Annotated in this window: 59 protein-coding genes, 1 tRNA gene, 1 pseudogene and 1 riboswitch (2 of these 62 only partly in view); of the genes and pseudogenes, 30 read left to right on the top strand and 31 right to left on the bottom strand. The window is 33.5% G+C overall.

What is annotated here, in order from left to right; genetic code table 11:
* Window positions 1-612, bottom strand: partial view of a glycosyltransferase family 2 protein gene (locus ES724_RS03605; protein ID WP_146929667.1) — the 5' portion only. The gene continues 348 nt to the left of window position 1, outside the view; only the first 612 of its 960 coding nucleotides appear in the window; the start codon lies at window positions 610-612; the stop codon falls past the left edge of the window.
* A 15-nt stretch (window positions 613-627) separates the two neighbouring features.
* Entirely contained in the window at window positions 628-1,158 is a 531-nt protein-coding gene (locus ES724_RS03600; protein ID WP_146929665.1) for a DUF4199 domain-containing protein, read from the bottom strand.
* A gap of 181 nt (window positions 1,159-1,339) precedes the next feature.
* Between ES724_RS03600 and ES724_RS03595 the strand changes: the two genes are divergently transcribed.
* The 3 genes from ES724_RS03595 (at window position 1,340) to mtaB (ending at window position 4,532) form a co-directional block, all read left to right on the top strand.
* Entirely contained in the window at window positions 1,340-1,591 is a 252-nt protein-coding gene (locus ES724_RS03595) for a type B 50S ribosomal protein L31 (protein ID WP_026838261.1), read from the top strand.
* 148 nt (window positions 1,592-1,739) lie between these two features.
* Entirely contained in the window at window positions 1,740-2,912 is a 1,173-nt protein-coding gene (locus tag ES724_RS03590; RefSeq protein ID WP_146929662.1) for a GlmU family protein, read from the top strand.
* Window positions 2,913-3,197: 285 nt separating this feature from the next.
* Window positions 3,198-4,532, top strand: coding sequence for a tRNA (N(6)-L-threonylcarbamoyladenosine(37)-C(2))-methylthiotransferase MtaB (gene mtaB / locus ES724_RS03585; protein WP_146929659.1), 1,335 nt, complete (start codon window positions 3,198-3,200; stop codon window positions 4,530-4,532).
* On the opposite strand, the gene ES724_RS03580 is transcribed toward mtaB, so the two are convergent.
* Window positions 4,529-4,834, bottom strand: a complete 306-nt coding sequence (locus ES724_RS03580; protein ID WP_146929945.1) for an N-acetyltransferase — start codon at window positions 4,832-4,834, stop codon at window positions 4,529-4,531. The genes mtaB and ES724_RS03580 overlap by 4 nt on opposite strands.
* Window positions 4,835-5,433: 599 nt before the next feature.
* Between ES724_RS03580 and ES724_RS03575 the strand changes: the two genes are divergently transcribed.
* Together ES724_RS03575 and ES724_RS03570 are read left to right on the top strand one after the other, a co-directional pair.
* On the top strand, window positions 5,434-6,117 hold the full coding sequence (locus ES724_RS03575) for an alpha/beta fold hydrolase (protein WP_170249844.1): 684 nt from the start codon (window positions 5,434-5,436) through the stop codon (window positions 6,115-6,117).
* An 18-nt stretch (window positions 6,118-6,135) separates the two neighbouring features.
* A complete protein-coding gene (locus ES724_RS03570) occupies window positions 6,136-7,068 on the top strand; it encodes a lytic transglycosylase domain-containing protein (RefSeq protein ID WP_146929653.1) in 933 nt (310 codons plus the stop codon).
* Window positions 7,069-7,148: 80 nt separating this feature from the next.
* Here ES724_RS03570 and ES724_RS03565 read toward each other — a convergent pair whose 3' ends face one another.
* Both ES724_RS03565 and ES724_RS03560 read right to left on the bottom strand, forming a co-directional pair.
* Window positions 7,149-7,856, bottom strand: coding sequence for a TlpA family protein disulfide reductase (locus ES724_RS03565; protein WP_146929650.1), 708 nt, complete (start codon window positions 7,854-7,856; stop codon window positions 7,149-7,151).
* Between the two features lie 134 nt (window positions 7,857-7,990).
* Window positions 7,991-8,506 (bottom strand): tetratricopeptide repeat protein, encoded by a 516-nt coding sequence (locus tag ES724_RS03560; RefSeq protein ID WP_146929647.1) that lies wholly within the window; start codon window positions 8,504-8,506, stop codon window positions 7,991-7,993.
* Window positions 8,507-8,670: 164 nt separating this feature from the next.
* Between ES724_RS03560 and rpmH the strand changes: the two genes are divergently transcribed.
* Entirely contained in the window at window positions 8,671-8,829 is a 159-nt protein-coding gene (gene rpmH / locus ES724_RS03555) for a 50S ribosomal protein L34 (protein WP_006990417.1), read from the top strand.
* A 105-nt stretch (window positions 8,830-8,934) separates the two neighbouring features.
* Window positions 8,935-11,787, top strand: a complete 2,853-nt coding sequence (gene carB, locus ES724_RS03550; RefSeq protein ID WP_146929644.1) for a carbamoyl-phosphate synthase large subunit — start codon at window positions 8,935-8,937, stop codon at window positions 11,785-11,787.
* 61 nt (window positions 11,788-11,848) lie between these two features.
* Here carB and ES724_RS03545 read toward each other — a convergent pair whose 3' ends face one another.
* A complete protein-coding gene (locus tag ES724_RS03545; protein WP_026838270.1) occupies window positions 11,849-12,250 on the bottom strand; it encodes a hypothetical protein in 402 nt (133 codons plus the stop codon).
* Between the two features lie 91 nt (window positions 12,251-12,341).
* On the opposite strand from ES724_RS03545, the gene ES724_RS03540 reads away from it, so the two are divergent.
* A complete protein-coding gene (locus ES724_RS03540; protein WP_146929641.1) occupies window positions 12,342-12,734 on the top strand; it encodes a DUF423 domain-containing protein in 393 nt (130 codons plus the stop codon).
* A gap of 13 nt (window positions 12,735-12,747) precedes the next feature.
* Here ES724_RS03540 and ES724_RS03535 read toward each other — a convergent pair whose 3' ends face one another.
* The 8 genes from ES724_RS03535 to ES724_RS03500 form a co-directional block, all read right to left on the bottom strand.
* Window positions 12,748-13,707: a bile acid:sodium symporter family protein gene (locus tag ES724_RS03535; RefSeq protein WP_146929638.1), complete on the bottom strand. Its 960-nt coding sequence runs from the start codon at window positions 13,705-13,707 to the stop codon at window positions 12,748-12,750.
* Window positions 13,708-14,253: an acyl-CoA thioesterase gene (locus ES724_RS03530; RefSeq protein ID WP_146929635.1), complete on the bottom strand. Its 546-nt coding sequence runs from the start codon at window positions 14,251-14,253 to the stop codon at window positions 13,708-13,710.
* Window positions 14,253-14,621 (bottom strand): hypothetical protein, encoded by a 369-nt coding sequence (locus ES724_RS03525; protein WP_026838274.1) that lies wholly within the window; start codon window positions 14,619-14,621, stop codon window positions 14,253-14,255. The genes ES724_RS03530 and ES724_RS03525 overlap by 1 nt, the downstream gene beginning before the upstream one ends.
* 1 nt (window position 14,622) lies before the next feature.
* Entirely contained in the window at window positions 14,623-15,771 is a 1,149-nt protein-coding gene (locus ES724_RS03520; protein WP_146929632.1) for a serine hydrolase domain-containing protein, read from the bottom strand.
* Window positions 15,772-15,775: 4 nt separating this feature from the next.
* The gene (gene rmuC, locus ES724_RS03515) at window positions 15,776-17,221 is read right to left on the bottom strand and encodes a DNA recombination protein RmuC (protein WP_394345065.1); all 1,446 of its coding nucleotides are present in this window, start codon (window positions 17,219-17,221) and stop codon (window positions 15,776-15,778) included.
* A gap of 288 nt (window positions 17,222-17,509) precedes the next feature.
* Window positions 17,510-18,280, bottom strand: a complete 771-nt coding sequence (locus tag ES724_RS03510; protein WP_146929629.1) for an ABC transporter ATP-binding protein — start codon at window positions 18,278-18,280, stop codon at window positions 17,510-17,512.
* Between the two features lie 25 nt (window positions 18,281-18,305).
* The gene (locus tag ES724_RS03505) at window positions 18,306-19,337 is read right to left on the bottom strand and encodes an iron ABC transporter permease (protein ID WP_146929626.1); all 1,032 of its coding nucleotides are present in this window, start codon (window positions 19,335-19,337) and stop codon (window positions 18,306-18,308) included.
* Window positions 19,338-20,450, bottom strand: coding sequence for an ABC transporter substrate-binding protein (locus ES724_RS03500; RefSeq protein WP_317129742.1), 1,113 nt, complete (start codon window positions 20,448-20,450; stop codon window positions 19,338-19,340).
* 91 nt (window positions 20,451-20,541) lie between these two features.
* Window positions 20,542-20,815, top strand: a riboswitch (cobalamin riboswitch).
* Window positions 20,816-20,881: 66 nt separating this feature from the next.
* Between ES724_RS03500 and ES724_RS03495 the strand changes: the two genes are divergently transcribed.
* Entirely contained in the window at window positions 20,882-22,816 is a 1,935-nt protein-coding gene (locus ES724_RS03495) for a TonB-dependent receptor plug domain-containing protein (protein ID WP_146929620.1), read from the top strand.
* Window positions 22,817-22,985: 169 nt separating this feature from the next.
* Here ES724_RS03495 and ES724_RS03490 read toward each other — a convergent pair whose 3' ends face one another.
* Entirely contained in the window at window positions 22,986-24,446 is a 1,461-nt protein-coding gene (locus ES724_RS03490; RefSeq protein ID WP_146929618.1) for a S41 family peptidase, read from the bottom strand.
* A gap of 132 nt (window positions 24,447-24,578) precedes the next feature.
* On the opposite strand from ES724_RS03490, the gene ES724_RS03485 reads away from it, so the two are divergent.
* From ES724_RS03485 to ES724_RS03470, 4 genes are read left to right on the top strand one after another with little or no spacing between them, the layout of a single operon-like run.
* Window positions 24,579-25,088 (top strand): RNA polymerase sigma factor, encoded by a 510-nt coding sequence (locus tag ES724_RS03485; protein WP_146929615.1) that lies wholly within the window; start codon window positions 24,579-24,581, stop codon window positions 25,086-25,088.
* Window positions 25,075-25,527, top strand: a complete 453-nt coding sequence (locus ES724_RS03480) for a hypothetical protein (protein WP_146929612.1) — start codon at window positions 25,075-25,077, stop codon at window positions 25,525-25,527. The genes ES724_RS03485 and ES724_RS03480 overlap by 14 nt, the downstream gene beginning before the upstream one ends.
* 12 nt (window positions 25,528-25,539) lie before the next feature.
* Window positions 25,540-26,073: a DUF4252 domain-containing protein gene (locus ES724_RS03475; RefSeq protein ID WP_146929610.1), complete on the top strand. Its 534-nt coding sequence runs from the start codon at window positions 25,540-25,542 to the stop codon at window positions 26,071-26,073.
* 3 nt (window positions 26,074-26,076) lie between these two features.
* A complete protein-coding gene (locus ES724_RS03470) occupies window positions 26,077-26,622 on the top strand; it encodes a DUF4252 domain-containing protein (protein WP_146929608.1) in 546 nt (181 codons plus the stop codon).
* Between the two features lie 82 nt (window positions 26,623-26,704).
* Here the strand turns inward: ES724_RS03470 and purB are convergent, their stop codons facing one another.
* From purB to ES724_RS03455, 3 genes are all read right to left on the bottom strand, one after another.
* Complete coding sequence (gene purB / locus ES724_RS03465) at window positions 26,705-28,042, bottom strand: adenylosuccinate lyase (protein ID WP_211362742.1); 1,338 nt, start codon at window positions 28,040-28,042, stop codon at window positions 26,705-26,707.
* A gap of 121 nt (window positions 28,043-28,163) precedes the next feature.
* A complete protein-coding gene (locus ES724_RS03460; protein WP_146929602.1) occupies window positions 28,164-28,847 on the bottom strand; it encodes an SIR2 family NAD-dependent protein deacylase in 684 nt (227 codons plus the stop codon).
* 121 nt (window positions 28,848-28,968) lie between these two features.
* Window positions 28,969-29,042: transfer RNA gene (locus tag ES724_RS03455), tRNA-Met, on the bottom strand.
* Between the two features lie 196 nt (window positions 29,043-29,238).
* Between ES724_RS03455 and ES724_RS03450 the strand changes: the two genes are divergently transcribed.
* Both ES724_RS03450 and ES724_RS03445 read left to right on the top strand, forming a co-directional pair.
* Window positions 29,239-29,625, top strand: coding sequence for an START-like domain-containing protein (locus tag ES724_RS03450; protein ID WP_146929600.1), 387 nt, complete (start codon window positions 29,239-29,241; stop codon window positions 29,623-29,625).
* A 58-nt stretch (window positions 29,626-29,683) separates the two neighbouring features.
* A complete protein-coding gene (locus ES724_RS03445; RefSeq protein WP_146929597.1) occupies window positions 29,684-30,529 on the top strand; it encodes an aminotransferase class IV in 846 nt (281 codons plus the stop codon).
* On the opposite strand, the gene ES724_RS03440 is transcribed toward ES724_RS03445, so the two are convergent.
* The 5 genes from ES724_RS03440 to ES724_RS03420 form a co-directional block, all read right to left on the bottom strand.
* Entirely contained in the window at window positions 30,526-31,086 is a 561-nt protein-coding gene (locus ES724_RS03440; RefSeq protein ID WP_146929594.1) for a YqgE/AlgH family protein, read from the bottom strand. The genes ES724_RS03445 and ES724_RS03440 overlap by 4 nt on opposite strands.
* Window positions 31,087-31,204: 118 nt before the next feature.
* On the bottom strand, window positions 31,205-31,477 hold the full coding sequence (locus tag ES724_RS03435; protein ID WP_026838369.1) for an HU family DNA-binding protein: 273 nt from the start codon (window positions 31,475-31,477) through the stop codon (window positions 31,205-31,207).
* A gap of 185 nt (window positions 31,478-31,662) precedes the next feature.
* Window positions 31,663-32,610, bottom strand: coding sequence for a methionyl-tRNA formyltransferase (gene fmt, locus ES724_RS03430; protein ID WP_146929591.1), 948 nt, complete (start codon window positions 32,608-32,610; stop codon window positions 31,663-31,665).
* Window positions 32,610-34,511, bottom strand: a complete 1,902-nt coding sequence (locus ES724_RS03425; RefSeq protein WP_146929588.1) for a RecQ family ATP-dependent DNA helicase — start codon at window positions 34,509-34,511, stop codon at window positions 32,610-32,612. The genes fmt and ES724_RS03425 overlap by 1 nt, the downstream gene beginning before the upstream one ends.
* Window positions 34,512-34,513: 2 nt before the next feature.
* The gene (locus tag ES724_RS03420; protein WP_146929585.1) at window positions 34,514-35,053 is read right to left on the bottom strand and encodes an AAA family ATPase; all 540 of its coding nucleotides are present in this window, start codon (window positions 35,051-35,053) and stop codon (window positions 34,514-34,516) included.
* 82 nt (window positions 35,054-35,135) lie between these two features.
* On the opposite strand from ES724_RS03420, the gene ES724_RS03415 reads away from it, so the two are divergent.
* From ES724_RS03415 to murA, 3 genes are all read left to right on the top strand, one after another.
* A complete protein-coding gene (locus tag ES724_RS03415) occupies window positions 35,136-35,429 on the top strand; it encodes a DUF493 family protein (RefSeq protein WP_026838373.1) in 294 nt (97 codons plus the stop codon).
* Between the two features lie 123 nt (window positions 35,430-35,552).
* Complete coding sequence (locus tag ES724_RS03410) at window positions 35,553-36,194, top strand: DUF4290 domain-containing protein (protein WP_146929582.1); 642 nt, start codon at window positions 35,553-35,555, stop codon at window positions 36,192-36,194.
* A 14-nt stretch (window positions 36,195-36,208) separates the two neighbouring features.
* Window positions 36,209-37,522 (top strand): UDP-N-acetylglucosamine 1-carboxyvinyltransferase, encoded by a 1,314-nt coding sequence (murA, locus tag ES724_RS03405; protein ID WP_146929579.1) that lies wholly within the window; start codon window positions 36,209-36,211, stop codon window positions 37,520-37,522.
* 75 nt (window positions 37,523-37,597) lie between these two features.
* Here murA and ES724_RS03400 read toward each other — a convergent pair whose 3' ends face one another.
* Window positions 37,598-39,052, bottom strand: a complete 1,455-nt coding sequence (locus ES724_RS03400) for a TonB-dependent receptor (protein WP_146929578.1) — start codon at window positions 39,050-39,052, stop codon at window positions 37,598-37,600.
* Window positions 39,053-39,152: 100 nt separating this feature from the next.
* Here ES724_RS03400 and ES724_RS03395 point away from each other — a divergent pair, with 100 nt between their 5' ends.
* Together ES724_RS03395 and ES724_RS03390 are read left to right on the top strand one after the other, a co-directional pair.
* The gene (locus ES724_RS03395; protein WP_146929575.1) at window positions 39,153-39,914 is read left to right on the top strand and encodes an MBL fold metallo-hydrolase; all 762 of its coding nucleotides are present in this window, start codon (window positions 39,153-39,155) and stop codon (window positions 39,912-39,914) included.
* Window positions 39,914-40,411: a hypothetical protein gene (locus tag ES724_RS03390; RefSeq protein WP_146929572.1), complete on the top strand. Its 498-nt coding sequence runs from the start codon at window positions 39,914-39,916 to the stop codon at window positions 40,409-40,411. The genes ES724_RS03395 and ES724_RS03390 overlap by 1 nt, the downstream gene beginning before the upstream one ends.
* Here ES724_RS03390 and ES724_RS03385 read toward each other — a convergent pair.
* The 6 genes from ES724_RS03385 to ES724_RS03360 form a co-directional block, all read right to left on the bottom strand.
* Complete coding sequence (locus ES724_RS03385) at window positions 40,408-41,067, bottom strand: alpha/beta hydrolase (protein ID WP_146929570.1); 660 nt, start codon at window positions 41,065-41,067, stop codon at window positions 40,408-40,410. The genes ES724_RS03390 and ES724_RS03385 overlap by 4 nt on opposite strands.
* Window positions 41,068-41,070: 3 nt before the next feature.
* Window positions 41,071-41,397, bottom strand: coding sequence for a DUF4870 domain-containing protein (locus ES724_RS03380; RefSeq protein WP_026838380.1), 327 nt, complete (start codon window positions 41,395-41,397; stop codon window positions 41,071-41,073).
* A gap of 44 nt (window positions 41,398-41,441) precedes the next feature.
* Entirely contained in the window at window positions 41,442-42,704 is a 1,263-nt protein-coding gene (locus ES724_RS03375; protein ID WP_146929567.1) for a dihydroorotase, read from the bottom strand.
* The gene (locus tag ES724_RS03370; RefSeq protein ID WP_146929564.1) at window positions 42,701-44,620 is read right to left on the bottom strand and encodes a BatA domain-containing protein; all 1,920 of its coding nucleotides are present in this window, start codon (window positions 44,618-44,620) and stop codon (window positions 42,701-42,703) included. The genes ES724_RS03375 and ES724_RS03370 overlap by 4 nt, the downstream gene beginning before the upstream one ends.
* A gap of 60 nt (window positions 44,621-44,680) precedes the next feature.
* Complete coding sequence (locus ES724_RS03365) at window positions 44,681-45,880, bottom strand: GAF domain-containing sensor histidine kinase (protein ID WP_146929561.1); 1,200 nt, start codon at window positions 45,878-45,880, stop codon at window positions 44,681-44,683.
* Between the two features lie 90 nt (window positions 45,881-45,970).
* Window positions 45,971-47,179 carry a sensor histidine kinase gene (locus tag ES724_RS03360; protein ID WP_146929558.1) on the bottom strand — a complete coding sequence of 403 codons (1,209 nt, stop codon included), beginning with the start codon at window positions 47,177-47,179 and terminating at the stop codon, window positions 45,971-45,973.
* A 256-nt stretch (window positions 47,180-47,435) separates the two neighbouring features.
* On the opposite strand from ES724_RS03360, the pseudogene ES724_RS03355 reads away from it, so the two are divergent.
* Window positions 47,436-47,945 (top strand): annotated as a pseudogene (locus ES724_RS03355) (DUF2400 domain-containing protein); the annotation flags it as partial.
* A gap of 10 nt (window positions 47,946-47,955) precedes the next feature.
* Here ES724_RS03355 and ES724_RS03350 read toward each other — a convergent pair.
* Window positions 47,956-49,767, bottom strand: a complete 1,812-nt coding sequence (locus ES724_RS03350; RefSeq protein WP_146929556.1) for a recombinase family protein — start codon at window positions 49,765-49,767, stop codon at window positions 47,956-47,958.
* 1,079 nt (window positions 49,768-50,846) lie between these two features.
* Between ES724_RS03350 and ES724_RS03345 the strand changes: the two genes are divergently transcribed.
* From ES724_RS03345 to ES724_RS03305, 9 genes are all read left to right on the top strand, one after another.
* Entirely contained in the window at window positions 50,847-51,125 is a 279-nt protein-coding gene (locus tag ES724_RS03345) for a hypothetical protein (protein ID WP_146929553.1), read from the top strand.
* A gap of 209 nt (window positions 51,126-51,334) precedes the next feature.
* Window positions 51,335-51,910 carry a restriction endonuclease subunit S gene (locus tag ES724_RS03340; protein WP_146929550.1) on the top strand — a complete coding sequence of 192 codons (576 nt, stop codon included), beginning with the start codon at window positions 51,335-51,337 and terminating at the stop codon, window positions 51,908-51,910.
* Window positions 51,911-52,118: 208 nt separating this feature from the next.
* Window positions 52,119-52,343 (top strand): DUF2188 domain-containing protein, encoded by a 225-nt coding sequence (locus ES724_RS03335; protein WP_146929547.1) that lies wholly within the window; start codon window positions 52,119-52,121, stop codon window positions 52,341-52,343.
* Window positions 52,344-52,401: 58 nt separating this feature from the next.
* A complete protein-coding gene (locus ES724_RS03330; protein ID WP_146929544.1) occupies window positions 52,402-53,889 on the top strand; it encodes a type I restriction-modification system subunit M in 1,488 nt (495 codons plus the stop codon).
* Window positions 53,890-53,903: 14 nt separating this feature from the next.
* Window positions 53,904-55,133, top strand: a complete 1,230-nt coding sequence (locus ES724_RS03325; protein WP_146929541.1) for a restriction endonuclease subunit S — start codon at window positions 53,904-53,906, stop codon at window positions 55,131-55,133.
* Window positions 55,134-55,136: 3 nt separating this feature from the next.
* Window positions 55,137-55,430, top strand: a complete 294-nt coding sequence (locus tag ES724_RS03320) for a hypothetical protein (protein WP_146929538.1) — start codon at window positions 55,137-55,139, stop codon at window positions 55,428-55,430.
* Complete coding sequence (locus ES724_RS03315) at window positions 55,427-56,398, top strand: adenylate/guanylate cyclase domain-containing protein (RefSeq protein WP_146929535.1); 972 nt, start codon at window positions 55,427-55,429, stop codon at window positions 56,396-56,398. Before ES724_RS03320 ends, ES724_RS03315 begins: the two co-directional genes overlap by 4 nt.
* Window positions 56,398-56,925, top strand: a complete 528-nt coding sequence (locus ES724_RS03310) for a Pycsar system effector family protein (protein ID WP_146929532.1) — start codon at window positions 56,398-56,400, stop codon at window positions 56,923-56,925. Before ES724_RS03315 ends, ES724_RS03310 begins: the two co-directional genes overlap by 1 nt.
* 3 nt (window positions 56,926-56,928) lie before the next feature.
* Window positions 56,929-57,671, top strand: partial view of a type I restriction endonuclease subunit R gene (locus tag ES724_RS03305; RefSeq protein WP_146929529.1) — the start only. 2,509 nt of this gene lie beyond the right edge of the window; 743 of the gene's 3,252 nt are visible here — the first part of the coding sequence; the start codon lies at window positions 56,929-56,931; its stop codon lies beyond the right edge, outside the window.

Raw genomic sequence — 57,671 nt, 5'->3', positions numbered from 1 at the left:
CTTCCCGTATTTTCTGGCTTGATGTTTAACTTCTTTTTCTGTAATGTTACTGAATCCCGCATTTTTAGCCAAAACGGGAATGTATCTGTGCATTTCACCATACACATCTATATTCTTTATAACTTCTTTTCTATAAGCTTTTAAACCGCAATTAAAGTCGTGTAGTTTAACTCCTGAAGTTTTTCTTGCAGCCGCATTAAAAAGTTTGGAAGGCAAATTCTTACTAAGAACAGAATCGTATCGCTTCTTTTTCCAGCCTGAAACCAGATCGAAATGTTCTTTTTGTATAAGATCATATAGCTCCGGGATCTCTTCAGGATTATCCTGAAGGTCTGCATCCATTGTAATTATTACATCGCCTAAAGCTTCTAGAAACCCCGCATGTAATGCCTGAGATTTTCCGTAATTTCTGTTGAATTTAATTCCTTTTACATTGACATCTTGTACAGCCAAATTAGAAATGGTTTTCCAAGACCCATCTGTGCTGCCATCATCAATAAAAATTATTTCATAAGAATAAGAATTGGATTGCATCACCGATACAATCCAATTATATAATTCTGTTAAAGATTCTTCCTCATTTAATAGAGGAATAACTATAGATAGTTGCATTCAATTTTATTTAGACTATCCTTCCATAGGATTTTTATTCTTCATGATCAATCCTGCGATCAAAGATATGATTAGTCCGAAAAACAAGTTTCCAACTAAAGAAAAAGCCACGACCATTATAGGAGAGGTAAATTTAGAAGTCATCTCTGCAGCTGCGTCTAATTGAGCTTCTGTAAGGTCTGGTGAAGACTCTACCATTTTCTCACGGTTAACTTCCATCATTTGGTTCATATAATCTGGTTCAATATAATTCATAAGAACAAACGACCAAACTGCTGCGATAATACCACCAATAACTGCTACTCCAATACCTACTTTTATAGCTTCCCCAAGACTTAAGAACCCACCATTTTCAGACTTAAAAGCTTTTATACCTAAGGATATAATGGTAATTAGAACTAAGAATCCAATAAGTGTGTAAATTATGCCTGGATCTAGATATACATTGGTAACATACATAATTACTCCAAAAATAACAGAGACAATTCCTAATAACAGTCCATAATTAAGCACAAATTTTTTAGCAGTAGCTTGTTGATTTTCCATAAAATTGATTTTGAAAGATTAGTTTTGTGGTTAGTTAACAAATATAACAATTCGTTACAAACATAGATATTTAATGTTTTGTTGATATCATTGAAAAAATAATGAGGATATAGTTTGATATTTATTAAAAATGATTAAATTTGCCACTCGAAAAACGAACACCATTTTAAAGAATAAATAGATGAAGCAGGGAATCCATCCGGAAAATTATAGATTAGTAGCATTTAAAGACATGTCTAACGAAGAAGTCTTTCTTACTAAATCTACCGCGAACACTAAAGAAACTATTGAAGTTGAAGGAACTGAGTATCCATTAGTTAAAATGGAAATCTCAAGAACATCACATCCATTTTATACTGGGAAATCTAAATTATTAGATACAGCAGGTAGAATTGATAAATTCAAGAACAAATACGCTAAATTCAAGAAATAATTCTTGTTTTAGTGATCCTTTAAAGCCTTCAGAAATGAAGGCTTTTTTTATGGAATAGTTTTCTTTAAATCTTAAGTAGAAAATATACTCAAGCAAGCAATTTAAATAATGGAATTTCATTAGTATTTTAGCATTCAAATTATAGGACATGAATTATATACTTTTTGATGGTTCTTCTAGAGACCAACTCTTACCATTTACCTTTACTAGACCGGTTGCAGATATTAGAATTGGAATTCTTACTATCCGGGAAAAATGGGAGAATTTGTTAAGTACAACCACTTCTACAGTAACCGAGGACTACTTGTCTAACAAATGGCCAATGGTAGAAATGGAGCGAAATATTATGATAAATGCTTCTTTTCTACCCACTCCAGAATTATTAATTCAAATTGAAAATCTAGAAGAAAATGAGGCTATCTTTTATGAAGAGGATATCGTCGCATTTTATACTTTAGAAGATCAAGAAGTAGATTTTTCTACCTATACAACTTTGGAACTTGCTGGTGATGCTTTTCAGATAGCACACACTTGGGACATTTTCGCGAAAAATGGAGCTGCTATTGCTGCAGATTTTGAGCTGCTTAAACAAGACAGGGATTCTCAGCCTATCCCTGCTTCTAATAATGTGGTAAAGCCGGAAAATATTTTCATAGAAGAAGGAGCAAAGGTAGAATTTGCAACTTTGAATGCTTCTGAGGGCCCTATTTATATAGGAGCAAATTCAGAAATAATGGAAGGAAGTTTGGTTCGAGGGCCTCTGGCACTTTGTGAGCATGCAACTTTAAAATTAGGCGCTAAAATATATGGTCCAACAACAATTGGTCCTCACACCAAGGTTGGAGGGGAAGTTAATAATGTGGTGATCTTTGGTTTTTCCAATAAAGGTCATGATGGATTTCTAGGAAATTCAGTAATTGGAGAATGGTGTAATCTTGGTGCCGATACCAATAACTCTAATCTTAAAAATAATTATACTGAAGTAAGACTTTGGGATTATGAAACAGAGGGGTTTGCTAGAACAGGTCTTCAATTCTGCGGATTAATGATGGGAGATCATAGTAAATGCGGAATTAATACCATGTTTAATACCGGAACAGTTGTAGGAGTGAGTTCAAATATTTTTGGTAGCGGGTTTCCTCGGAATTTTATTCCGAGTTTTAGTTGGGGCGGTAGCGGAGGAATGACCACTTATAAAACATCTAAAGCTTTTGAGGTAGCAGAAATTGTGATGAAACGACGAGGCATCGAGTTTACTGAGGATGATAAGGAGATTTTAGAGCAGGTGTTTGAAGATTCTAAAAAGTGGAGAAGAGAGTAAATGCCTAATTCTCATTCCGTATACATTTTATGAACCCAAGATTTGTTGGTATATTTGCATCCCAAAATTTAATGGTAATTAGTTGAACACCTTGGGATGTAATATCGACACCTAGGGTTCTAGGACTAATTTCAAAATCGAGATAAATCTCGTGGATATAAACCTCAATGAGGGAATCAAGAACCTCGGGGCAAGCCCACGAGGTATGACTTGGAAAATACTTTTAAAAATTCGAGGCAAGCCTCGGGGAATTAAACCCTCAATGAGGGATTAAAGATTTAATCAATGGCAAATCTTCAAAAAGTAGCTTTTTATACGTTGGGCTGTAAGCTCAATTTTTCTGAAACAAGCACTATTGCTCGTTCTTTTAAAAATGAAGGCTTTCAAAAGGTAGAATTTTCTGAAAAAGCAGATATTTATGTAATAAATACCTGTTCTGTAACAGAGAATGCCGACAAAAGATTTAAGTCTATCGTTAAACAAGCTCAGAAAGTTAACGAAGATGCTTTTGTAATTGCTATTGGGTGCTATGCGCAATTAAAACCTGAAGAACTAGCAGATGTTAATGGAGTAGATCTAGTTCTTGGAGCTACAGAAAAATTCAAAATCACAGATTATCTAAATGATCTAACAAAACAAGAATTTGCTGAAATTCATTCTTGTGAGATTGCAGATGCCGATTTTTACGAAAGTGCTTATTCTTTTGGAGATAGAACCAGAGCCTTTTTAAAAGTGCAAGATGGATGCGATTATAAATGTACTTATTGTACAATTCCATTAGCAAGAGGAATTTCCAGAAGTGATAATTTACAGAATGTTTTAAATAATGCGTCAGAAATCGCTGCTAAAGGAATTCAGGAAATTGTACTTACCGGAGTAAATATTGGAGACTATGGGAAAGGTGAGTTTGGAGACAAGAAGCATGAACATACCTTTTTAGACTTAGTTAAAGCATTAGATGAAGTAGAAGGCATCAATAGGTTGAGGATATCATCTATAGAGCCTAATTTACTTGAAAATGAAACTATAGACTTTGTGGCCCAAAGCAATAGTTTTGTGCCGCATTTTCATATCCCTTTGCAGAGTGGAAGTAACGAAATTTTGAAGGCAATGCGCCGCAGATACTTACGAGAATTGTATGTAGAAAAGGTAAGTCAGATTAAAAGGGTGATGCCAAATGCGTGTATAGGAGTAGATGTGATCGTTGGGTTTCCTGGAGAAACAAATGAGCGCTTTTTAGAAACTTATAATTTCTTAAATGAATTGGATATCTCTTATCTGCATGTTTTCGCTTATTCTGAAAGAGAAAATACACTGGCGGCAGAAATGGAAGATGTTGTTCCATTAAGTGTAAGAAAAAAGAGGAGTAAAATGCTAAGGGGACTTTCAGCTAAAAAGCGAAGAGCATTTTATGAAAGTCAGTTGGGAACCTCTCACACTGTATTATTCGAAGGTGAAAATAAACAGGGCTATATTCACGGATTTACAGAAAATTATGTAAAAGTAAAAACTCCGTGGAATCCAGAGTTAATTAATACCCTTCATCAAATTAAATTAGATAAAATTGATGAGGATGGAATTGTAAGATTTACTTATAATGAGCTGGAGATCGCGAATTAAATATTCATTCCTACTGGCAAAAGATCTTTATATTTTCTTCTATTCTTGCGCATATATTTAGCAATTTCAGGATTTGTAGGCACCACTTTATGTGTTCCTTCCTGAATATAACTTAATAATGCCTCTAAAAATGGTTCTAAATATCCGCCATCTTTAAGTATTTCTGGCATTTTAAGTTTTGTTAAGAACACTTTTCGCTCTTGCTGAGAATATTCTACAATTACTAACTCTTCGTTGATCACAGATTCAAATTGTCTTAAAAACTCATTGTCTGTAATTTTTATTTCTACATCAATCATCATTGTAAGATTTTTATTCAAAGATACTTCAATACGAGGTATTTTTAAGGCTTGTTTAACTATCATTTCAATTATGTGTGCATTTCAACCGTTTTTAACACTGTTCTTTAGCTATATAATAGAATTTTCAGGCGTTGAGCATTAGAATTGGGCTTATTTTTAAATTCATAGGAGATATTGAATATTTGAAAAGAAAATTGTTTTAATTTTTATTGATTCCAGTAATTAGTAAAATAATAAGAATGATAAGATGAAAAATAACTGCGATTTATTTTTCCTTTGGAATGGGATAGATTATTTGTATTTATATCCGTTTAGAGTCCAGTGACCAAATTATCCTATTTGAAATGGTCGCGTCACCCTGAACTTGTTTCAGGGTCTTATACCATATATTTGAGATGCTGAAACAAGTTCAGCATGACGATAACAAACTGTAATCAATTAATAAAAAACTATTTACTGGAACAAAAGCGGACATACAGTTATTTGTATTCTCCATTATAATTTAATAGTTCTTATTTGTAAAAGCCAGGAAAATAGCAGTAATTTGAACAGTAAATTCATGATAATACTTCCCATATTAATATCACATACCTGTTAAAATGCTGATTAACAATGAAATTGTGCATGTGTATTTTATGCCAGGCTTAGCGGCTAACCCTTCGGTTTTTGAGCATATAAAATTACCTGAAGATCAATTCCAGATTCATTTGTTGGAATGGCTGATACCAGAACCTTACGAAACTTTAAAAGAATACGCATTAAGAATGAACTCTTTTATTAAACATGATAATATTGTTTTGATTGGTGTCTCTTTTGGAGGGATTGTTGTACAAGAGATGAGTAAATATTTAGAGTTAAAAAGGCTAATTATTATTTCCAGCGTTAAGTGCAGGAGAGAACTGCCTAGAAGAATGAGGTATGCATCTAATAAAGGCTTAGTGAAATTTTTACCTACCAGTTTATTGAATCATATAGATCAATTTGAAAAGTTGGCATTCGGGGATTTTTTAAAGAAAAGAGCAAAACTTTATAAAAAGTACTTATCTATAATCGATGTGAGTTATGTAGATTGGGCAATTGAGAATATGATTAATTGGGATTGTGAAAAGCCAATTCCAGGAATTGTACATATTCATGGGGATCTAGATCTTGTCTTTCCTTATAAGTATATAAATGGGTGTATAACCGTGAAAGGAGGAACTCATATTATGGTTGTGAATAGATTTAGGTGGTTCAATAAACATCTTCCCTCCATTATTTTGACAGGTAAAAAAGAAGACTAAAAATTAAAATTATAATATATGAAGATTTTGAAAATATTATTGATGAGCGTTGGATTCATTATCATTTGTGCTGTTAGTATACAAGCAGTTCAAGAAGTTCCGAAAGCTGAGATTACCCCAGACCCAAAAACTAAGGTTGTAGCAGAGCATTATGCGATTAATGCATTGCCAATGCCTGAAAATTTAAATTTTGCAGGGGAGCCTGTACCAATAGATAATCCTGATATTTATGAAAGGATGGATAGGGAATTATTAGTTAATACCTATTGGCAATCTAATGCTTTATTACTCATAAAAAGAGCCAACAAATATTTTCCTGTTATTGAGCCAATTCTTGCAGAATATGGTGTGCCTAATGATTTCAAATATTTAGCCGTTATAGAAAGCGGACTTACTCAAGCCGTTTCACCAGCTAAAGCAGTTGGTTTTTGGCAAATTTTAGAGGGAACAGGAAAAGATTTTAAACTTGAGATCAATGATAATGTAGATGAGCGTTATCATATTGAGAAATCTACGAGAGTTGCTTGTGAATATTTAAAGAAGTCTAAAGAACGCTTTGGGACATGGACTATGGCTGCTGCGGCTTATAATGCTGGAAATACGGGAGTGTTAAGACAATTGGAGAGGCAAGATGTGAGTAAGTATTATGACTTGCTGTTAGGAGAAGAAACTGGACGATATGTATTTAGGATCCTTGCTCTTAAGGAGATTATGAGCAATCCGAAAAAATACGGATTCAATTATGATGAAGATCAACTATATAAAGATATTCCAACGTATCGGGTAAAAGTAGATACTGCTGTTACAGATTTTGCTGCTTTTGCCAAAGACCTGGATATTAATTATAAAATATTAAAGATTCACAACCCATGGTTAAGAGATTCCTATTTGAATAATAAATCTAGGAAATCCTACTATTTAGATATTCCTGAAAAAGGATATTATAAATAACATTTCGGAATTAAAAAACAATCAAAAAAGGTGGCCAATTAATTGGCCACCTTTTTTGTAAACTGCAAATAACCTATGTGTTAATTGATTGCAACAGTTTCTTGATTTGTATTGTATTTTTTATCACTTAATAAGTGATTAGCAATACCATCATAAATCAAATTATAATTTAGATCGAAAGATTCTTCAAAACTCTTATTTAAAGAATGCGTAACGCCTCTTCTAATGTCAAGGATCATTTTGTCCTTGTTTAATAGAAATGTTGTTGGAAGGCCTAGAGAATGCTTTAATTGACTAACAACATACGCTCCTTTATTGTTTAATTCATTTACATATAACACCCTAATATTCTTGTTATATGATTTTGCCATTTTCTTTGTTGTTTTTTGATCATCCCAAAAAAGGATTATAAAATCTATTTCATTGCTATATTTATTAGCAAGTTCATTGATTGCAGGAATTTCTCCTTCGGTAGTTACACACCACGAAGCGTATGTTATTAAGTAAGTTGGTTTTTTAAAATCGTATAAAGAAACCTCTTTGCTGTTAATTTGATTAAACTGGAAGTTGTTCATATAGCTCCCATTTAAGCCATATTCTACCAAAGAATCAAAAAGTCTGGTTGCTTCTTTATAATCTCGTCGGCTATAAGCCTTTTCTGCGTTAGATTCGTATTTAGGAAGGTGCAAACCAAGTGCTTCAGAAAAGAATATCTTATTTTCTTCCTGTTGAGCGAAAATGGGGGATACTAATAATAGTAAACTAAAGAGGGGTAATAGTTTTGTCATATGCGGGGTTTGACTTACATTCTCAAAGATAAGTTAGATGTAAGCGCTTGCGAAAATTTTTCGTTCAAACCCCGTTATATTAGTTAAAGTGCATGTTTAAAAAGTTATCCCCTAAGTTGTTAACACTTATAGTATTATATTTTTTTCATTTGCTGCTTCATCATGGTTATTTGCTCTTTTAGCATTCCATGCTTATCCAGTTTTTTAGCTTCGGTAAGAAGCATTTGTGCTTCCCTTTTTCTTCTTTTTGTCATTGCAATTCCGGCAAGATTTAATTTTGCCATCGCAAGATCTTGATCCATTGCTAAACCTAATTTAATAGCTTTTTTGAAGTATTTTTCAGCCTTGGTAATATTGGTTTGAGAAAGCATTAGGCCATTTAGGTACCAATAGTATCCTTGTTGTTTTTGCGTAAGTGCAGTTTCAGGATCTTTTATCTTGTCCAACCATTTTTTAGCTCCCGGAAAATCTTGTTTTCTAAGTCTTAAAAATGCCATAAGGATCATTTCATTTTTAAAATATAAAAATATGAAGATCAAAGAGAGAAGAATTAGCATAATACCATTTCCTATGTGACCTTCTATGAATTGCCACACAGATGCGATTACAATTAATCCGGCTATTACTAATTTGAAATTTTTATTGAACATAAAGCTACTTTTTTTTAAGAGCGCAAAGTTAATAAAAACAATTACAAATTATTTTAAATTTGTTTTTGGAAGATATATAAGTCTTTGTATATTTGCCCGCAGTTTTAGAGATAGGTCTAAACTAGTTAACCCAAGAATTCCACAGAAGATTAAAGATAATTAAAATGAAAAGAACATTTCAACCATCCAAGAGAAAAAGAAAAAACAAACACGGATTCAGAGAGCGCATGGCGAGTGTGAACGGAAGAAAGGTGTTAGCTAGAAGACGTGCAAAGGGTAGAAAAAAATTATCTGTTTCTTCAGAAACTAGACATAAACACTAATGAAAATTAGTATTGAAATAATAAGGTGTTACTTTTATAAGTAACGCCTTTTTTTATATCTAATCGTTTCCTTGTCATTATATAACTATTAAATTCCTCTTTAAAATGCCTAAAAACAGCCAACTTAAATGTGTTTTATTAATCGGTTCCGGCCCAATTGTGATTGGTCAAGCTTGTGAGTTTGATTATGCAGGTGCTCAATCTCTTAAATCACTTAGTGAAGAGGGGATTGAAACAGTGCTAATCAATTCCAATCCGGCAACTATCATGACCGACCCTACAATGGCCGATCATGTTTACTTACTACCACTTACTACCAAATCTATTGTAGAGATTCTTAAAAAACATCCAAATATAGATGCCGTTCTTCCAACTATGGGAGGACAAACTGCCTTGAACCTTTGTATTGAAGCAGATGAGAAAGGTATTTGGAAAGATTTTGGCGTAAAATTGATAGGTGTAGATATAGATGCTATTAATATTACTGAAGATAGAGAGAAGTTCAAGCAGTTAATGGGTAAAATCGGAGTTCCGGTTGCTCCTGCTAAAACGGTTACTTCTTATTTACAAGGAAAGGAAGTAGCACAGGAATTTGGATTTCCATTGGTTATTAGAGCCTCGTTCACCCTTGGAGGTAGTGGTGCGGCTTTTGTACACAAGGCAGAAGATTTTGGTGAATTGCTTACTCGAGGACTTGAAGCTTCGCCTATTCATGAGGTTTTAATAGATAAAGCCTTAGTGGGTTGGAAAGAATATGAATTAGAGCTTTTAAGAGATAAGAATGATAATGTGGTTATTATTTGTTCTATAGAAAATATGGACCCTATGGGAATCCATACAGGAGATTCTATTACTGTAGCACCTGCAATGACCTTGAGCGATGTCACTTATCAGAAAATGAGAGACCTTGCTATCAAAATGATGCGAAACATTGGTGAGTTTTCCGGAGGTTGTAACGTGCAGTTTGCGGTTAGTCCAGATGAAAATGAAGACATTATTGCGATTGAAATAAATCCAAGAGTTTCAAGATCTTCAGCTTTAGCATCGAAGGCAACTGGTTATCCTATTGCAAAAATAGCAACCAAATTAGCTATTGGATTTACTTTAGATGAATTAGAGAATCAGATCACTAAATCTACATCGGCATTATTCGAACCTACTCTAGATTATGTTATCGTAAAAATTCCACGATGGAATTTCGATAAATTTGAGGGTAGCGATCGTACGTTGGGTCTTCAAATGAAATCTGTTGGAGAAGTGATGGGAATTGGAAGATCCTTCCAGGAAGCCTTGCATAAAGCAACTCAATCTTTAGAAATAAAGAGGAACGGACTTGGTGCAGATGGGAAAAGTTATACCAACTACGAACAGATAATAGATAAGTTAACGCATGCAAGCTGGGATAGAGTATTTGTTATTTATGATGCTATCCAGATTGGAATTCCGTTAAGCAGAATTCATGAAATCACTAAAATAGACATGTGGTTCCTTAAACAATACGAGGAGTTATATGCCTTGGACGTAGAGATTTCTAAATTCAACATAGATACCTTGCCTAAAGATTTGTTGTTAGAAGCTAAACAAAAAGGTTTTGCAGATAGACAGATCGCTCATATGTTGAAATGTTTAGAAAGTCAGGTTTATAAGAAAAGAGATGAACTAAATATTAATAGAATTTTTAAATTGGTAGATACTTGCGCTGCCGAATTTAAAGCAGAAACTCCTTATTATTACTCAACTTTTGAAGCAGAAATTGAAAGGGCAGATGGAACGAGATATGTAGATAATGAGAGTAAGGTTAGCGATAAAAAGAAAATTGTAGTTCTAGGATCTGGGCCTAACAGAATTGGTCAAGGAATAGAATTCGATTATAGTTGTGTGCACGGGGTACTTGCAGCTTCAGAATGTGGATATGAGACCATAATGATCAATTGTAACCCAGAAACTGTTTCTACAGATTTTGATGTTGCAGATAAATTATATTTCGAACCTGTTTTCTGGGAGCATATCTACGATATTATTAGACATGAAAAACCAGAAGGCGTAATTGTTCAACTTGGAGGGCAAACTGCACTTAAACTTGCTGAAAAATTAGATAGATACGGGATCAAGGTTATTGGGACAAGTTATCAATCTTTGGATCTTGCAGAAGACAGAGGTAGTTTTTCCGAGTTATTGAAAGAAAATGATATTCCATTTCCGGAATTTGGAGTTGCTGAAACTGCAGACGAAGCTTTGGCAATAGCAGACGAACTTGATTTTCCAATTTTGGTGAGACCATCTTACGTTTTAGGTGGACAAGGAATGAAGATAGTGATCAATAAAAAGGAGCTAGAGGAGCATGTTGTAGATCTTCTTGGAAAGATGCCTAATAATAAGTTGCTTTTAGATCATTATTTAGATGGAGCCATAGAGGCCGAAGCAGATGCTATTTGCGATGGCGAGAATGTATATATAATTGGGATCATGGAGCATATAGAGCCTTGTGGGGTTCACTCCGGAGATTCCAATGCCTTACTGCCTCCATTTAATTTAGGAGATCTTGTAATGCAACAGATAAAAGATCATACTAATAAAATTGCATTGGCTTTAAAAACGGTTGGATTGATCAATATCCAATTTGCTATTAAGGATGATGTGGTGTATATCATAGAAGCCAATCCTAGAGCTTCTCGTACCGTTCCTTTTATTGCGAAGGCATATGGAGAACCTTATGTGAATTATGCAACTAAGGTGATGCTAGGGGAGAAGAAGGTGACAGATTTTGATTTTAATCCTCAGTTAACTGGGTATGCAATTAAACAACCGGTATTTTCGTTTGATAAGTTCCATAATGTAAACAAGGAACTTGGTCCGGAAATGAAGAGTACAGGAGAAAGTATTCTTTTTATAGATGATTTAAAGGATGATATCTTTTACGATTTATATGCGAGAAGAAAAATGTACTTAAGCAAGTAAAAAAAGAATATAAAAAAAATGCTGCCAAAGGGCAGCATTTTTTTTGTTTTGTAGTTTTTGTTTAATCTTTCTTGCTCAATTCCAGTATTTGAACAGAGTTTCTTCCATCTGTAGATTTCCAAACCTGTTTTTTCTTAGAATTGGTAACCATTATCCATGTTTTGTCAAAATCTGATTTTTCAATAGAGTTGGTGCTAGTGATGGTAATAAGATCTTCTCCCTGCATGTTCCAGCGAAATTTCTGTAAATCACTAAATTCATTTTGAAACATACTATAATTTATGTTCTTTTCACCTGTTCCATTTTTATTAATTATAATTTCACCTGCGTTTTGAGTGGTTATGTTTTGTCCTTTTTGATTGTCAACTTCATACCTGTCTACATTCCAGGTTCCTACGAGTTTTGGGCTACAGCTTGTAAATAGTAATGCAGTGATAGCAATAATAAATAATGACTTTTTCATAAAATAACTTTTTTTTTACAAGATAAGGCTTCTAGCACTTTATTAAAAATTATTGCTTTTCTACATAGGGAATTTCACGTAATTTTAGCATATGAAAGATATATTGTTAATATTTGGCGGAATTTTAGGCGGCTTGTCTGTATTGTTTGGTGCCTTTGGGGCTCATGCCTTGAAAAATAAATTTTCTGAAGAGCTTCAAAAAAGTTTTGAGACCGGTGTGAGATATCAAATGTATCACGCTTTAATTATAATAATTTCAGGAGTAATCTTTCCTTTTATAAAAACTTCTCAGCAAATTATGGGTTGGTGTTTTATACTCGGAGTGATTTTATTTTCCTTCAGTATTTACGGACTATGCTTAAGTTCTGCTAACAATAATAAATGGAAATTCTTAGGACCAATTACTCCATTAGGAGGTTTGTTATTATTAATTGGTTGGATCTTGTTTACGATTAATGCTTCAGAAATTGCTATCTATCTGTAAATTTAGTTTGTTTTTATCCTGAAACTAGGTCTACTCTTTTTCTATATTTTTCAGCAAATATGGTAACTACAAGAAGCTGTAGGATATGATATAGCATGATAGGAAGCAAAAATACTCCCACACTTGCACTTGTCCCAAAAATGATCTTTACCATTACAGAGCCATGAACGAGTGATTTTTTTGTTCCACAAAATTTTGTGGTTATCGTATCTTTTAAATTGAAGCCAAGCCATTTGCAGAATAAGCCAATCAAGAAATACATTGCGAAAAACAACAAAACTACAATACCCGTGATCTTTAAAAGATCATAAATCTTTATACTTTCAAACAAGCCTGAATTAAAGGAGTTGCTAAAACTTGTATAGACTATAAGCACAATAACTGCTTTATCGAAGTAGCCTAATTTGCTATTATGGCGACGGGCAAATTTCCCAAAATAGCCTTGTAATAGTAATCCGAGTACTAAAGGCAATACAATTTGTAAGCATAGTTTATAAAGAATCACTAAAAAATCGAATTCTCCAGATTTTGCCATAAAAAAACTTAACCATAAAGGAGTTATCAATATTCCTATGAGCCCGGAAATACTCGCATTGAATATAGCTGTTGGAAGATTTCCTTTAGCAATGGCAACCATTACTACCGAAGATGATACAGTAGATGGCAATACTCCTAAAAAGAAAACAGAAAGCCATAATTCCGATTGTGTTCCACCTTCAAAAAGCGGAATAAATAAAAAGGTAAGTAATGGAAAAAGTAAAAATGTTGAAATTTGAATAAGGATATGTGCCTTATAATTTAGAAAGCCCAACTTCAATTCTTCTGGAGCGAGCTTTAAACCATAGAAAAAGAATATAAAAGCAATTCCAACATCGGTAATTATATCAATTGGAAGATTGGAGAGTGCTTTTGGAAAGAAAAACGCCAATAAAATCGCTAAAAATAAACTTAGAATAAACCCGTTGAATTTCAATTATAGCTCAATTTTAACATTATAGTCATCTAATAAATGAATGTATTCCTTAGAAGAGAAATCTGTTTCATGAAATTCCTTTTGGCGCTTAAATTTCATTTTATTTCGCTTAATACATTTTACAAACCTTCTAATATCATGATCATTCTGTAAGATAAGCCCAGGAACTGGTAATGATTTTCCTGCTTTATCTTTAGCTACCATAGTAAAATAGGAGGAATTACAATGATTTACTTTTCCAGATAGGATGTTTTCAGACTCTACTCTTATCCCAATTACCATAGAACTTGTGCCCACATAATTCACAGACGCTTTTAGCGTAACCAATTCGCCAATTTCTATAGGTTTTAAGAAATCTACCGTATCTACACTCGCAGTTACACAATAGGCTCTGGAGTGTTTAGAGCCGCATGCAAAGGCAATCTGGTCTAATAAGGATAGGAGGTGACCTCCATGGATCTTTCCGTTGAAATTAGAATGGGAGGGAAGCATTAATTCGGAAATCTCTACTTGAGATTCAGATATTTTTTTGTGTTTTCTTTCCATTATCGATCTCTAAAATGTGGGGATTGTGATTCTACAACTTCGGTAATAAAATAGGAAGTATCACCCCAGAAGAAGAATGTAGTATAACGTTCCACGTAAGTTAGTTTTACGTAATTCCCTTCATTCTTTTGAAGCTGCTTTATAACCTCATCCTTACTATCTAAAACTGAAAATTGAAAGATCTGTGCTCCACTAATTCCTTGGCTAATCTCACCTTCCCACGTTTTTACGATCACTCCTTTATGGCTGAATTTTATTAGCTCGCCGGCTCTGGTTCCTTCACTATAAGGAACTAGACTTACGAATACGAAATAAAGAATATAAAATACAAAGAGTGCTCCAAGGAAATAAAATAAAAATCGTTTCATATTATAAGGCGTTATATACTTTGTTCATAAATGTTTCTATTTGAGACGGCTCTAGCCATCTTGTAACTATTACTAAATTCTTGGCTTGATCTATCACTATAAAATTTCCTCCAAAACCAGCAGCATAAAAGATCTCTTCAGAAAGACCTTTCCAATTTCTATCTCCCGGTTTATTTAGCCACCACATATATCCATAGTTCGAATTAGGAATAGAAGGCTGAACTGCTTCTTTTATAGTTTCAGTGGAAAGTAATTGAGTGTTGTTCCACTTTCCATTATTCTCGAAAAGCAATCCAAATTTAGCCAAATCTAGGGTATTAATAAACATTCCACCACCAGAATGTCCACCTCCGGTAACAGATTGCATTTTCAGTCCGTCAAGATCTACCCAAGCATTATCAGATCCAAACCAACGCCAAGTTGAAGAAGCGCCAATAGGATCCATTATTTTTTCTTTTAAAACCTGTGGAAGCGGTTTGCGCCAAACTTGTAAAAGGGAATATGCCAATAAATTTACACGAACATCATTATATTCGAATACAGTTCCCGGCTTATTTAATTTTCTATTTTTCCAATCGTCTAAATCACCTTCAGAGGGAGGTCTATCAGCCCAATCGAAGCCACCCCAGAGTTCCCCACTCCAATCTGAATTTTGTTGTAATAAGTGTTCCCAGGTAATTTCAGCATTGTGTTTCCCTTCAAAAGTCCCATCCCAAACATATTTGTTAACTGGATCATCAAAATTATCAATTAATCCTTTTTCCAAAGCGAGTAGGGCGGTGGTAGACAGAAAACTTTTAGTTACGCTAAAGGTCATATCTACTCTTTCTGGATCTCCCCATTGAGCTATTATATATCCGTCTTTTAAAATAATACCTGTAGGACCACCACGTTTCTTTGTTGGGCCAGTGATCTCGTGGAAAGGCTCTTTTTTAAAGCCATCCAAAATTGCAATTCTTAGGTCTTTGGAACCAGAATATTCATTTTCATTAGCAAATTTTATAGCTTCATTTAACTTTGCTACATCTATTTTAAAATCCTTAGGATCTTTAAGCTCCCACGAGCTTTCTGTTGGGAAGTAAGTAGTTTGGGAAAATAACGAGCTAGTAAAAAAGAAAGAAAGGAAAAATAGCTTTATTAATAGTTTCATATAATTATTGAGTTAGAGTTTTGCTCTTTGTTTCTATATTTTCATCTAGATCTTCCTGAGATTGAGCTAACAATTTAGTGTCTAATTGTTTACTGGCTTTTGCGCCTAGCTTTTTTAAACGTTCTACTTTTCTAATAAGATTCCCTTTTCCAGTCAGCTTTTTCATGGCGCTGTCATAGGTGCTCTGTACAGTTCCTATTTGCTTACCAACCCTTAAAAGGTCCTCGGTTAAATTAGCAAAAGAATCGTATAAAGCACCGGCCTGAGTTGCAATATCTATAGCATTTAACTTTTGCTTCTCATTTTGCCACATACTATCTATCGTTTTAAGAACAGCCAAAAGGGTAGTAGGAGTTACAATAATTATGTTTTTATCAAAAGCATCATTATATAGTTGAGGATAACTATTAGAAGCCACTGCAAAGGCCGCTTCTATTGGAATAAAAAGCAAAACAAAATCCGGGCTTTCCATTTGATACAGCGCATGGTAATTTTTTGCGCCTAACTCATCAACCCGTTTTTTAACTGATATCACATGGTTCTTAAGATGCGATGATTTTTGAGATTCATCGTCGTCATTCATATAGCGCTCATAAGCATTCAGAGAAACTTTTGAGTCGATGATCATTTTTTTATCTCCTGGCAGATGGATCACTACATCGGGCATCGCCCTTTTTCCATTTTCATTTTGAAAATTCTGCTGAACAAAATATTCACTGTCCTTCTGAAGCCCGCTTCTTTCTAAAACCCTTTCCAGTACCATTTCTCCCCAATTTCCCTGCATTTTATTATCACCTTTTAATGCCTTGGTTAGATTGATGGCTTCTTCGCTTATCTTAAGATTTTGTTTATTTAAATGTACTAGCTGTTCACCTAGTTGAGCATGTCTGTGGATGAAATCTGTGTTATTTTTATCTACTTTTTGCTCGAAGCTTTTAATTTTCTCTCCAAGTGGATCCAATATATTCTGAATATTCTCTTTATTCATCAAAGTGAATTTCTCCGATTTTTGATCGAAGATCTTGTTTGCGAGATTTTCAAATTCTTTGCTGAATCTCTCCTGTAATTGTTCCACTTCCTTTTTTTGTTCAGAATTTTTTTGTGCTAAGCTTTCAAATTCCGAGTTTCTAGTGGCTAGTTCTGTACTCAAGAAATCCTTTTCTTTTCTTATAAATTCCCGTTCAGTTTCAATTTTAGTCAATTGTTTTTCCAAAAGTTCTTTGCTTTCAGAATTTGATCTTTTGATATCTTCTAAAATATTGTTATGCTGATTTTTAACTTCTTCTAAATGATGTTTTAATTGAATGTTTTCAGCATTAATTATTTCAACAGAAGCTTTCATTTTAAGCTTTGTAAGAAGATACCCAACCACTATACCTGTGAAAAGAGATATTATAAAAATGAGGGGTATTAGAATGGTTTCGGTCATAGAGAGATTCCCTTTCTTCAAATATACTTAATTGAATTTCTTTTGAAGAGAATAATATTGAATTCTAAATTTATCCACTGTAACATCCGAAAGTTTTTCTATGACTTTAAAAAAGTAGTTTATAAGCATCATTGATAGGGGCTTACTCTCTTATTCTAAGTAAAATTAGGCCAACGTTTTTGGTTCAAAAATCTTAAACCAATTGTTTTTTTTAATCTGCCCTTCATTTCTTTTGCTCATCCAAAAGAAACGAAGCAAAGAAAAAAAAGGATTTAAAGAACCAACTTGCGGATAGTAGTGCTTTATCTACTAAGTTCTTATTTTGAAGGAAATCGATTCATCGTCGAAGTAAATAAGATCGCTCGGGAAGATGTTTGAAAATGCATTTTTTTCGATAAGCTCCTTTGGAGATCCAGCAATTACCTTATCTTTTTCCATGATAATTATTTTGTCACAGAGCTGAAGGGCTAAGTTAATTTCATGAGTTGCAAAAAGAATACTTTTATTGGTCTCTGTTGTTAGCTTTTTCAATAATTTAAGCACGTATGCTTGATGATACATATCTAAATGAGTGGTAGGTTCATCTAGAATAATAAAAGGGGTGTCCTGTGCTAAAGCTCTTGCGATAAGTACTTTTTGAAGCTGGCCATCGCTTAACTCGAAGCATCTTTTATCTTTAAGTGCTTCAATATTCACCAATTCTATTGAGGTTTGAATTTTATTTCTGTCTTCTATAGAAAGTGAACCTATCCAATTAGTATAAGGCTGTCTTCCTAAAGCAATCAATTCAGAAACACTTAAATTTTTGGATATCGGTTGCTCTGTAAGCACCACACTAATGGTTTTTGCTAAGTCTTCGGATGAAAGTTTTTGTAGGTTTTTATTTAAAATAGAAACTTCTCCCTTTAAGTATGGTTGTACACCGCTTAGACTTCTTAATAGCGTAGATTTCCCAACTCCATTTACACCTATAAGCCCAACCAATTCGCCTTCTCCAATTTCAAGATCAATAGCAGATGCAATGCAGGTATCAGCCGATTTATTTCGGTAACCAATGCTTAGATCTTTGGCGGTAATCACTTTATTTAAGATAGATGTTTTGATATTAAAATATAAATTTTCGTTTTCTAATCAATAACCAAATTACAACAGGAGCTCCAATTATGGAAGTAATTGCATTTATTGGTAAAGTATATTCAGTTCCGGGTAATTGAGCGGCAATATCGCAAACTAACATAAGTATTGCTCCCCCAAAAATTACAGCAGGCAGCAAAATTTTATGATCGTTTGTTGGAATTACTTGTCTTATCAAATGCGGCACTGCAAGACCTACAAAAGCAATTGGTCCTGCGAAGGCTGTGATACTCCCTGCTAGTAAACTGGTAGCAATAATTATTATAAACCTATTGGTACTTATTTTAACTCCTAGACTTCTTGCGTAGTTTTCACCCAACAGAAGCGTATTTAAATTCTTGATACAAAATACTGCCAAAACTATTCCTAGAAACCAGAAAATCGCCAAAATTGAAACTTCTTGCCAAGATAAATTTCCAAGGCTTCCAAAAGACCAGAAGATGTACTGCTGTAATTGTGCTGCAGGACTAAAATAGGCTAAAACACTTACTACCGCAGCGGTTAGACTGGCAAACATTAAACCTATAATTAGAATTGCCATAGTATCCCTTAGCTTCGCTGAAGCCAATAAAACGGCTACAAGTACTAGTAAACTTCCTAAACTTGAAGCAATCACTAAGCTCCATTTTGAAAGTAATAAAGCTGCGGTCCCTACTCCAAAAACCGATGCTCCCATAATTACTATTGCTACTCCCAAACTGGCGCCACTACTTAGTCCTAAAACATAAGGTCCCGCCAATGGATTTCTAAAAAGTGTTTGCATTAATAACCCACTTACCGCAAGTCCAGAGCCTGTAAAGATTGCTGTAAATACTTTTGGTAGCCTGTACTCTAAAATTATATATTGCCAACTTTCTTGGCTTGTTCCCTTTGTGAATAAGATGCTGAAAATATCTTTTAAAGGAATCTCTACAGATCCAAGGCTAACATTTACAAGCGCCATTAATATCACTAAAACAAAAAGCAATAATAAAAGTCCTTTGTATCTAGCTGTATACGGCATTTATTGCAAGGCTTTAAAAAATGTTGACTTATAATCTGGTAATAGCTCTGGGTGAAATATGGAAATTAGATCTTTTAGAACCAGATCTGGCCTTGTGGGAGCTAGCTCATAATAAATCACCCCTCCAGTTGTGCCTAAAGAATTACTGTAGGTAAAGACCTTTTTGTCTTGTACGGCCTTAAATTGTGTATAATGGGAAGAAGTTTCCATTAATTGCTGAAAAGATTGAAATTGCCCCGGAGCTACCCAGTACTCTGCATCCTTACTTTTATCTAAAACACTTTCAAAAGATAATGCAATACTACCAGAACCTTTGGTGTCTTTGTAAATATAATTGGCGTTGGCATCTTCAATAAATTTGGCTTGCCAAGAATTTCCATAAGGCACATACCATTGATCTTTATACATAGAACCACTTAGAACAGTAGGGCTAGATTTTGCGTTTTTCGCCAATTCTTTTGACTCAAGATAGGAGTCTCTAATTTCATTAAATTTTGCTGAAGCTTGTGCATCTTTGTTATAAAATGCTCCAAAAAATTTGATCCATTCTGCTTTGCCTAGCGGAGATTCTTCGGTCCAATCTCCATTATAGATCACAGGAATTCCACTTTTCTGGATGGTACTAAACGTTTTATTGTTTCCGTCTATAGCAAAACCAATAACTAAGTCTGGATCTAACGAAATAAGTATTTCAGTATTCATAGATTCATTTTGGCCCAGTTCGGCAACAAGACCTTTAGAAATGCGAGCTCTGGTTTTTTCTGAAGAGATATAATTAAGTCCAGGAAAACCTAATAAGCTTTGTTCTTCATTTAGAATTTCTAGAGAAGGAATGTGGGTGGTAGAGGTAACAACAATTTTTTGAACTGGAATAGTTACTTTGAGGTCATATTGAACCTCAGAAGGGATGTTAGCCTCCTTTTCAGCTAACAAATAGGTAAAGCTTTTATCCGCTTTTGGCCATGGATTTTTCACGGTCATCAATTTATAACCATCAAATTGTTGAATTTTAAATCCTTTGGCGTATTCAACAGGAACAACTTCTCCAGTTGCTTTTGAATAAACAATCTTTGACTCTTCATTTTTACAGGAAGAGAAAATGATAAGACACAAAAGAATACATAGTTTATGCAAGGTTCATCTATTTGAGGTTCAAAAGTAATATTATTTAAAATTTTTGAAGCAAAAGATAGATAAATGTTTAATTTCGCAGAGAATTTTTGGTTTGATGCCATCTTCTAATAAATAGAAATTGCATCAATTAAAAGGGAATTTGGTGATTTGTTTTCCGAAGTAATTATTCAGAAAACAAAAAATCCAAAGCTGTTCCCGCAACTGTAAGTTTAGTCCCTTCCCGATAGTATCGGAATAATTGGGATGTCTATTGTTACTACTTCTTAAAACCACTGTGCGAATATTGCATGGGAAGGTAAACAATAGGACACGAGCCAGGAGACCTGCCTATGTTCACACAATGTCAAACTTTCGGGATAAAAGTTTGGTGTAGGTTATTCTACATCTTTTTTCCTGGCAAAAATTTAATTATGCTAAAAAAATTATGGATTTGTGGTGCCTTGTTGTGCACCGGATTGTTCTATGGACAACAAAAAGAAACAGCAGTGGACACTTTAGATGAAGTAGTCCTGATCGATTCGAAATTTGAATTGAAACGCGAAAACAGCGGGAAGGTTATTACGAAAATAACCACTAAAGAACTGGAAAGAAGCAGCGGACAAAGTTTGCCTGAAGTAATAAACAGGGTAAGCGGTATTGAGATTAATGGAGCCCGAAGTAATGATGGACAGAATTTAGGATATTATGTTCGGGGAGGGAGAAATCGTCAGGTTGTTATATTAGTAGATGGTGTACAATTAAGTGATCCTTCGGCAATTTCGAACGATTTCGATTTGCGTCTTTTACCTCTAGATCAGGTAGCTTCCATAGAAATTATTAAAGGAGCATCTAGCACACTTTACGGTTCTGGTGCTGCTACAGCAGTTATTAATATCACCACGAAATCTCCGGTTGATAAAAAGATAGGTTTGCAATTGCAATCTGTTTTGGGAACTAATCAAACTCAAAATAATGCAAACTATAACATTGCTCAATTTGATAATTCTGTTGGATTAAGTGGAAAGCTTTCGAAATTCGATTATCAGGTTAATTTTAGCAATAGACATTCAGAAAACATGTCTGCGGTAGCTTCAGAAAATGAGGAGGAAAACTTTGAAGATAATCCATTTTCAAAATACAATGTGTATGCACGAGTTGGATATAAGATAAGTGAAAAATTGAAATTCTACTTCTACGGAAATTACGACGATTTTGAGTCTTCTTTTGATGATGCCTTTATGTATGCAGATGCAGATAACATTTTGGATAGTCAGCAGTTTAGAACGGGGAGTCATTGGGTAGCCACTTATAAAAATGGAAGCTTCATATTTAGCGATAGCTATTCTGAACTAAAACGTGAGATCATTTCTGATTTCCCAAGTAAATATGACAGTAAAGTGTACGCTTTTGATGCTCATAATAAATATATATTCAATAATAAATTTCATACTATTATTGGTTTAAACGGAGTCTTTAGCAGTTTTAATAGTTATAGCATCCCTTTTGGAGAAACCGAATTTGCGCAAACGGTAAGTGAGGATGTTGCAGATTTCGATATTATAGATCCTTACGTAAATCTGGTTTATATTTCTGAAAACGGACTTAATATTAACACCGGAGCTAGGCTAAATATTCATAGTGAATACGGTACAAATTTGGTATATAATATTAATCCATCTTATAATTTTAAACTAAAAACCGGCAATTTAAAAGCCTTGGCTTCTTATAGCACGGCGTATATCACTCCTTCATTATTTCAATTGTATGACAGTACTTTTGGGAATATAGGTTTAGATCCAGAAGAAAGTGCTACAGTTGAAGCAGGATTAGAATTCAACTCAGAGGCGCTTAGGTTTAGTGCGGTTTATTTTAATAGAGAAACAACTAATTACATAGATTTTGTAACGGTAGATCCTGTTAATTTTATTTCTGAATATAGAAATATAGATGAAAAGTTCAATGCAAGTGGAGTAGAGCTAGAGCTGGATTATGCTTTTTCTGATAAACTGAAGTTTAAAACCAATTACACTTTTACTGAAGCTGAAGAAAGATTTGCTTTGAGAATTCCAAAGCACAAGTTAAATGCTTCTCTCAATTATAATATTTCAACTAATTCTTTCGCATCCTTGACATATCAATTTAATGATGATAGAACCGATTCATTTTTCGATAATGAAACTTTTGAAAGTAAAGAGGTGACATTAAAAAGTTATAATTTGCTAGATTTTTATATAAGCCACAGAGTGAATGAAAATATAAAGATCTTTGGAGGGATCAGTAATCTAACCAACGAAGATTATGAAGAAATATATAGATTTAACACACGTGGCAGAAATGCTAGATTTGGAATGACTTTGAATTTTTAATCCCTCATTGAGGGTTTAATTTCTCGAAGCTTGTATTGAGATCATAAAATTATTTTCTGAAATCTATACCTTTTGGTCCTGCTTCGGAGTTCTTGTTTCCCTAGTCAAAATAAAACAAAAAGGGTTTCAACTTAGTTGAAACCCTTTTTTATTGAGAAATATCTCAAAATTATTTTTCAATAACCGCAGGCACTTTATCAATATACATTCTCTGGTAATTAAGATCTTGCATTGAACTTTCACCAACAAATTTATATTTAGTAAAATCTGTATTCACACTAATTCTATTTCCTAGAATCGTATTTACAGCAGTATTAAGCATTGGATCACTTAATTCTCCTAAAACTCCTAGTTCTCTAATATTTTCATCTATTGCTATATCTGGATCTAATCCATTGATATAATCTGATACTCCAGCAGAATTAACCGATTTCAATACTAAAGGCTGAATAGCGTAGGTATGGCTAGAATTCGCATTATTTCTTCCGAAGTTTGGAGAGTCGTAAAGTGTAAGAGAAGCTTGGAATTTACCAGTAGTGGTTTCTCCTACTTGTATAACATTGATGTAAGGATTTAAACCATTGATCACCAATTCACTTGCGGAAGCAGAACGATTCGTAGTAATCACATATACCCGGCTTAAATTCAAGCTATTTATGCTTTCGCCAGTTTTTAAAGTGGTGTTAAAGTTATTTAAAAGCCTCATTTTTAATTCTTCAGTACTTTCAAAATAAGCTTGATATTCTGCATTCCAAAATTCCTTCATAAATAATTCGCCAGGAAATTGCCCTGTAATCATTGACGCAAGGTCCGTAGCAGTTCTCACAGATCCTCCACCGTTGTAACGAAGGTCTAAAATAAGATCTGTAACTCCATCTGCTTTAAATTGACCAAATGCATCATTCAATTCAGGATCGTAATCTGAAGTAAAACTGTTATACATTAGGTAACCAACCTTTTGCCCATCAACATCTAAGGTTTTAGCGATAAAAACTGGGTTTGTATTATAATCAGCGATTTTAGTAAGGTCAAAAGTTTGATCTATATCTTTAGTGGTGCCACTTTGTTCTAATGTGGCAAGACCAACAGTAAATGCATCTGGGGAAAATAATTCCTCGAAATTAGTATCGGTTAATTGTTGTCCGTCTATTCTAGATATAATGTCACCTCTTTTAAGCCCTGATGCAGCAGCAGGAGTATTAGGCAATATATAGCGTACATATGCAAAGATCTCACTACATCCGCAATTGTTGTAAACTAAACCAAATGACAGTCCATTTGTTTTACTAACTCCACTAAATGTCCTTTCTAAATCAACATAATCGTCAACTATAAAGCTAAATCTGTCTTGAGATGCGGTTAAACCATCATAAAAAAGATCTTCTGGAGATGCATAATTATCTAGAAAATCATTTTTTTCAGTTTGAGAAGCAAAATAACTATTTGCTAAAACAGGAACATCCGCTTTATATAGGTATATTTCATTCATTCCGCGGTAGATAAAATTTTCCACTGTTAAGTCGGCAGTAGGTTCAACTATTGGCGGCTTTTCATCATCTTGATCCTTGGAACAAGAGACAAAAAATGTGCTAAATAGAAGGGTAAGTAGTACGGTTTTAAAAATTTTCATAGTAGTTTTAATCGTTTTTAATTAAGATTCTAAAATTAATGACAAAATTGCAATAAATACAAAATTGTTGTTACAAAGTTTGATATAAATCGTCTTAAGTATAAGAGGGTTATAAACCAACCAACCAACTTAATGAAACATCATACCTTTTTAAGGTTAATAGATCCCGTCAAAGATAAAATGTTCCGTTTGGCACTTCGTTTGCTTATATCTAAAGAAGCAGCTGAAGATGCAACCCAGGAAGTGATCCTAAAGATCTGGAATCGAAAGAATAAGGTCAAGGACTATGCCAATATAGAAGCTTTTATGATATCGGTTACTAAAAACTACTGTTTGGATCAATTAAAAGCTAGGTCTAATAATAATTTAAGCATAATTCACAGTAATTATGATAGTAATGAATTATCGGTGCATTCACAGGCTGAGTTGAATGACGAGATGAAGCATATAGAAAGAATTGTAGAAATGCTTCCGGAACAGCAAAAGGTGATCTTTCAGTTGCGGGATATTGAAGAGTATGATTATAGCGAAATAGCTAAAATTACTAAGATGAATGAACCAGCAATTAGGGTTACGCTTTCTAGAGCACGAAAAAAAATAAAAGAAGAGTTACTTAAAATACATGGATATGGAATTAAATGATTTGCGAAATTTATTGCAGAAATATGAGGAGGGAGAGACATCTCTTCAGGAGGAAAGGGATTTAAAGAAGTATTTTAGTTCTGAAGAAGTTCCAAAAGAATTTATTGCTTATAAAAGTATTTTCAATTTTAATATTGAATCAAGAAAGATCAAGTATCCAAAAGATTCCCGATTAAAATCTGCTCCTACTAGGAAATGGGCTTATGCGGGAGTTGCTGCAAGTATTTTAATAATAATGGGTTTTTTGTTTTTTAACAATTTAACTAATAAGAAATTAGAAGATCAAAATTTAGGAACTATCGAAGACCCTGAACAAGCTTATTTAAAAACAAAAGAAACACTACAGATGGTGGCAGATGTTTTTAGTGATGGAAGAGAAGATCTAGAGTATTTAAATGAATTCAATAAAACCAAAAACAAATTTATCAAAGAACAATAAAAATTAATTACCATGAAAAAATCAATTTTAGTTATTGCCTTAAGTTTAGTTTCACTTCTAGGATATTCTCAGAGTTTTGAGAAATATGAAAACATGAAAGAAGTAGATGCCATGATCATGACCAGTAAAATGTTCAAGTTATTGGCTAAAGTAGACTTAAGCTCCACAGATCCAGAAGCACAACAATATATTAAGCTTATTGAGAATTTAAAGGAAATAAGAATGTTCTCTAGTGCTGCACCGGGAGTACGCTCGCAAATGCAATCAGACGTTGCTTCCTACTTAAGTAAAGGATCTTTAGAGCAGTTAATGAGAGTAAATGAAGATGGGAAGAATATTAAATTTTATTCTAAACCAGGTAGAAACGATAATTTTGTAAGTGAACTTTTTATGTTCATGGATGGAGAAAAAGACGGAAAGCCAATTTCTATGATCTTAAGTATAACAGGGGATATAGATCTTACACAACTTTCTAAATTAGCAACCGACCTAAAAGTTCCAGGTGCTGAAGAATTAAAAAAAGTTAATAAAAAATCTAAAATATAAATCATGAATTTTTTTAAATGTATAACTCTTTTAGGCACAGTTCTTCTTCTGATGTCTTGCGATAATAATCAAAGTTTGCAAGAATATTATGTGGATAATCAAGGTGACAAGGAATTTGTTGCTGTAGATGTTCCAACTAGTCTATTTGCAAATACAGAAAAGTTAACTGTAGACCAGAAAAAGACATTGGAAACAGTTAAGAAGATCAATATTTTAGCGATACCTAAGAAGCGGGAAAATCAAACTAAAATAGATGCTGAAAAAGCTAAGATAATTAATATCCTGAAGGATGAAAAATATCAGCTTCTAATGAAGTATGGTGGAGGAAATTCTAAAATGGCCGTGTATTACACAGGTAGTGAGGAAGCTGTAGATGAAATTATAGTTTATGGAGAAGATGAAATGAAGGGGATGGGAATCGCTAGAGTCTTAGGAGATAATATGAATCCATCAGATATTTTACAATTGGTGAGATCTCTTCAAAAAGGAGATATAGATATGGGTGGTCTGGAAGGTATTTCCAAGATGCTTTCTAGTGACCAAATGTAAATTGAACAGTGCATTGCACAACAACAAAAAAGCCCTTGAAAATTTCTTTTCAAGGGCTTTTTTGTTATTTATAAATAAGGCTCTAAATACCCGTATAGTTTTGTGGAGTAATTACTTTTAATTCATTTTTGATCTCTTGAGATACTTCAAGAGTTTCAATAAAGTCTCCCATACTTTGTTTGGTTATAGCTGTATTGGTTCTTGTTAAACCTTTAAGAGCCTCATATGGGTTGGTATAACCTTCTCTTCTTAAAATCGTCTGAATTGCTTCTGCTACCACAGCCCAGTTATTTTCAAGATCTAGCTTTATTTTTTCTTCATTTAATAGAAGTTTGTTTAAACCTTTCAGCGTAGACTGAAATGCAATAAGAGTATGCCCAATTGGCACCCCAATATTTCTTAAAACAGTACTATCTGTTAGATCTCGTTGTAATCTACTAACAGGCAATTTAGAAGATAAATGCTCGAAAATCGCATTTGCTATCCCAAAGTTTCCTTCACTGTTTTCAAAATCTATAGGATTTACTTTATGTGGCATTGCAGAAGAACCTACTTCTCCTTTTTTTATACTCTGTTTGAAATAATCCATAGATACATAGGTCCAGAAATCCCTGTCAAGATCTATTAGAATCGTGTTAATGCGTTTTAAAGTATCAAACAATGCTGCCATATGGTCATAATGTTCAATTTGAGTAGTTGGAAAAGAATGATGCAAGCCTAAGGTGTCTTGAACAAAACTAGATCCAAATTTTTTCCAATCTATTGTTCCATAAGCCACCTTGTGAGCATTAAAGTTTCCTGTTGCACCTCCAAATTTAGCTGCATTTGGAATGTTTTTTAAATACTTTAATTGTTCATTCAATCTGGTAGTAAAAACTTCCATTTCCTTTCCTAAGCGAGTAGGGGAAGCGGGTTGCCCATGAGTCCTTGCCAATAATGGAATATTTGCCCAATCTTCACTTAAGTTTTCTAATTTTTCAATTATTTCGTTAAGCGCTGGGATATATTCGTTAGAGACTGCTTCCTTTAAACTTAAAGGAATCGCAGTATTGTTTATGTCTTGAGAAGTAAGTCCAAAATGGATAAACTCTTTAAACTGACTTAAAGAAAGATCTTCAAATTTTTCTTTTATAAAATATTCTACTGCCTTTACATCATGATTAGTTGTCTTTTCAATTTCTTTGATAGCTGAAGCATCCAAAGATGTGAAATTGTTATAGATGTCGCGCAACTTTGGAAAAACAGAAGTATCTATATTTTTTAACTGAGGAAGAGGCAACTCGCATAAGGAGATAAAATATTCAATTTCAACTCGAACCCTATATTTTATAAGAGCTTCCTCACTAAAATACGCCGATAAATTTTTTGTTTTTTGATGATATCTTCCATCAATTGGAGAAATTGCACTAAGAGGTGTCATTCTATACAGCTTTTATAAATTAAGGCTCAAAGGTAAGCCTTTAACAATTTTAGAAAGCCAGATCTAAAGATATTTTTAAGTGTATTTATACTGCTAAGGAGAATTTTATTGATAGTGGGGTTTAGCTATTTTGTAATAGGTCCAGCACCAATTTAGGAACACCAATAGTTGCCTGCTCATTAATTATAATCGTAGAATCCCGAGGGCGTATTGCCGGTTTGGGGTCTACAAAATATATAGGTACATTTTCTTCTACAAAATCCAACAAAGCTGCTGCCGGATATACTTGCATAGAGGTGCCTACGATTATTAATATATCTGCATTTTGGACGAGATCTGCTGCCATAGGAAACATGGGTACTGGTTCTCCAAACCAAACCACATGTGGACGTAATTGAAAGTTGTGTTCACAAAAATCACCAATTTTCACATCATTTTTCCAATCCATTACCAAATCTTGATCAAAAGTGCTCCGCACTTTTAATAATTCGCCATGAAGATGAATAACTCTGGAGCTTCCTGCTCGCTCGTGCAGATCGTCTATGTTTTGAGTGACAATGCTCACCTTATATTTGGCTTCCAGTTTCACTAAGGCTTTGTGAGCCTTATTTGGAGCCACTTTTAGTAATTGTTTTCTGCGCTGATTGTAAAAATCTAGTACTTTCTCGGTATTTCTATCCCAGCCTTCGGGAGAAGCAACTTCCATGATATCATGTCCTTCCCAAAGTCCATCAGAGTCACGAAAGGTCTTAAGCCCACTTTCTGCACTAATTCCGGCACCGGTAAGAATAACAATATGCTGCATCAAAAAATAGATTAAAACCTGAAATATCAGGAAATTAAGTATTAAGATATAACTTAAAAACAGGAAAGAAAATTATGAGAATAAAAAAACCGATCAGAATATGATTTCTGATCGGTTTAAGTAGCGAGAACGAGATTTGAACTCGTGACCTCTGGGTTATGAATCCAACGCTCTAACCAACTGAGCTACCTCGCCAAATTTTGTATTCAATTGCAAACAAATAGATTAGAACAACCGCTAATAATAATGGGCGTTACAACCTTAAAGTTTGCGGCTGCAAATATAAAAACTATTTGTTTTAGCACAAGTTTTATTTTACGAAACTTTTAATTTGTTTTCTTTCAAGGTTAGCAATTAATATATATATTGCTCAAAATCTAATTTAAAAAGCATGGAAGATAAAGTTAAGTACGAAATGGAATTTCCAATACAAGCTTCCCCTTCGTTATTATATCAATATATTTCAACACCTTCTGGTCTTAGCGAGTGGTATGCGGACGATGTAAATTCTCGTGGGGAATTTTTCACCTTCATTTGGAATGAATCTGAAGAAAAAGCAAAACTTTTAAGCAAGAAAAATGGTGAACGCATAAAATTTAGATGGTTGGAAGATGAGGATTCTCCATATTTTTTCGAAATCAGAATTCAAGTTGACGAGATTACTAAAGATGTTTCTATCATGATCACAGATTTTGCTGAAGATGATGAGATAGAAGAAGGGAAGATGCTTTGGGAAAACATGATTTCAGACTTAAAACAGATCTTAGGTTCATCCTAATTTTTATATTTTAAATAGTACCTTTGCCCCGTTTTATAAATATTACGGGGCTTTTTTTATGATAAATATTAATGGGAATTTAGTCGAAGATAAAGATGCAACTATTTCAGTTTTCAATAGAGGGCTTGCATATGGGGATTCTGTATTCGAAACTTTAAGGGTTATTAATGGAAAGATCATCTTTTGGGAAGATCATTATTTTAGGTTAATGTCTTCTATGCGCATTATGCGTATGGAGATCCCAGCTAATTTTTCTCCTGAATTTTTAGAGGAAGAGATCTTAGACTTGCTTAAAGCTAATGAACTTAGTAATTCTCCCGCAAGGATCCGATTCACGGTTTTTAGAAAATCTGGCGGGTTTTATAGACCAGACACTCTAGATATAGAATATATTATTACTTCAGAAACGCTTGCCGATCCTTTCTATTTATTAAACGAAGAGCCGTATGAAGTGGAATTATTTAAAGATCACTATGTAACCAGTGGACTTCTTTCTACTATTAAATCTAACAATAGGGCAGTAAATGTTCTAGGAAGTATTTTTGCCAAAGAAAATGATTATCATAACTGTCTTTTGATCAACGAGAAAAAACAGGTAGTTGAGGCGCTAAATGGGAATATCTTTATTGTGAATGGAAATAAAATTAAAACTCCACCATTACAAGATGGCGCTCTTAATGGGATTTCTAGAAAACAAATCCTCTCTGTTGTGAAAAAAATGATGGACCTGGAAATAGAAGAAACCAGTATCTCTCCATTTGAACTTCAAAAAGCAGATGAATTATTTATTTCTAATGTAATCGTTGGAGTTCAACCAATCTCAAAATACCGTAAAAAAGAATATAATAATACTGTGGGGAAAGAGGTGCTTACTAAGTTGAATGTAAAGGCTAGGTTGGGCTAATTATAACTAGGATTTTCGGGAGCATTAGACCATAACACATAGCTTCCGCCAAGCTCCATCATTTTATCCTTCCAAAACGATCTATAGGATCTTTCTATAATGTCTTTTGTATCTTGATGCTCAGTAATTATCCAAGAATTTGAATTTAACTCTTCGGTAAGTTGTTCTGCGTCCCAGCCTGAATAGCCAAGAAAAAAACGGATTTCTTTATCTGTTATTAGGTCACTAAGAATAAGTTCCTTTACTACCTCAAAATTTCCGCCCCAATATATCCCATTGGCAATTTCTATACTATCAGGAATGAGATCTGGTATCTTATGAATGAAATAAAGGTTGTCCTGTTCTACTGGCCCTCCATTGTAGATTTTAAAGCTTTTATTAAGACCAGGAATTAAATCTTTTAGGGTGAAGTCAAGAATCTTGTTCAAGATAAATCCAATAGAACCAGATTCAGAATGTTCTGCTAGCAATACCACAGAGCGATTAAAGGATGTATCTCCTATAATTGTTGGCTCGGCAACCAATAAAAGACCTTTTTCTGGTTTTAAAGCAATCATGATTCTATAGTTTTTATTAAAGCTAAAGATTAATTTAACAATTTCAAATAATTTGTTATATAAATTCAAAAAAAAACTCCCCCGAAGGAGAGTTTTATCTTTTTATAAAAAACTATAACTAGTTAACAGCTTTTTGTAAATCTGCACCCGCTTTAAATTTTACTACGTTTTTAGCAGCAATCTTTATAGTGTTACCAGTTTGTGGGTTTCTACCTTCACGAGCAGCTCTTTTAGAAACTGACCATGAACCGAATCCTACTAAAGAAACGCGATCTCCTTTTTTAAGAGAACCTTCAACATTTCCTAAGAATGACTCTAATGCTTTTTTAGCTGCTGCTTTAGAAATTCCAGCATGTTCAGCCATTGAATCGATTAAATCTGTTTTGTTCATAATTTCAATTTTAAATTAATTGTTGGTTAAACGTTTATGTTAATTTGCTTTACAAATTTATGTGGATTTCTCAGCCACGCAAGTAATATCAAGGGAAATGCGAGATTTTGTTAATAACTTAGGTTTATTGTTAATAAATATACTAATTATTTTCAATAATCAGGCATTTCAGTGTGGATAAGGCTTCACAGAACTTTGGCCCCAGTTTCAAATTGATACCCATTTAAAAGTTCTTTTGTTTTCATTTTTCGTTTCCCTGGTAACTGAATTTCGTTGATTAAAATATATCCGTCTTTAACTGCAACTTTTAATTTATTCTCCTCTTGAACAATTTCTCCTGGTTCTTTATCATGAGATTCTATTAAGATCTCTATATCATAAAGCTTAGTATTTAATTCTATTTCTCCATTTTTAATAATAGTCCATGCTGCAGGATATGGATTTAAACCTCTTATAAAATCAAAAAGCTTAGTAGCACTTAAAGACCAGTTAATCCGTGTATTTTCCTTTGTTAATTTAGGAGCCTCTTTTAGACCTTCACTTTCTTTTTGTGAGATTGTTTTTACCTTATCATTTTTTATTAGATCCAATGTATCTATTACCAGTTCTGCTCCAAGGATCATTAATCTATCATGAAGGCTCCCTACATTATCTTTTAGTTCGATTGGAGTTTCCTTTTGAAGGATCATTGCACCGGTGTCTATTTTTTCATCTATAAAGAAAGTGGATGCTCCCGTGTGTGTGTCGCCATTTATGATGGACCAATTAATTGGTGCAGCACCTCTATATTGTGGTAATAAAGAAGCATGCAAATTAAAGGTGCCAAATTCTGGTAATTGCCAAACTACTTTAGGAAGCATTCTAAAAGCAACAACAACTTGTAGATTTGGCTTTAGACTTTTTAATTCTTCTAAAAATTCTGGAGATTTTAAATTGGTAGGTTGTAATACAGGAAGTTCATTAGCTACAGCAAATTCCTTTACAGCACTTTGTTGCAATTTTCTTCCTCTTCCTGCGGGTCTATCTGGTGCGGTAATTACACCTACAACATTATATTTGGCTTCTATTATATATTTTAGGGTGGTCACAGCAAATTCTGGAGTACCCATAAAAACTATTCTTAGATCTCTCATTAATTTTTTAATTTATATGTATTAGTTGGGGTTATAGAAATCAATTCTTTATCCAACATTAAATCTATCACTTTTAAAATAGCTTTTTCTTGATATGGAAGCGTGCTAATGATAGTTCTTGAGTTTTCATCTTTAAGCTTCAATAATGAAATCACGTCATTATAAATACTTCTAATCAATTCTTTTTTGAGATATTTTTCTTTCGGCATACATACCGAACAGATTCCGCACTTGACAGCATCTTTATCCCCAAAATAATTTAGTAATTGCTGACTTCTACATTTTTTGTCATTTTCAACATATTTCAATAAAGCTTCAATTTTTCTAAGCTTACTGATAGATTGATTTTTTATATATTCTGAAAATGGATAAATACTGTTCTCATCTTCTCTAGGCACTAAAAAAGTTATAGAAGCATCATTTTGTTGATGTTCAAACTCAACTATTTTATCTTTATCTAAATTATTCAATATAGACAGGGCCTCTTTTTCTGAAACTCCTGCTTTCTTGCAAACGGAGACTATATTAATTTGAACTTTATTGTCAAAAATACCACCATAGGTTCTTAAGACCGCTTTTATAACAGGATCAAACTTCGGATTTTCTTCTAAATAATACAGTAATTGCTTATTAGAAATAATAAATTGAAGACTAGTAGCTTTTTGAAACTGTTGAGACAATTTTAATATACTTATTCTATCCAGTAACTGAAGTGTGTTATATGTTTTTGTATTGTTTAACTGATATTGATGACAAAAATCGGCAAAATTAAAATCGTGCACCGTATTTAATCCTTCCCCGAAAGCTATCTGAAAATAGGAGGTGAGTTTTTTATAAATTAAAATAGCGAAAGCTAAGTCTGGAAGGGAATTGATAAACTGATTTTTTAGAACTGGTATATCACTCTTATTCGTGATTATAGTAGCAACAGAAGGATTGCCATCTCGACCTGCTCTGCCAGCTTCCTGAAAATAACTTTCAATGCTTTCCGGCAAATTTAGATGAATAACGTGTCTTACATTTGGCTTGTCTATCCCCATTCCAAAAGCATTGGTAGCTACCATGATCTTAGTTTTTTCTTTTAACCAAGAATTTAGGAGTTTGGATTTTTCTTTTGAAGAAAGTCCTCCGTGAAATGCTGCTGCGGAATATCCATTTTTTATTAATGACCTACTTATTTCTAAGGTCGCATTTCTGCTTCTTACATATACAATGGCACTTTCGCTACGATCCTGCAATAATTGATGCATTCTAAATTCTTTGTCTTCTGAAGCTATCACATTAAACCGAATATTATTTCGCTCCAAGGAGTTCTTGAAAATCTTAGGACTCTTCAGTTTTAATTGTTCAGCTATATCATCTACAACTCTGCTTGTAGCGGTAGCAGTTACTGCCATTATAGGAATTTCAGGATGCAGATCCCTTAGTAAAGAAACATTTAAATATGCTGGCCTAAAATCATGACCCCATTGCGAAATACAATGAGCTTCATCTATTGCAATTAAATTAACAGGCATTAATTTTATACGTTCACGAACAAGGTCTTGTTGTAAACGCTCTGGAGATAGATACAAAAACTTATAATTTCCATAAATGCAATTATCCAAAAGGGTATCTAACTCTGTATAGGGAATACCTCCTGTAATAGCCATTGCCTTGATCCCTTTTTCTTGCAATGCCATTACCTGATCTTCAATTAAAGCAACAAGGGGAGATACAATTATACAAATCCCTTCTTTTTGCAATGCAGGGATCTGGTAGCATAAAGATTTCCCACCACCAGTTGGAAGAAGGGCAATGATATCTTGATTTTTTTCCGCAGCAATAATTATATCCTCTTGTAAAGATTTAAAAGAAGAATACCCCCAGTACTTAGTTAATATGTCTTTGGCTTGCTGCAAAATTATCCATCTAAGGAATTCATTATAAAGCTACTTCTATTGGCAATAGTACCTTTAGGTACTTCTATAGGCTTGTAACCATAAGTAATATAAGAATTTTTTAAGTTCTCATGAATTATTAAAGCTTGATCATAAGATTCGTAACGCTCATTATCGCTAGTATAGATCTCTTTCCAAGGTGGTAACAAGAATATTTTGTCGTATGTGTGGTTCTTGCAAGCTATAATAAATTCTTCTGGATAGGATGTGCCAAAATAATCCATATAAGCCACTACATCTGGAATTCCACGATCTATGAATATACGTTCTTTAGAAAGTTGAACTGCTTCATAATGCTGATTTATTCTTGCTTCCAATAATTTCTCACTGAATAACAGAGGTTTCTCCAAAAATAACTGTTCTATTCCCTGTTGTTGAGCTTCTAAAGTTATTTGTCTGGATATTTCATGCAAGCAGAAATGCCCTTGAGATTCCAGATAATTAATAATAGAAGATTTTCCTGTACCGGGACCTCCGGTAATAACTATTTTTTGATTTTGCACATGGCAAATTTCGGTATTTGCAATCGATAAAAAAAATGAATCATAACTCGTATATTTGCAAAAGAAGGAATGAAAATAAATTATGGAGTCAGACAAAAACTCAGAAGAATTTTACGATAAATTAAAAGTCCAACTAGCAGAAACAAGTTCTTGGCCCTCAGTATATTTATATAAGTTTATTGTTCTTACTAACAAATCAAAGATTGTTCAAATTCATGATATTTTTGATAATATGGGAGCAGTTATTAATACGAAAGAGTCTAAAAATGGTAAATATACCAGTGTTTCTGTGAATGTAAAAATGAGCGATCCCAATGCGGTTATATCAAAATATAAGCGAGTAGGGAAGGAAGTGGAGGGAGTAATTTCCCTTTAATACTAAAAACAAGTTGCGTTATGCTATTTTATTCTTTTCCAGCATAGGGCGGTTGAATAATATTTAGTATTTTGCAATCGGTATAATTTCTACCAAATTAGTTATCACCAATAAATTTCAATTTTGACGTACGAATTAGAATATAACTCTGAAAGGAGCAAGTTGATCATTCCAGAATATGGTCGGCATTTACAAAAAATGGTTGAACACACTGTTGCCATTGAAGATGAAGCGGAGCGCAACAAAGTAGCAAAATCTATTATTGCTATAATGGGAAATATGAACCCTCACTTAAGGGATGTTCCAGATTTTCAGCATAAACTATGGGATCAATTATTTATAATAAGCGATTTTAAATTAGATGTGGATTCTCCATTTCCAAAACCTTCCAGAGAAGTTTTAGAGGAACATCCAGAACCAATGGATTACCCTCAGAACTTCCCGAAATATCGTTTTTACGGAAACAATATCAAAAGAATGATAGATGAGGCTGTAAAATGGGAAAGTGGTGAACTTAGGGATGCTTTAGAATATGCTATAGCCAATCATATGAAGAAATCATACTTGAATTGGAATAGAGAGTCGGTAGATGATGATGTTATCTATAATCATTTAAAAGAATTAAGTGATGGTAAGATAAACTTAAAGAATAGCGAAGAAGATCTTAGTGAAGCTTCTAGCTTGCTCAAGGGGAATAAAAAATATAGCAATACGCCTAAGAAACCAGCTAGTAATAGGAATCCACGCGGACGTAAACGCTATTAAAAAATCAAAATTTTATGGGTACTTTTCAAATTGAGGGTGGTCATTCCTTAAGTGGGAGCATACAACCTCAAGGCGCTAAAAATGAAGCGCTTCAAATTCTTTGTGCAGTTTTATTAACTCCGGAAAAAGTTATAATAAATAACATTCCAGATATAATAGATGTTAATAAGCTAATTAAACTTCTAGGGAATTTAGGAGTTAAAATTGAAAAGCTAGATAAAGGAAGATATAGTTTCCAAAGTGATTCTATAGACCTGGATTATTTGGAGAGTGATGCATTTAAGAATGAAGGAAGTGGTCTTCGTGGTTCTATTATGATCGTGGGCCCTTTATTGGGAAGATTTGGAAAAGGATATATTCCTAGACCAGGAGGAGATAAAATAGGAAGAAGGAGATTAGACACTCATTTTGACGGTTTCGTAAAACTGGGAGCTAAATTTAAATACAATAAGGAAGAGCGTTTTTATGGCGTAGAAGCTCCAGAAGGTTTAACTGGGAATTATATGTTATTGGAGGAAGCTTCTGTAACTGGAACTGCAAATATTCTTATGGCTGCAGTTTGGGCTAAAGGAAAAACCACTATTTATAATGCCGCTTGTGAACCATATCTTCAGCAATTATGTAAGATGTTGAATTCTATGGGAGCTAAAATTGAAGGAGTTGGCTCTAATTTATTAACGATAGAAGGTGTAGAAAGTTTTGCAGGTTGTGAACATACTATCTTACCAGATATGATTGAGATTGGATCATGGATTGGTTTGGCTGCAATGACTAAAAGTGAGATCATTATAAAAAATGTTAGTTGGGACAATTTGGGTCTTATTCCTACAACTTTTGGAAAGCTTGGTATTACCATAGAAAAAAGAGGGGATGATATTTTTGTACCTGCACATAAGGATGGTTATGAAGTTCAAAATTTTATTGATGGTTCAATTATGAATATTAGTGATGCACCTTGGCCAGGATTTACTCCAGATTTATTGAGTATTTTGTTGGTAGTTGCAACACAGGCTAGAGGAAGTGTTCTAATACATCAAAAAATGTTTGAGAGCAGATTGTTCTTTGTAGATAAATTAATAGATATGGGAGCAAAAATCATACTTTGCGATCCACATAGAGCTACCGTAATAGGACACGATTTTAAATCTAGTTTAAGAGCTACTACAATGACTTCTCCAGATATTAGAGCAGGTGTTTCTTTATTGATCGCTGCCATGTCTGCAAATGGAACATCTACAATACATAACATTGAACAGATTGATAGAGGTTACGAAAATATAGATGAAAGACTTAGAGCGATTGGGGCTAAGATTACCCGAATAGATTAAAGACAAGTCAATCAGATTTAAACAAAAAAGCCGGATAATTAATTATCCGGCTTTTTTGTGACTTATAAAAGATCTCTAAGATTTATTTTCTAGTTTAGGTTCTTTATATCCAAAAAGATTCTGCTCTTTTATCATACTAGCGGTGCGTTCCGGCAACATATTTTCCCAACCGGTTTTTCCTTCATTTATCATTTGTAAGATCTCTCTAGAGAAAACATCTAAAATATTTGGATTATATTTTTCAATATCAACCACTTTTCCGTTGTATTTAAAGAATTTAAATAATTCCTTCATACGTGGATGTACTTTTAAATTCTCACTTGTGATGATCTCACCAGTTTCAGGATCTTTAAGAGGGTAGAGGTATACTTTAAGGTCTTTAAAGAATAATTTTCCAAATGCTTCTAAGATTCCACCACTTAAATGGCGGTAATATTTCTCGTCGAAAATATCGACTAGATTATTTACACCCATGGCTAATCCCATACGTTCTTTCGTATAACGTGAGAAATATTCAACAACTCTGTAATATTCCTGGAAGTTAGAGATCATTACTGTTTGCCCTAAAGAGCAAAGTAATTCCGCGCGATCCATGAAGTCTCTCTCATCTATTTCACCCTCAGCACGAAGGTTAGAAAGAGTGATTTCAAAAATAACTTCTGTATTTTCTTCCTCTACTTTATTTTCTTGTATAAAAAGCTCTAAAGACCTTTTATACATATCCATATTAACTTTGGTAACAGGTCTAAAACTCCCTCTCAATGCTAGAATGTTCTTTTTATAAAGTATTCTAGCCGGCAAGATATTGTTTCCATCTGGGGCAAACATTACCGCATCGGTCATGCCATTTTTCACCAGTTGAAGACTCATTAATCTATTATCTACTTTCTCAAATCGTGGCCCCGAAAAGTTGATAGTATCTATTTCTATCTGATCTTTATCTATATGATCGTAAAGATATCTCAGTAATTTTTTAGGATTATCGTACTTGTAATAAGCGCCATAAATAAGGTTTACACCCAATATCCCTAATGTGTTTTGCTGAAGTCTTGCATCGTTTTCGTGAAAACGAATATGCAAACTTATCTCATTATAATCTTCATTTGGATCTACCTGGTATCGTATTCCTATCCATCCGTGCCCTTTGTATTTCTTAGCGAAATCTATCGTTGCAACTGTGTTGGCGTAACTAAAGAATAATTTGTTAGGATGTTTATCTCTGGAGATTCGATCTTCAATTAAATTGATCTCATAAGAAAGCATTTTCTTTAACCTAGCTTCAGTAACATACCTTTTATCATCTTCTACACCATAAATAGCATCACTAAAATCTTTATCATATGCACTCATCGCCTTGGCAATAGTACCGGAAGCTCCACCAGCTCTAAAGAAATTCCTTACAGTTTCTTGTCCTGCACCTATTTCGGCAAATGTGCCGTAAATATTTTCATTTAGATTAATTCGTAAAGCTTTACTTTTAATTGAAGGAACGTTTTCAAACTCACGGTCCCCCATAATGGTAATCGGCATAATTTTATCTTTTTAAGAAAAGGGTTGCTGTGAGCAAAGGTAGTAAAACAGAAGGCTGTAGAAAAAAAATTATACTTACTTTTGTATTAAAATAACAGGATTGCAAATAACATTTTTAGGCACAGGAACTTCACAAGGAATCCCAGTTATTGGTAGCAAACATCCAGTTTGTTTAAGTGAAAACCCAAAAGATAAGCGTTTAAGAGTTTCTGTTCTGATAGAATGGGAGGGATATACTATTTTAATTGACTGTGGTCCAGATTTTAGAACTCAAATGTTAACCAATAATATCGAGAAGCTAGATGCGGTTCTTTTTACCCATGAGCATAACGATCATACTGCTGGTTTAGATGATATAAGGCCATTTTTCTTTAAGCAAGGAGATATTCCAATTTTTGCACATCCAAGGGTTCTTCAAAACTTGCACAAACGATTCGAGTATATTTTGAATAATGATGATAAATATCCTGGGGCGCCCAGTGTTCAGATAAACGAAATTGAAAACAAAGCTTTTTTTTTCAAAAAACTTCCAATTACACCTGTTAATGCTATGCATAACAGGTTACAGGTATTTGGTTTTAGATTAAAGAATTTTGCCTACCTAACCGATGTTAAGACCATTGAGCCTGAAGAAACAGAAAAATTGAAAGGAGTAAAGGTTTTAGTGATAAACGCACTTAGGCAGGAACCACATCATTCTCATTTTAGTCTGGAAGAGGCTTTAGCTTTTATTGCTGAAGTAGATCCAGAACAAGCATATATTACTCATATAAGCCACTTATTAGGATTTCATGATGAGATTCAGGCTACTTTGCCAAAAAATGTTTTTTTGGCCTACGATAATTTAAAAATCACGATATAATGCGAAATAAAATAATTTCTTATCTATTAATATTTATGTTTTTGTTCACGATTTTTATTTATGTGAACGATAAAAAGATCCTTGATTCGAAAGAGGAAAAAATAGAAAAATTTCAAGATAGAGTAGCCGAATTAGAGAAGGAGAAGGAGCAATTAGAAAGTGAAAACTTGAATTTGAATTATTTCTCTTTAGCCGAAAATGAAGAAGCCATTTCTTATTTTGAACGTTCAGGAATCAATTCTAAAGAATTAGCACTTGCCATTGAAGATGAAATTATAGGTAGAAATAAAGCAGCTGAAGATAATGATCTGGTTCCCTTTGCAGGAATGGAAGGAGTTATGCGTGTTAATAAAGTAAAGATCCTAAACCATAAATGGATCATTGCAGATTTTACCGATGGCACTTACTGGGGAGAGATACTAATATCTTACGAGCTGGATGAAAATAAAAATCTGATCCTAAATACAGAAAAATCTTTTCTCTACCCACAAGATTAAAGTCGCTCTACTAGCCACTTTTTAAGTTCGGTAAAATTTTGTGGATGCACTCCGTGTCCCACAGGGAATTCAGCATAGCTGTGTTCAATTCCTAATTCCTTCAAAAGTTCTGGAGCTTTTCTTGCCCAATCTACAGGGATTACCTGATCTTGACTTCCATGGGAAGCATAAACAGAAAGATCTGAAAAATCATTCTTTTCGAATTCAGGAGAAATAATTTCAGTATTTATATAGCCGCTTAGCGCAATCACGTTTTTCACTTTAGCAGGTTCACTTAATGCTACCGCGTAACTTAAAATGGTACCCTGACTAAATCCTAAAAGTGTAATATTATCTTTATCTACAGGATAATTGGCGATCACTTCATCTATAAAATTAGATATCGTTATTCGGGATTCCTTAGCTTGTTCATTATCACTAAATTTTCCTTGAACTGAATCAAAATTTATAGCGTACCATGCATTTCCGTATGGTTGAAGCTGATAAGGAGCTCTTGCAGAAATAATCAATAATTCTTCGGGTAATTCGCTGGCAAAAGAAAACAGATCGTTTTCGTCGCTGCCATACCCATGCAACATGATTAATACTGGAGCTTTACCAGAAGTTATAGAAGAGGGTCTTACAAGATGTGTTAAAGAAAGAGGGATTGTTGTCATTTTTTAATTTACTGTGCTAAACCATTTTTGAAATTGTGCTCCCAATATAGGAACTTCTTTTTGTTCTCCTTGAATTGCAGTTACTAAACCATATCCCCAAAGAATTATAATAAAGATCCAAAAGGAATAAGAAACCATCCAACTATCAAAAATACTTACAAAAGCTCCTAATACAAAATAGGTGATATGAATTCCTAAGGCTTGTCTAATATGAAAACTAGCGAAACTATTTTTAGTGTCGTTGTTCATAAAATAAGCTATAATAGTTCCAATAATAGTAAGATATGCTACAATTGCGGCAGATTTTCCATTTTCTATGGTAGTATTCATGATGTTTTAATTTTAGTTGATCGATGAATTACAAAAATATGCAATTAACCTATAGTAGGCATACTAGATCTTGTTCCATTTATAATTCCATAAACCTTTCCTTTTATCTTTAAGTCTAAGAACATACTATTTTTGGAACTGGAATATATGTTTTCTTTATTGAAAGTGCTTTGCTCCTCAGGATCGAAAAGGCTAAAATTAGCCTGATTTCCTTCCTTGATTTCTACTTCGGGAATCTTAAAGCGTGCTCTGCCTTTGGTTAATAGACTAACAGTTTCATCCAGATCGAAGATAGTAGAGAGTGCTCCAAAGGCTGATTCTAATCCAATTGTGCCATAAAGAGCATGTTCAAATTCTACTTTTTTATGTTCTAGATCTATTGGTGTATGATCTGAAGTTACCATATCTATAGTGCCGTCCAGAACTCCTTTGCGTAAAGCTTTTACGTCCACTTTGGTTCGTAATGGAGGTAATACTTTATAGCGCGTATCAAATTCTACTAATTCATCATCGGTATATATCAAATTATGAATTGCAACACTACAGCTTACATCTAAGCCCCTTTTCTTTGCATCTTTAATCAGTTTTACAGATTTTTCAGTAGAAATAGTTGGAATATGTAACTTACCGCCTGTGTATTCCAGAATATAAAGATCCCGGATTATTTGCAGTTCTTCTGCTAGAGCTGGGATACCATTAAGTCCAAGAGAAGTGCTATTAATATGCTCATTTACTAATCCATGACCCGCAATTTGATCGTCTTGCGGAAAGGATTGCACAAGTCCGTCGAAATTTTGAGCATACAATAAAGAGAGTTTTAAAAGATTTGGATGGGAAATAGCCTTTTTATAATCTCCAAAAGAAATTGCTCCCGCTTGATGCATATCGTATAACTCAGCAAGATCTTTTCCTTCAGATTTATTGGTTAGCGCTCCAATGGTAAATAGTTGTACCGCGTTGTTTTCAGCTTTAGATTTTACTGAAGTTATACTTCCGTTATTATCTAATACAGGGTTTGTTCCGGGGTTAAGAGCAATTTGAGTGAATCCGCTTTGCCCGGCTACTTTAAGTCCATTTTTAATAGTTTCCCGTTCTTCGTATCCCGGCTCGCCAAAACTCACACTGCTATCAAACCAACCTTTTGAAACATGAAGATTTTTGAGATCGATCTCTTTATCTACATCCTTAATTTTCAGGGAAGCGCCAATCTTTTTAATTATTCCTCCTTCAATTAAAATATCTACCTTTTTGTGATGGTATTTAGATCCTGGATCTATTATTTTGGCAGCCTTAAGGAGTAGCTTCATTTAAAATATTTTAGAAGTAAAGTTTCAATTATTAAAAATAACAGTGCAAAAGTAACAAACCATTTCCAAAAAGTATTCTTTTCATCTACATAGCCTTCAGAAATAAAGAATTCATTCAAATCCTCGATTTGTTGTAAATTTTTAGTGCCCTCTAAATCTGCATAGATCATCTTACTTTCCTCTCTGGTTACATTATAACTAATAGCCATTTGTGTCGTATCTCTTAGTTCTACGGAATAATTATCGGGATTTCGTGGCAACTCGTTGGTGGTGATCTCTATTTTTCCATCAAAACTTTTTTGCTGGGGTATAAAAGATAGTTTTTCTGAACTCAATTTAACGATCTCGTCATTATTCACTGCTATTGGAACTGTGATCTTATTTTCCTTGCCTAAATAAGTGTATAGAGGAGGAGTGTTAATATTAGAAATAGCCATCTTATAAAAAGTAGGAACTACCAAGGGAGATTGAATAAAATTTGAGTTTTTAGAATTTAAGGGAGCCGAAAATATAAATGAATTATCTTTTTGAAATAAAAATGGCTGATTATCCTGCAGCGATAAAATGGTATTGGAACCTGAATTTAAATTATAATTGATTTGCACTTTTGGGTATTCAAAATTTTTAACCTGCTTATCGAATACTCCTTTATAAAGTGGATGCTGAAATTTTATACCTGTTATAAATTTCTCTTCTTCTTGTCGCTTATCAAAACCTGAAACTCCAAGTGTATTTAAAAAATCAATAAAATTAGAACCCAAATTTTCTGCGGAAGGAATAATGATAAAAACTTTATTTTTTGACGCTAATTTGGAGAGGGTAGAAGCTAGTATTTCATTGAGATCTGGGATTTCATTTAAAATGATAACATCCGCATCATTCAGTGCATTGTAATTTATAGAAGTCGCTAAAAAACTGGTATAATCAAATTCTGAAGCAGTGTAGATACGTTGTAAAAAGTCGCTTTTTTCCTGATTTATACTACATACTTTAATAGGTTGAATTTTATTCAGCGAGAAATAAAGAGTATTATCGAATAGCAGTCCGTTATCTTCTATTTGGACCTTCCCATGTGGTATTTCATGATCATTGATTGGAAATGTTAGATTTATAGAACTATTTGGCTCTAAGCTAACACTGGTTTTTCCAATTAGCTTATCGTTGTTATAAAGAGATACGGGTGTACTTTGAGAACTATTACCAGTATTACTTATTGTAAGCTCCAGTATTCTGGACTCCATAGCTTCAGATGAAAGAAATGCAGTATCTATCTTTATGTTTTCTTTGCGCTCTGGAGCCTGTTGATACGTATATATTTCAATCTCAGAATTCTTTTTATCTATTGGAAGCTCAAAATTTTGTTGAAGGTCAGAAATTATAAGAAATTTCTTTGAAGTGCTAGTATCTTTTGAAAAACTATTCGTTGCTTTTAATATCACAGTTTTGAAATCCAATTGATTTCCTGAATATTTTATGTCTTGAAGATTTTCTTTAGTTAGATTTTTATAATCTTCAGAATTAGTAATTAAAGTGATGTTCTTTTCTGAAAAATCACTTTCTAATAATTCTTGTACACTGCGCTCTAATAATTTTCCCTTTTTACCCAAAGCTTGCATGCTAAAAGAATTATCTAAGAAAATAACAGTTTCTAAATTCTTAGAATTTTGTGTGCTGGAAGAAGGGAAATAAGGTTGAGAAAAAGCAAAAATGATAGCTGTAAGCGCCAATAATCTAGTAGCCAGAATTAACCATTTTTTTATTCTGGAGCTTTTTCGGGTTTGGAGGCTAAGTTTTTTGAGAAATTTTACATTGGTAAAATACTCTGTTTTAAACTTTCTAAGCTGAAATAAATGAACAATAATGGGAATAATCAGCAGTACAAGCGCGTATAATACCTCTGGATGATAAAACTGCATGAATATTTAATTGTTTTTCAAATATATAAAACAGCTTTTTAATACTGTGATTTAGGGGAATTAAACTCGTTTAATAGTAAACTGAAAAGAACTCCCTTCTCCAGGTGTAGAATTCACCTTTATAGTTCCTCCCATACTATTAATAAGTTTCTTTACAGTTGCCAGCCCAATACCACTTCCTGCGTTCCCGTCACGATCGTTGGTGTCCAGGGTAGTAAAAAGCTCGAAGATCTTAGAAGAATTCTCTTCAGAAAAACCATCTCCATTATCTATGACGGCAAAGTGATAAAAAGTTTCGGTCTTTTTGAAAGTAATTTGGATCTTTCTGTGGTCTTTACTATTATATTTTAATGCATTGGTTACCAAATTCAGAAAAACCTGTGTAAGGGCTGCTTTATTAACATGATGTAATGTTGCAGTTTCTGGAAAATCTATTTCAACATCGTTTGCAACATCATATAAATGTGCAATGCCGCTTAGAAGATTATGAAGATCTACATTTTCGTAATCTTTCTCTAAAATATGTTCGCTTCTATAAAAGCTCAAAATCCCATCTACATAACTCCGAAGGGAGTAAGAAGATTCATTGAGATAATTTAAGTATTGAGTGGTTTCTTCATCAAATTTCCCTTGGTTTTCGACCTTAAGTAATTCTGTAAGCGAAATTATATTGGCCAATGGAGACTTTATATCATGAGAAACTACACTTGCAAACTTCTCCAATTCCTGATACTTCTGTTTCAATTTTTTTTGAATTACCCTAAACTTTTTATTTTGCTTAGCAAATTCAAACAACTTCATACATTGATTTCCCAACGCCTTTAAAGCCTCTATTTGCTCTTTTTTAAGTTCTCTTTCCTCTGTGTCTAAAACACTTAAAACTCCAATAGTATATCCTTGAAGGTTTGTTAATGGAATTCCTGCATAAAATTTGTAATTATTATTATAATATTTTTGTACATCCTCAAAAGCCTTGGGATCATTAGAATAATTGATACAATATATATCCAGTTTAGATTCTAAAGTAAGTTGTGCAAATGAATTTTTTCGCTCAATTTCTTCTATCTCTATTCCTGTTTTAGACTTTAGCCAAACATGATTTTTATCTATTATACTTATAAATGCTGTAGGGGCATGGCAGATAGTAGCTGCCAGAAAGGTTAGTTGATTAAAATCTTCTTTAGTAGACGTTTTGGAAATATTATAATCTATTAGTACAGATTGCCTTATCTTTTCGTTAAACGCTATTTTTTGCTCCATATTCTTACCTGCTTGCAACAGTTAACTATCTATAGTCAATAATATGAAATTTTTCCCGGCTATTTTACTGGAAATCAATGATATTTTATTTTAAAGCGCTCTTTTAATGGTGAAATTAAAAGTTGTGCCTTTATTTATTTTTGATTTTACTGAAATTTCTCCTCCTAAATTATGCACTAATTTTTGAACGGTGGAGAGACCAATTCCGTTTCCACGGTTACCACTTCTATCGGCTTCCTCTACAATCGTAAAGAGTTCGAAAATAGCTTCTTGTTTATTTTCAGGAATACCAATTCCGTTATCTGTTATAGAAAAATGATAATAACCGTTTTTTTCTATACTAGTAACATCTATAATAATTTTTTCTTGATTATTATATTTTAAACTATTTCCAATTAGGTTGAAAAATATTTGCTGAAAAGCAGCTCTATTGCAATGAACTGTTAAATTGTCTTCAGGTAAATTAATCTCACAATCATATTTTATATTCAGGAGATCTATGATCTGTTCTAAAACATCCTGTAGATCAAAATCTTCAGTATGAGAGTCTAATAAGGTGTCGCTTTCGTAATGATTGAGAATATCTGTAATATAATTGCTTAACCTAAAAGAAGATTGTTTTAAATAAGTAAGGTAGCTAAGCCCTGTATCATCTAACAAATTCCCGTATTTAGCTTTAAGGAGATCTGAAGTGATTATCATATTTGCAAGAGGCATTTTCATATCGTGAGATACAGTCCCGGCAAATTCTTTAAGTAAATTATTTTTTGTTCCTAATTCTTTTTTTACTTTTTTTAAAGCGATATTCTGCCTTCTTAATTCGAACAAACTTTCTACTTGCCTTGCTAAGGCTATTAATGCAGTTTTTTGTTTTTCGTTAAGAGAATGTGGTTCAGTATCTAGTAAACATAGAGTGCCAACCGCTTCGCCAATATTTGATTTAATTGGCATACCTGCGTAAAATCTAATTTTAGAACCTGTAGTCACCAATGGATTATTTACAAATCTAGCATCTAAAAGTGTATCTGGAATTTCCATTAATTCGTCGGGTTGCAAAATAGCATGAGAACAAAATGAAATATTTCTATCTGAATCACACATATCTGTCCCAGATTTTGCTTTAAACCAATTCTTATCTTCTGCCAAAAGTGTAATAAGAGAAACAGGCACATCGCAAATATAGGATGCTAATTGAGCTATATTGTCATATTTTTCTTCGGGTTCAGAATTCAGAATCTGAAGGTCATGTAGAGAGGTTATTCTTGATATTTCATTCTCAGGTTGTAAAGCTTCAATCATATAAAATTAGATCTTGGTTGGAATCTTGTTAAACAATGTAATAATAGTTAAAGTTAATGAAATATTAAATTTAACTAAAAGCGTTAAATTGTTCAATAATGATGCCATTAACCTGTATCTCGAAATTCACTGTTTTTGTAAAGGTAGATACTTATTGGTTTCTCAGCAAAATAGAAAAATTTAAATATGTAAACCCAGTATCAGTATTTGATCCCGAAACTTTATATTTGATATTTATTATTTTAAATATATCAATTTGTCACCTACAGAATTAAAAGAGTTTCTCGATTCTAAAGTTATACAATACAATAATTTCAATTTTATTGGAAGCGACCCTATAAGTATTCCGCATAAATTTTACCTTAAGGAAGATATAGAAATTGCTGGTTTTTTGGCCGCTACTATTGCCTGGGGAAATAGAAAGAGCATTATTAAGAATGCAAATAGCATGATGGATCATCTTGGGAATTCTCCCTATGATTTCATTTTGAATCATTCTGAATCACATTTAGAACCTTTGGATAATTTTGTTCATAGAACATTTAATGGTTTAGATTTTAAGAGTTTTATAAAAAGCCTGAAACATATATATACTAATCATGGCGGACTTGAAGCAATTTTCTCGCGCCCAACTACAAATGGATCCCTACAGCAACACATCTCTGAGTTTAAAACTGTTTTTTTTCAAATTGAACATTTATCTAGAACAGAAAAGCATGTGAGTGATCCTTTAAAAGGATCGGCGGCAAAAAGAATAAATATATATAAAGGGGTAATTAGGATGTGTTTGAATTAAAATTATAAATGTGTTCCTTATTCAATACAATATTAGAAGTTTCAATGTTGACAACTGATTCACCTTCATGACCCAATTTCTTGACCTCATTTAAAAGTTCTGGATAAGTTGAGGACTCTAACTCATCTCTCCAAACATTAAAATGTTTTAGACTATCAATCAATTCTACTTTTGACCAATTTTTTCCTTTAGCAAGAAAATCAAAAAGGTCATCTTGCTCGCTTTTATCTTCACTAGTTAAAGGAATGACTTCATGATGGCTCATGTTAACCCACTTCATTTGGTTATGGTCGGTTGCGAAAACCGATTTCTTATTAAACCCACGATAGTTTATTTGTACCACAAAATTCTTCTGCTCTGGTAAATGTTGAACTTGAATAGATTCAATTATACCATGAACCGATTTTTTTATCTCGTCAAAATTAAGAGTATAATTAAATTCACCGAAAATTTTATCAATTCTGGCCTTACGCTTAACTTGCGATTGCATTGATAAGGTTTCCTCACTTTTCTTTATCAACTCGGTAATTTCCTCAAAATCCATTTTAACTCTCAAATAATCATCTCGGACATCATCTTTAATTCGTGGGTCGAGCATCAGTTTGTACAGATGCTTCTGTGATTCATCAATTTCTTCTTTCTTTTTATATAATTGGTGTGTTTCTTCCTTTAGTAATTCTTCCTTATCAGAATCTTTTTTAAGATTTGATAATTTTTTATAAAGTTCTTCACTTTCAAAGAGATGGTTTAATATGAAGGATTCAAATTTCGGAATATTCAAACCTCTTTTTGATTCACAGGTTTTTCCTTGCGATTTTCCTTTACAGTAATATGTAGTATTTCTTCCACTTGCCTTAATCTTACCCCTATAATCAGAACCGCATTCAGCACAAAATATAAAACCGTTGAGTAGATAATGGAATTTAGTTTTCGGACCAACATTTTTTTTATTCTTAGCAAGGTTTTTGTTCACCTGGTCCCATAGTTCTTCTGAGATAATTCCCTCAATTTTGGCAACCACATCTCCGTAATGTCGGTCTCCTTTGTAGATGGGATTCGTTATCATATCATAAATTACATTCCCTCTCCACGGGACCTTACTTCTGGGGTATTTTATTTTTCTTCCAGTATATTTATCCGTCCTGATAATATATTTTTTTGCAAATTGGAAAGATTTAGTTGGTACACCTGCTTCATTCAATTTCTTCGCTATAGTATAAGTTCCAATCCCTTCCAATGACCATTTGAAAATATTACGTATTGTATCAACCATGATATCATCAATAACTAAATAGCCATCCTTATCCTTTTTATAGCCATTAGCAGTTATGCCATGTCCCTTACCTTTTGCTGCATTAAGTCGGTTAGCCGTTTTTACTTTCCTGGAAGTAATTTTGGCAAAAAACTCATTTGTAAGGGAGATAATTCCCGTGGATAAGCGGGTCTCTTCATCATCTAAATCTATAAGGTTTCCACCAATGTAAAATATACATTGATACTTGAGGATAGCGTAACTGAACATTTGCCAAATTCTGCTATTTCTTTCAATCCTACTTTGGTCAATAACAAATATTGATGTAATTGACTTTTTTTTCATGTCAGAAAACATTTCAGCAAATTCAGGTCGGTCTTCGATTTCATTCTTGGCACCTGATATACCGATGTCCTTGTAGACCTTGTAAGGTTGACCAAGCCTAGCTGCAAAGTGTATACCCTGAGCTTCCTGGTCCTCAATTGAAACATCTTTACCCTCAGCTTTCTTACCTGAAATTCTGCAATATATTGCTACCATTTTTTAGTTTATCTCAAAGGAGGTTCTAAGTACAAACTCATCCTATTTGTCTGAAAAGCTAAATTAGAAGATTGATGATATTAATTTATTCCCTTGCGGATAAACATATTAACAAAGTAATTAAGATTAGTATAGTCCATTGTAGCACCTTGAAAATTATGTCTATCGAATCACCTGTTTCTATAGCAGACCCAAAGATTCTGAACCAATGAAGAATGACCAATTTGGTTTTATAATAATTTTTTAATTAATCCAAATTATCAGTTTTCAAATCTAGCTCAATTAAAAAGTTTAAGTATAATCAACCTTAGGATATTACCAAGGCCGATGGATTTAATCAATACAATCCTTACCACATCAAAGATATTTTCTCAAGCTTCACAATATAGAAGTTATTTAGCTTATTCCTCCCTGGGTCAACTTCACCCAGCCCCCCCCCTCCGTATCCCCTGATACATAGGGGTACCTATGTAGTAACTTTAAATGGTTATGATATTGTGTTTAAATTTTTCGACCAGAAAATTTCCGATTTTTTTTTACCTCTTTAAAACCAAAAACCACCATGCAAATCTTTTTAATGCTAAAATCTGCTTTTCTGCATGGTCTTCATTAAAAATTTTTAAGACAAAATGCCCAATAATCTCAATGATATCAAGGGTTCAAGAAATATTTAATTTTTTGGTCTTTTACTATTGCACGTGCATATTTATTCTCAGAGCAAGGCACTTACGCCTCTCGACCCTTTATGAATAAGGGATAACAACAAAGATTAAATATGAGAATGTATGATACCAAAACAACTATACCTTGAACACTTAGACTTCTTTAGAAGTAAACATAGATTACAAGACTATTACACCACTACTGAGATTATAAAGATAACAGGGGTTAGTGAAAGAACCGTTAGGTCACGTATAGCAAAACTAAAGATTAAGTATACTGGTCTTTCTAGATATATGTATAAAGAGAATGACCAATGGTTCATAAGTAAATTAATTGTTGACGAATTCTATTCTAAATACAAGCCAAGAAACACAACACGGTATAATCAACCTTGGAAATCATTCATCACTTGGGTGATGCGTGATAGCTATGATGATACTGCCCATAATTATTTAATTGATAAAGTTAAACAAGCGTTCCCACATCAGGATACAAATAAGGATTGGTGTTTCGTAATCGAAAAAACCAAACGAGGAGTTAATCATGTTCATGGATTATCTATGCTTAACCATGAAGAGTTGTTTAAAGATATCCATGATGTAATCAAGGAAAGCGGAATTGAAGAGTCTGAATATGATGTTCTGGTGGGGGAAGTAGAAAATAGACATTGTGCAGAGAAATACCTACGGAAATAGTACTTTTTATGTACTTTATTACATGTATGTGACATGTTAACAGCACCATGAAAATCCAATTAATTACGTTGAACAGTACCTTTATACTGTGTTATAATCATATCGTGTTCGAACACACTTCAAAAAATTTGAAACTTTCTACAAAAATATTTTGTTAGGTGGAATAAACAGCTTAGATTTGAATCTGAAACTCCCTACAAAATTTTTTTATGAAAAACTATAAGATTGGTGAAATAGCAGAAGTACAATTTGGTCCTCACATGAAGACCCAGTCTAAAGGTACCATAAAATATCTTCTAGGTAGTCATTTTGATGATAACCTTCATCCCACCAATTTTCAAAATAGTTATGTTGACTTAAATGATAAGGCTTTGAAATTTCAATTAAAAAGTAATGATGTGATATTAGCTGGAAAGGGATTAAGAACCTTTGCTTGGGCTTATAATGAATCTTTGGGACCAATGGTTCCGTCTTCGTTATTCTATCTTTTGAGGAGCTCAGAAGAGGTTGTAATTGGAGAGTACTTAGCCGCGGTCTTAAACTCAGAAAGATTGCAGTACGAACTGAGTATGATTGGTGCTGGAGCTACAATCACATCTATACCAAAGAAAGAATTAAAGGAACTTGAAATGATGATTCCATCGATATCCGAACAACAGAAATTTTTAGAAATATACAATCTGTTTAATAAGGATATTGAGCTTACAGATAAAATATTACAGGAAAAACGAAACCTTAAGCGTGGAGTTGTAAATGAATTATTAACCAATAAAAATAAATACTGACCAAAAATAAGAAAGCCTCAAGATTTAGTCCATCAAGAGGCTCACTTGGCATAGGAGTTTTCAGCGGCTTGTCACCAAACTGATACTCACTGTTTCGCAAAAGCAAAAGTATGCCAACTATAGTTATGAACCAAATGTTGATGACTAGACTCTGTAATCACATCCTACACCGTGATGATATTGGATGCTAAATTTAAATTGATTAACTATGTCTAACACAAGGCACGTAATACCCAATTCTGATGGCGGTTGGGATTCTAAAAAAGGTGGTTCAAATAGAGCTTCCAAGAATTTTGACATCAAAAAAGACGCTGAAAAATATAGCAGAGACCTCTCTAAAAAGGAGGGTTCCGAGCTTTACATCCACGGTAAGGATGGGAAAATTCAGCGTAAGGATTCTCATGGTGGTGATGATTTCCCACCAAAAGGATAAAATAATTAACTAACCTGAGGGGGTAATAAATAAACTATCCCCTCATTATTACAATATTATGAGCGATAAATTAACGCAAGATACTATCAATAAAAAAGTATGGAAAGCTTGCGATACCTTTAGAGGTACAATAGATGCAGGACAATATAAAGATTACATTTTAACAATGCTCTTTATCAAGTATATCACGGATGTGCACAAAGAGAAAAAAGAAGAGTATTTAAAGAAGTATGATGGGGATGATGTGCGTGTGGACCGTGCACTGAAACATGAGCGTTTCAAGGTGCCTGTAAACAGTTCATTTGACTATTTAAACGAGCATCGTAATGAAGCAAACCTTGGAGAGCTTATCAATATAGGTCTGGAAGATTTAGAGGATGCTAACCGCTCTAAATTAGAGAAGGTGTTCCGAAATATAGATTATAACTCTGAAGCTAACCTAGGGCTAACCAAGGACCGTAACAGGCGTTTAAAGCATTTACTTACCGATTTCTCAGAACTGGACCTAAGACCTTCTAATTTAGCAGGTAACGATGTTATTGGGGATGCTTATGAGTATCTTATTTCCAATTTCGCTTCTGATGCTGGGAAGAAGGCTGGTGAATTCTATACCGCATCTCAAGTCTCCATTTTATTAGCAAAATTAGTAGAACCAAAAGAGGGTGACCGAGTAGCAGACTGGGCATGTGGTTCCGCCTCGCTACTTTTAAAAGTTGCTAATGAAATTGGTTCAAAGAATGTTTCACTTTATGGGCAAGAAGTTAATGGAAGTACTTGGGCCCTTGCAAGAATGAATATGTTCCTGCATGAAATGGATAACGCCACCATAGAATGGGGTGATTCACTTAATAATCCCAAGCTACGTGAGGGTGATAACTTGATGAAATTTGATATCATCGTCCAAAATCCACCATTTTCATTAGATAAATGGGGTGCTGAAGATGCATCGGCCGACCGTTATAACCGTTATCATCGTGGTATTCCACCAAAAAGTAAAGGTGACTATGCGTTTATTACCAACATGATTGAAACATTAAATGAACATGGTCGTGGTGGGATTATTTTGCCCCACGGAGTATTGTTTAGAGGAAGTTCTGAGGGGAAAATACGCCAGCAACTTATTAAGGAAAACTTACTAAAAGCTGTTGTTGGTTTACCAGCTAACTTATTCTTTGGTACTGGCATACCTGCAACCATTCTAATCTTTGATAAAAATAAGGGTGAGAATACAGATGTATTATTTATCGATGCCAGTAATGAGTTTGAAAATGGTAAGAACCAGAATAAATTGAGGGAGACCGATATTGAAAAGATTTATGACACTTACCAAAATTGGAAGACTATAGACAAATATAGTTATGTTGCTAGTTTTGAGGAGTTAAAGGAAAATGACTTCAACCTAAACATACCTAGATATGTGGACACTTTCGAAGAAGAAGAATCAGTGGATATCAAAAATACTCAGCAAGAAATTTCTCGATTAAAAAAAGAGCTTTCGGAAGTTGAAAGTAAAGTAAATAAATATCTGGTAGAATTAGGGTTTTAAATATAGAAGGAATTATGGAACAAGAATTAAAAAAAACGAAAGTTGGATTAATTCCTCATGATTGGGAATTTGTAAAACTTGGGGATATTGGTACATTTTTGAAAGGAAAAGGTATTTTAAAAAATGAAGTTCTTAATGATGGAATTCCTGCAATTCGGTATGGCGAGATTTACACAACACATGATGAAAATATAAAAGAATTTAAAACTTTTATTAGCGAAGAAACAGCTAAAAGTAGCTCTATATTAAAGCAAGATGATTTACTATTTGCAGGTTCTGGCGAAACACTTGAAGATATCGGAAAATGTGTTGCATTTCCTTATAGTTTTGAAGCTTATGCAGGTGGTGATATTATAATAATGCGAAATCATAAACAAAATACAGTATTTATGGGTTATTTGCTGAATCAGGAGTTGTTTAAACGCCAAACTCATAAATTAGGTCAAGGACATTCGGTTGTGCATATTTATGCAAACAGTTTAAAAGGAGCGAGAATTCCATTGCCACCAATCTCTGAACAAAGGAAAATTTCCATTATACTTTCTTTCTGGGACCAGGCAATCGATAAAACACAGAAGCTTATAGACCAGCTAGAGTTACGTAAAAAAGGTTTGATGCAGCAGCTGCTTTCAGGTAAAAAGAGGTTAAATAGATTTGATGATGAATGGAAAACCAAACCATTAGATTATTATATTAAATATACGCCAAGGCCAGTTGATAAACCGTCTGAAAATTATTTAGCATTGGGTCTCCGCAGTCACGGTAAAGGTGTTTTTCACAAACCAGACATCGACCCTGAGACTGTTGCGATGACCACACTTTATGAAGTTAAAAAAGATGATTTATTAGTTAATATAACTTTCGCTTGGGAACAGGCTATTGCCATTGTTGATAAAAAAGATGAAGGTGGCTTGGTTTCTCATCGTTTTCCCACTTTCATTTTTAAAGAAGGAATATCAAGTCCCATGTATTTTAGGTATATCATTGTTCAACCTCGCTTTAAATACTTACTTGGTTTAATTTCTCCTGGTGGAGCAGGAAGAAACAGAGTAATGAGCAAAAAAGATTTCCCGAAATTGGAAGTAAAAATTCCCGAATACAAAGAACAGTTGGCCATTGCAGAAATCCTAATTAATGCAGATGAGGAAATCCAAAAGAATAAACAAGGATTAAAGTTTTTAAGGCTACAAAAAAAAGGTTTGATGCAGCAATTGTTAACTGGAAAAAAACGTGTGAACATTTAGATTATGAAAGACTATTTAAAAACAATAGAAGACCTAACTCCAGCTCAGAAAACTGAGCTGGATAAAGATATTCAGGAATTACACTTAAGACTTCAACATGAGCTAAATTTCCATAAGGGTCATGTTAAAGATGTTAATATCAACGTCAATCTCTTAGATGAAGTGTTTTTAAACCTGACCGTTGAGTTTGAACCATCTATAAACGGTATAGTTAAGGGTAAAATTGTTCAGATAGATAAATATCCCAACAAGGAGGTTTACCATGATGCTATTAATGATACAGAAACCAGAATATGAAAATTTTAGATGAGATAGAAGACGATATTAAAGATGTTATTAATACGAAATTCTCTTACTCGAATACTACAGCTGTTCCATCGTTGGATGATAGTAGTTTAACCTTCGGGAATGGAGAAGAAAAGAAAGCCAAAATATTAGAAACCTGTGTTTTGTTTGTAGATATACGCAACTCCGTCTCACTAACAGAGAATCATTCTACGGAAACTATGGGGAAAATATATACTTCGTTAACTAAATCCGTGCTTCGGGCTGCTCGTCATCATAATGGTTCAATTAGGAATATCATCGGTGATAGGGTAATGGTAGTTTTTCCTAAAGAAAATTGTTTCAACAATGCTATTGAATGTGCTATAACTATTAATCACGCAGCAACTATTATTAATAAGCAATTCCATAATCTGGACTTTAAATGTGGGATAGGAGTGGATTATGGGGAGCTTAAGGTTATTAAAGTTGGAATAGCTCGAAGGGATGAAGAGCGTAGTGAAAATAGAGGCTTGGTTTGGGTAGGGTATCCTGCAAACATAGCTTCAAGGTTAACAGATTTTGCTAACAAGGAAATAACTGAAAAAATATATAAAATAACCAAGAATCCGTTTAACTTCTCTTCATTTCCTTCATTATTTGGGAACAGCGTTGGACTTCTTGGTGGGTATAAAATAGGAAATCAATCTACTTATTTAGATACAGAGGTAACCGAAGAAATGTCTTCAGAAAAATTCGCAGACTCAATCGTGAGTTATGAAGATGGTAAATTAACCTTATCATTTGGAAAATTCATTAGGCTCAAAAAGGAAAATAAAAAAACACCTTATCCTGCTATATTGATTACTAAAAAGGTTTTTAAAGGTTTAGTTAAGGACTCTTCGCAATATCAAACTATTTTTGAAAAGCAATCACATTCCATAAAAAATGTTAAAGGCGATGTATATGGCACAGGTGTAATCTGGAAAATAAAGAAATAATGAATAAAGAATTACTTCAAATTTTTAGCAATATAAACGATTGGTTAAGGTTTGCTGAAGCAAAGAATGCTATGATTATTGCGTTTAATGGTGCGTCAATATATGGTATTGTAAAACTTCCATTTCTCAACAATTTTACAGAAATGGGATTTTTACAAATATACTCTATTGGAATTATCTTGATGCTGATAATTTCTTCCACCATAGCTTTATTATCATTCGTTCCTAATTTACACTTTCTAAAAGGTTCAACATATTTGGAATTAAAGGATGTAAACTTATTATTCTATCAACATTTGAAACAGCTTGAAAGTAAAAAATTAAAAAAACTATTATGTGAGAAAGCAGGTGTAAAAGAGTCTGATTTTACAAAATTGGATGATGACCTAATTTCTCAAATAAAATATAATGCCACAATTGCTAGCAGAAAATACCATCACTTCTCCGTGGCTGTTTGGTTAACAATAGCATGTTATGCATCAATTCCAATTGCCCTAATTTTTGCTTTATACCATTACAAAAATTAATTTATGAATACACCATCTTTTTTAGAAGACCATATTTCCCAGGTACCAGCATTACAGATTCTTATTAATCTTGGGTATGATTATGTATCACCACAAAAAGCATTGGAATGGCGTGGTAGCAAAACATCTCATGTGTTGTTTGAAAATGTATTACATGACCAATTGAAGAAGATTAATACCATTCAGCGTAAGGGTCAGGAATATGAGTTTTCAGACTCAAATATTAGCTCGGCTATTCTGGCCATAAAAGATTTACCAATTCAAGATGGTTTTCTAAATGCCAATGCTGCGTTTTATGATTTGATTACGTTGGGCAAAGCCTTTGAGCAGAGTATAGATGGTGATAAAAAGAGTCATACACTGCATTTTATAGACTGGGACAATCCAGATAATAATGTTTATCACGTAACAGAGGAATACAAAGTTGCCCGTGAAGCAAGAACGGACCACTATCGTCCAGATATTGTGCTTTTTGTGAATGGTATACCTATGGGCATTATTGAATGTAAGAGTCCTTCTTTAAACAGCACCAAATCACCAACAGAGTTAGGTATTGAACAACATATTCGTAATTTCAGTAAGACTGGTATTCGTTCACTCTATGTCTATTCTAATTTACTTATGAGCCTTGCTGTTAATGATGGTAGTTATGCCACCACAGGAACCAGTAAAGAGTTCTGGGCTAAGTGGAAAGAGCAGTTTCCAACTCGTGATGTAGAAAAGAAATATTGGGCTACTCTGGACAA

This window comes from Gillisia hiemivivida (genome assembly GCF_007997295.1).
Classification (GTDB): domain Bacteria; phylum Bacteroidota; class Bacteroidia; order Flavobacteriales; family Flavobacteriaceae; genus Gillisia; species Gillisia hiemivivida.
This window is presented reverse-complemented; position numbering and strand designations above follow the sequence as displayed.

Coding starts and splice junctions, on each gene's coding strand:
- ES724_RS03600 (WP_146929665.1), bottom strand. CDS start 1,158: ATGGAAAATCAACAAGCTACTGCTAAAAAATTTGTGCTTAATTATGGA.
- fmt (WP_146929591.1), bottom strand. CDS start 32,610: ATGAGAGATCTAAGAATAGTTTTTATGGGTACTCCAGAATTTGCTGTG.
- ES724_RS03570 (WP_146929653.1), top strand. CDS start 6,136: ATGAAGATTTTGAAAATATTATTGATGAGCGTTGGATTCATTATCATT.
- ES724_RS03485 (WP_146929615.1), top strand. CDS start 24,579: ATGAAACATCATACCTTTTTAAGGTTAATAGATCCCGTCAAAGATAAA.
- ES724_RS03330 (WP_146929544.1), top strand. CDS start 52,402: ATGAGCGATAAATTAACGCAAGATACTATCAATAAAAAAGTATGGAAA.
- ES724_RS03460 (WP_146929602.1), bottom strand. CDS start 28,847: ATGCAGCATATTGTTATTCTTACCGGTGCCGGAATTAGTGCAGAAAGT.
- ES724_RS03470 (WP_146929608.1), top strand. CDS start 26,077: ATGAATTTTTTTAAATGTATAACTCTTTTAGGCACAGTTCTTCTTCTG.
- ES724_RS03595 (WP_026838261.1), top strand. CDS start 1,340: ATGAAGCAGGGAATCCATCCGGAAAATTATAGATTAGTAGCATTTAAA.
- ES724_RS03480 (WP_146929612.1), top strand. CDS start 25,075: ATGGAATTAAATGATTTGCGAAATTTATTGCAGAAATATGAGGAGGGA.
- ES724_RS03320 (WP_146929538.1), top strand. CDS start 55,137: ATGAAAGACTATTTAAAAACAATAGAAGACCTAACTCCAGCTCAGAAA.
- ES724_RS03505 (WP_146929626.1), bottom strand. CDS start 19,337: ATGCCGTATACAGCTAGATACAAAGGACTTTTATTATTGCTTTTTGTT.
- ES724_RS03385 (WP_146929570.1), bottom strand. CDS start 41,067: ATGACAACAATCCCTCTTTCTTTAACACATCTTGTAAGACCCTCTTCT.
- ES724_RS03575 (WP_170249844.1), top strand. CDS start 5,434: ATGCTGATTAACAATGAAATTGTGCATGTGTATTTTATGCCAGGCTTA.
- carB (WP_146929644.1), top strand. CDS start 8,935: ATGCCTAAAAACAGCCAACTTAAATGTGTTTTATTAATCGGTTCCGGC.
- ES724_RS03345 (WP_146929553.1), top strand. CDS start 50,847: ATGCGTGATAGCTATGATGATACTGCCCATAATTATTTAATTGATAAA.
- ES724_RS03475 (WP_146929610.1), top strand. CDS start 25,540: ATGAAAAAATCAATTTTAGTTATTGCCTTAAGTTTAGTTTCACTTCTA.
- ES724_RS03310 (WP_146929532.1), top strand. CDS start 56,398: ATGAATAAAGAATTACTTCAAATTTTTAGCAATATAAACGATTGGTTA.
- ES724_RS03560 (WP_146929647.1), bottom strand. CDS start 8,506: ATGTTCAATAAAAATTTCAAATTAGTAATAGCCGGATTAATTGTAATC.
- ES724_RS03325 (WP_146929541.1), top strand. CDS start 53,904: ATGGAACAAGAATTAAAAAAAACGAAAGTTGGATTAATTCCTCATGAT.
- ES724_RS03545 (WP_026838270.1), bottom strand. CDS start 12,250: ATGAAAAAGTCATTATTTATTATTGCTATCACTGCATTACTATTTACA.
- ES724_RS03390 (WP_146929572.1), top strand. CDS start 39,914: ATGCGAAATAAAATAATTTCTTATCTATTAATATTTATGTTTTTGTTC.
- ES724_RS03440 (WP_146929594.1), bottom strand. CDS start 31,086: ATGATTGCTTTAAAACCAGAAAAAGGTCTTTTATTGGTTGCCGAGCCA.
- ES724_RS03335 (WP_146929547.1), top strand. CDS start 52,119: ATGTCTAACACAAGGCACGTAATACCCAATTCTGATGGCGGTTGGGAT.
- ES724_RS03435 (WP_026838369.1), bottom strand. CDS start 31,477: ATGAACAAAACAGATTTAATCGATTCAATGGCTGAACATGCTGGAATT.
- ES724_RS03350 (WP_146929556.1), bottom strand. CDS start 49,767: ATGGTAGCAATATATTGCAGAATTTCAGGTAAGAAAGCTGAGGGTAAA.
- ES724_RS03450 (WP_146929600.1), top strand. CDS start 29,239: ATGGAAGATAAAGTTAAGTACGAAATGGAATTTCCAATACAAGCTTCC.
- ES724_RS03530 (WP_146929635.1), bottom strand. CDS start 14,253: ATGGAAAGAAAACACAAAAAAATATCTGAATCTCAAGTAGAGATTTCC.
- ES724_RS03565 (WP_146929650.1), bottom strand. CDS start 7,856: ATGACAAAACTATTACCCCTCTTTAGTTTACTATTATTAGTATCCCCC.
- ES724_RS03380 (WP_026838380.1), bottom strand. CDS start 41,397: ATGAATACTACCATAGAAAATGGAAAATCTGCCGCAATTGTAGCATAT.
- ES724_RS03490 (WP_146929618.1), bottom strand. CDS start 24,446: ATGAAAATTTTTAAAACCGTACTACTTACCCTTCTATTTAGCACATTT.
- ES724_RS03365 (WP_146929561.1), bottom strand. CDS start 45,880: ATGGAGCAAAAAATAGCGTTTAACGAAAAGATAAGGCAATCTGTACTA.
- ES724_RS03370 (WP_146929564.1), bottom strand. CDS start 44,620: ATGCAGTTTTATCATCCAGAGGTATTATACGCGCTTGTACTGCTGATT.
- ES724_RS03445 (WP_146929597.1), top strand. CDS start 29,684: ATGATAAATATTAATGGGAATTTAGTCGAAGATAAAGATGCAACTATT.
- ES724_RS03375 (WP_146929567.1), bottom strand. CDS start 42,704: ATGAAGCTACTCCTTAAGGCTGCCAAAATAATAGATCCAGGATCTAAA.
- murA (WP_146929579.1), top strand. CDS start 36,209: ATGGGTACTTTTCAAATTGAGGGTGGTCATTCCTTAAGTGGGAGCATA.
- mtaB (WP_146929659.1), top strand. CDS start 3,198: ATGGCAAATCTTCAAAAAGTAGCTTTTTATACGTTGGGCTGTAAGCTC.
- ES724_RS03580 (WP_146929945.1), bottom strand. CDS start 4,834: ATGATGATTGATGTAGAAATAAAAATTACAGACAATGAGTTTTTAAGA.
- ES724_RS03360 (WP_146929558.1), bottom strand. CDS start 47,179: ATGATTGAAGCTTTACAACCTGAGAATGAAATATCAAGAATAACCTCT.
- ES724_RS03590 (WP_146929662.1), top strand. CDS start 1,740: ATGAATTATATACTTTTTGATGGTTCTTCTAGAGACCAACTCTTACCA.
- ES724_RS03415 (WP_026838373.1), top strand. CDS start 35,136: ATGGAGTCAGACAAAAACTCAGAAGAATTTTACGATAAATTAAAAGTC.
- purB (WP_211362742.1), bottom strand. CDS start 28,042: ATGACACCTCTTAGTGCAATTTCTCCAATTGATGGAAGATATCATCAA.
- ES724_RS03520 (WP_146929632.1), bottom strand. CDS start 15,771: ATGAAACTATTAATAAAGCTATTTTTCCTTTCTTTCTTTTTTACTAGC.
- ES724_RS03315 (WP_146929535.1), top strand. CDS start 55,427: ATGAAAATTTTAGATGAGATAGAAGACGATATTAAAGATGTTATTAAT.
- rpmH (WP_006990417.1), top strand. CDS start 8,671: ATGAAAAGAACATTTCAACCATCCAAGAGAAAAAGAAAAAACAAACAC.
- ES724_RS03525 (WP_026838274.1), bottom strand. CDS start 14,621: ATGAAACGATTTTTATTTTATTTCCTTGGAGCACTCTTTGTATTTTAT.
- ES724_RS03400 (WP_146929578.1), bottom strand. CDS start 39,052: ATGCCGATTACCATTATGGGGGACCGTGAGTTTGAAAACGTTCCTTCA.
- ES724_RS03540 (WP_146929641.1), top strand. CDS start 12,342: ATGAAAGATATATTGTTAATATTTGGCGGAATTTTAGGCGGCTTGTCT.
- ES724_RS03340 (WP_146929550.1), top strand. CDS start 51,335: ATGAAAAACTATAAGATTGGTGAAATAGCAGAAGTACAATTTGGTCCT.
- ES724_RS03495 (WP_146929620.1), top strand. CDS start 20,882: ATGCTAAAAAAATTATGGATTTGTGGTGCCTTGTTGTGCACCGGATTG.